This is a genomic window from Haloleucobacter ellipsoideus, assembly GCF_052491725.1.
Genome location: NZ_JBQWAR010000017.1, coordinates 278,064 through 335,441, shown reverse-complemented (window position 1 = coordinate 335,441; position 57,378 = coordinate 278,064). Strand labels below are relative to the sequence as shown.

The 57,378-nt window shown below is 64.1% G+C and carries 49 protein-coding genes, 1 other RNA gene and 2 pseudogenes (2 of these 52 running past the window's edge); 25 read left to right on the top strand and 27 right to left on the bottom strand.

Going from position 1 to position 57,378, the window contains the following annotated elements:
* Positions 1-346: the 3' portion of a VanZ family protein gene (locus ACT6QG_RS06820; protein ID WP_444976802.1), read on the top strand. 62 nt of this gene lie to the left of the window's left edge; only the last 346 of its 408 coding nucleotides appear in the window; its start codon lies beyond the left edge, outside the window; it ends in the stop codon at positions 344-346.
* A gap of 201 nt (positions 347-547) precedes the next feature.
* On the opposite strand, the gene ACT6QG_RS06815 is transcribed toward ACT6QG_RS06820, so the two are convergent.
* Complete coding sequence (locus tag ACT6QG_RS06815) at positions 548-1,984, bottom strand: class II 3-deoxy-7-phosphoheptulonate synthase (protein WP_444976902.1); 1,437 nt, start codon at positions 1,982-1,984, stop codon at positions 548-550.
* 284 nt (positions 1,985-2,268) lie between these two features.
* Here ACT6QG_RS06815 and ACT6QG_RS06810 point away from each other — a divergent pair, with 284 nt between their 5' ends.
* Positions 2,269-2,676 (top strand): DUF930 domain-containing protein, encoded by a 408-nt coding sequence (locus ACT6QG_RS06810; protein ID WP_444976801.1) that lies wholly within the window; start codon positions 2,269-2,271, stop codon positions 2,674-2,676.
* 263 nt (positions 2,677-2,939) lie between these two features.
* Positions 2,940-4,193, top strand: coding sequence for a multidrug effflux MFS transporter (locus ACT6QG_RS06805; RefSeq protein WP_444976800.1), 1,254 nt, complete (start codon positions 2,940-2,942; stop codon positions 4,191-4,193).
* Between the two features lie 104 nt (positions 4,194-4,297).
* Here ACT6QG_RS06805 and gor read toward each other — a convergent pair whose 3' ends face one another.
* Positions 4,298-5,662, bottom strand: a complete 1,365-nt coding sequence (gene gor, locus ACT6QG_RS06800; RefSeq protein ID WP_444976799.1) for a glutathione-disulfide reductase — start codon at positions 5,660-5,662, stop codon at positions 4,298-4,300.
* Positions 5,663-5,863: 201 nt separating this feature from the next.
* Here gor and ACT6QG_RS06795 point away from each other — a divergent pair, with 201 nt between their 5' ends.
* Entirely contained in the window at positions 5,864-8,014 is a 2,151-nt protein-coding gene (locus ACT6QG_RS06795) for a glycosyltransferase family 2 protein (RefSeq protein WP_444976798.1), read from the top strand.
* A 155-nt stretch (positions 8,015-8,169) separates the two neighbouring features.
* Positions 8,170-9,225 (top strand): cytochrome-c peroxidase, encoded by a 1,056-nt coding sequence (locus ACT6QG_RS06790; protein ID WP_444976797.1) that lies wholly within the window; start codon positions 8,170-8,172, stop codon positions 9,223-9,225.
* Between the two features lie 81 nt (positions 9,226-9,306).
* Here the strand turns inward: ACT6QG_RS06790 and hpt are convergent, their stop codons facing one another.
* On the bottom strand, positions 9,307-9,843 hold the full coding sequence (hpt, locus tag ACT6QG_RS06785) for a hypoxanthine phosphoribosyltransferase (RefSeq protein ID WP_444976796.1): 537 nt from the start codon (positions 9,841-9,843) through the stop codon (positions 9,307-9,309).
* A 315-nt stretch (positions 9,844-10,158) separates the two neighbouring features.
* Here hpt and rimP point away from each other — a divergent pair, with 315 nt between their 5' ends.
* The 8 genes from rimP to pnp all read left to right on the top strand — a co-directional run bounded on the left by rimP (position 10,159) and on the right by pnp (position 21,511).
* Positions 10,159-10,974 carry a ribosome maturation factor RimP gene (gene rimP, locus ACT6QG_RS06780; RefSeq protein WP_444976795.1) on the top strand — a complete coding sequence of 272 codons (816 nt, stop codon included), beginning with the start codon at positions 10,159-10,161 and terminating at the stop codon, positions 10,972-10,974.
* The gene (gene nusA / locus ACT6QG_RS06775) at positions 10,974-12,593 is read left to right on the top strand and encodes a transcription termination factor NusA (protein ID WP_444976794.1); all 1,620 of its coding nucleotides are present in this window, start codon (positions 10,974-10,976) and stop codon (positions 12,591-12,593) included. Before rimP ends, nusA begins: the two co-directional genes overlap by 1 nt.
* A 19-nt stretch (positions 12,594-12,612) precedes the next feature.
* Entirely contained in the window at positions 12,613-13,563 is a 951-nt protein-coding gene (locus ACT6QG_RS06770) for an RNA-binding protein (RefSeq protein ID WP_444976793.1), read from the top strand.
* Entirely contained in the window at positions 13,560-16,673 is a 3,114-nt protein-coding gene (gene infB / locus ACT6QG_RS06765) for a translation initiation factor IF-2 (RefSeq protein ID WP_444976792.1), read from the top strand. Before ACT6QG_RS06770 ends, infB begins: the two co-directional genes overlap by 4 nt.
* Before the next feature lie 323 nt (positions 16,674-16,996).
* The gene (rbfA, locus tag ACT6QG_RS06760) at positions 16,997-17,419 is read left to right on the top strand and encodes a 30S ribosome-binding factor RbfA (protein WP_444976791.1); all 423 of its coding nucleotides are present in this window, start codon (positions 16,997-16,999) and stop codon (positions 17,417-17,419) included.
* Complete coding sequence (truB, locus tag ACT6QG_RS06755) at positions 17,416-18,486, top strand: tRNA pseudouridine(55) synthase TruB (protein ID WP_444976790.1); 1,071 nt, start codon at positions 17,416-17,418, stop codon at positions 18,484-18,486. Before rbfA ends, truB begins: the two co-directional genes overlap by 4 nt.
* Before the next feature lie 252 nt (positions 18,487-18,738).
* On the top strand, positions 18,739-19,008 hold the full coding sequence (gene rpsO, locus ACT6QG_RS06750; protein ID WP_444976789.1) for a 30S ribosomal protein S15: 270 nt from the start codon (positions 18,739-18,741) through the stop codon (positions 19,006-19,008).
* 322 nt (positions 19,009-19,330) lie between these two features.
* Positions 19,331-21,511 carry a polyribonucleotide nucleotidyltransferase gene (gene pnp / locus ACT6QG_RS06745; RefSeq protein ID WP_444976788.1) on the top strand — a complete coding sequence of 727 codons (2,181 nt, stop codon included), beginning with the start codon at positions 19,331-19,333 and terminating at the stop codon, positions 21,509-21,511.
* A 262-nt stretch (positions 21,512-21,773) separates the two neighbouring features.
* On the opposite strand, the pseudogene ACT6QG_RS06740 reads toward pnp, so the two are convergent.
* From ACT6QG_RS06740 to ACT6QG_RS06705, 8 genes and pseudogenes are all read right to left on the bottom strand, one after another.
* Positions 21,774-22,407: pseudogene (locus ACT6QG_RS06740) on the bottom strand (transposase).
* A 132-nt stretch (positions 22,408-22,539) separates the two neighbouring features.
* Positions 22,540-24,297 carry an amidohydrolase gene (locus ACT6QG_RS06735; protein ID WP_444976787.1) on the bottom strand — a complete coding sequence of 586 codons (1,758 nt, stop codon included), beginning with the start codon at positions 24,295-24,297 and terminating at the stop codon, positions 22,540-22,542.
* 214 nt (positions 24,298-24,511) lie between these two features.
* Positions 24,512-24,658, bottom strand: a pseudogene (locus ACT6QG_RS06730) (transposase); the annotation flags it as partial.
* Positions 24,659-25,133: 475 nt separating this feature from the next.
* Entirely contained in the window at positions 25,134-25,913 is a 780-nt protein-coding gene (locus ACT6QG_RS06725) for a DUF1045 domain-containing protein (RefSeq protein WP_444976786.1), read from the bottom strand.
* Positions 25,914-25,925: 12 nt separating this feature from the next.
* Positions 25,926-26,567: an MBL fold metallo-hydrolase gene (locus ACT6QG_RS06720; protein WP_444976785.1), complete on the bottom strand. Its 642-nt coding sequence runs from the start codon at positions 26,565-26,567 to the stop codon at positions 25,926-25,928.
* A 38-nt stretch (positions 26,568-26,605) separates the two neighbouring features.
* Positions 26,606-27,964: a DUF3422 family protein gene (locus ACT6QG_RS06715; RefSeq protein ID WP_444976901.1), complete on the bottom strand. Its 1,359-nt coding sequence runs from the start codon at positions 27,962-27,964 to the stop codon at positions 26,606-26,608.
* A 71-nt stretch (positions 27,965-28,035) separates the two neighbouring features.
* A complete protein-coding gene (locus tag ACT6QG_RS06710; RefSeq protein ID WP_444976784.1) occupies positions 28,036-30,609 on the bottom strand; it encodes an ABC transporter permease in 2,574 nt (857 codons plus the stop codon).
* Positions 30,606-31,310, bottom strand: a complete 705-nt coding sequence (locus tag ACT6QG_RS06705; protein ID WP_444976783.1) for an ABC transporter ATP-binding protein — start codon at positions 31,308-31,310, stop codon at positions 30,606-30,608. Before ACT6QG_RS06705 ends, ACT6QG_RS06710 begins: the two co-directional genes overlap by 4 nt.
* Positions 31,311-31,464: 154 nt before the next feature.
* On the opposite strand from ACT6QG_RS06705, the gene ACT6QG_RS06700 reads away from it, so the two are divergent.
* Positions 31,465-32,163: an arylesterase gene (locus ACT6QG_RS06700; protein WP_444976782.1), complete on the top strand. Its 699-nt coding sequence runs from the start codon at positions 31,465-31,467 to the stop codon at positions 32,161-32,163.
* A 63-nt stretch (positions 32,164-32,226) separates the two neighbouring features.
* On the opposite strand, the gene rnpB is transcribed toward ACT6QG_RS06700, so the two are convergent.
* An RNA gene (gene rnpB, locus ACT6QG_RS06695) (RNase P RNA component class A) lies at positions 32,227-32,610 on the bottom strand.
* A 213-nt stretch (positions 32,611-32,823) separates the two neighbouring features.
* On the opposite strand from rnpB, the gene ACT6QG_RS06690 reads away from it, so the two are divergent.
* Both ACT6QG_RS06690 and ACT6QG_RS06685 read left to right on the top strand, forming a co-directional pair.
* Entirely contained in the window at positions 32,824-33,816 is a 993-nt protein-coding gene (locus ACT6QG_RS06690) for a KpsF/GutQ family sugar-phosphate isomerase (RefSeq protein ID WP_444976781.1), read from the top strand.
* Positions 33,817-33,824: 8 nt separating this feature from the next.
* The gene (locus ACT6QG_RS06685; protein ID WP_444976780.1) at positions 33,825-34,124 is read left to right on the top strand and encodes a putative quinol monooxygenase; all 300 of its coding nucleotides are present in this window, start codon (positions 33,825-33,827) and stop codon (positions 34,122-34,124) included.
* Between the two features lie 23 nt (positions 34,125-34,147).
* Here ACT6QG_RS06685 and ACT6QG_RS06680 read toward each other — a convergent pair whose 3' ends face one another.
* The 5 genes from ACT6QG_RS06680 to ACT6QG_RS06660 all read right to left on the bottom strand — a co-directional run bounded on the left by ACT6QG_RS06680 (position 34,148) and on the right by ACT6QG_RS06660 (position 39,894).
* Positions 34,148-34,972, bottom strand: a complete 825-nt coding sequence (locus ACT6QG_RS06680; RefSeq protein WP_444976900.1) for an N-acetylmuramoyl-L-alanine amidase — start codon at positions 34,970-34,972, stop codon at positions 34,148-34,150.
* 16 nt (positions 34,973-34,988) lie between these two features.
* The gene (locus ACT6QG_RS06675) at positions 34,989-35,621 is read right to left on the bottom strand and encodes a LysE family translocator (RefSeq protein WP_444976779.1); all 633 of its coding nucleotides are present in this window, start codon (positions 35,619-35,621) and stop codon (positions 34,989-34,991) included.
* A gap of 103 nt (positions 35,622-35,724) precedes the next feature.
* Positions 35,725-37,821: a sensor histidine kinase gene (locus ACT6QG_RS06670; RefSeq protein ID WP_444976778.1), complete on the bottom strand. Its 2,097-nt coding sequence runs from the start codon at positions 37,819-37,821 to the stop codon at positions 35,725-35,727.
* A complete protein-coding gene (locus ACT6QG_RS06665) occupies positions 37,814-39,220 on the bottom strand; it encodes a sigma-54-dependent transcriptional regulator (RefSeq protein WP_444976899.1) in 1,407 nt (468 codons plus the stop codon). The genes ACT6QG_RS06670 and ACT6QG_RS06665 overlap by 8 nt, the downstream gene beginning before the upstream one ends.
* Before the next feature lie 266 nt (positions 39,221-39,486).
* Positions 39,487-39,894, bottom strand: a complete 408-nt coding sequence (locus tag ACT6QG_RS06660) for a hypothetical protein (protein ID WP_444976777.1) — start codon at positions 39,892-39,894, stop codon at positions 39,487-39,489.
* A 157-nt stretch (positions 39,895-40,051) separates the two neighbouring features.
* Between ACT6QG_RS06660 and sfsA the strand changes: the two genes are divergently transcribed.
* From sfsA to ACT6QG_RS06635, 5 genes are all read left to right on the top strand, one after another.
* A complete protein-coding gene (gene sfsA / locus ACT6QG_RS06655) occupies positions 40,052-40,765 on the top strand; it encodes a DNA/RNA nuclease SfsA (RefSeq protein WP_444976898.1) in 714 nt (237 codons plus the stop codon).
* A 133-nt stretch (positions 40,766-40,898) separates the two neighbouring features.
* Positions 40,899-41,726, top strand: coding sequence for a type I methionyl aminopeptidase (gene map / locus ACT6QG_RS06650; RefSeq protein ID WP_444976897.1), 828 nt, complete (start codon positions 40,899-40,901; stop codon positions 41,724-41,726).
* Between the two features lie 18 nt (positions 41,727-41,744).
* Positions 41,745-42,350, top strand: a complete 606-nt coding sequence (locus ACT6QG_RS06645) for a JAB domain-containing protein (RefSeq protein WP_444976776.1) — start codon at positions 41,745-41,747, stop codon at positions 42,348-42,350.
* Between the two features lie 148 nt (positions 42,351-42,498).
* Positions 42,499-43,740, top strand: a complete 1,242-nt coding sequence (locus tag ACT6QG_RS06640; RefSeq protein WP_444976775.1) for a site-specific integrase — start codon at positions 42,499-42,501, stop codon at positions 43,738-43,740.
* A gap of 202 nt (positions 43,741-43,942) precedes the next feature.
* Positions 43,943-44,218: a hypothetical protein gene (locus ACT6QG_RS06635; RefSeq protein ID WP_444976774.1), complete on the top strand. Its 276-nt coding sequence runs from the start codon at positions 43,943-43,945 to the stop codon at positions 44,216-44,218.
* Between the two features lie 43 nt (positions 44,219-44,261).
* On the opposite strand, the gene ACT6QG_RS06630 is transcribed toward ACT6QG_RS06635, so the two are convergent.
* The 3 genes from ACT6QG_RS06630 to ACT6QG_RS06620 form a co-directional block, all read right to left on the bottom strand.
* Complete coding sequence (locus ACT6QG_RS06630; protein WP_444976773.1) at positions 44,262-45,089, bottom strand: hypothetical protein; 828 nt, start codon at positions 45,087-45,089, stop codon at positions 44,262-44,264.
* A gap of 11 nt (positions 45,090-45,100) precedes the next feature.
* Positions 45,101-46,102 carry an SH3 domain-containing protein gene (locus ACT6QG_RS06625; protein WP_444976772.1) on the bottom strand — a complete coding sequence of 334 codons (1,002 nt, stop codon included), beginning with the start codon at positions 46,100-46,102 and terminating at the stop codon, positions 45,101-45,103.
* 96 nt (positions 46,103-46,198) lie between these two features.
* The gene (locus ACT6QG_RS06620) at positions 46,199-46,588 is read right to left on the bottom strand and encodes a thermonuclease family protein (protein ID WP_444976771.1); all 390 of its coding nucleotides are present in this window, start codon (positions 46,586-46,588) and stop codon (positions 46,199-46,201) included.
* Between the two features lie 110 nt (positions 46,589-46,698).
* Between ACT6QG_RS06620 and ACT6QG_RS06615 the strand changes: the two genes are divergently transcribed.
* Genes ACT6QG_RS06615 through ACT6QG_RS06605 form a run of 3 tightly spaced genes read left to right on the top strand, consistent with a single transcriptional unit; the run spans position 46,699 to position 52,155 of the window.
* A complete protein-coding gene (locus tag ACT6QG_RS06615; protein ID WP_444976770.1) occupies positions 46,699-47,451 on the top strand; it encodes an ImuA family protein in 753 nt (250 codons plus the stop codon).
* Positions 47,366-48,889 (top strand): DUF6504 family protein, encoded by a 1,524-nt coding sequence (locus tag ACT6QG_RS06610; RefSeq protein ID WP_444976769.1) that lies wholly within the window; start codon positions 47,366-47,368, stop codon positions 48,887-48,889. Before ACT6QG_RS06615 ends, ACT6QG_RS06610 begins: the two co-directional genes overlap by 86 nt.
* Positions 48,886-52,155 (top strand): error-prone DNA polymerase, encoded by a 3,270-nt coding sequence (locus ACT6QG_RS06605; RefSeq protein ID WP_444976768.1) that lies wholly within the window; start codon positions 48,886-48,888, stop codon positions 52,153-52,155. Before ACT6QG_RS06610 ends, ACT6QG_RS06605 begins: the two co-directional genes overlap by 4 nt.
* Positions 52,156-52,175: 20 nt before the next feature.
* Here ACT6QG_RS06605 and ACT6QG_RS06600 read toward each other — a convergent pair whose 3' ends face one another.
* The 5 genes from ACT6QG_RS06600 to ACT6QG_RS06580 all read right to left on the bottom strand — a co-directional run bounded on the left by ACT6QG_RS06600 (position 52,176) and on the right by ACT6QG_RS06580 (position 54,802).
* Complete coding sequence (locus ACT6QG_RS06600) at positions 52,176-52,661, bottom strand: hypothetical protein (protein WP_444976767.1); 486 nt, start codon at positions 52,659-52,661, stop codon at positions 52,176-52,178.
* 92 nt (positions 52,662-52,753) lie between these two features.
* Positions 52,754-53,056 carry a hypothetical protein gene (locus ACT6QG_RS06595; protein ID WP_444976766.1) on the bottom strand — a complete coding sequence of 101 codons (303 nt, stop codon included), beginning with the start codon at positions 53,054-53,056 and terminating at the stop codon, positions 52,754-52,756.
* A 15-nt stretch (positions 53,057-53,071) separates the two neighbouring features.
* A complete protein-coding gene (locus tag ACT6QG_RS06590; protein ID WP_444976765.1) occupies positions 53,072-53,494 on the bottom strand; it encodes a hypothetical protein in 423 nt (140 codons plus the stop codon).
* A 10-nt stretch (positions 53,495-53,504) separates the two neighbouring features.
* On the bottom strand, positions 53,505-54,098 hold the full coding sequence (locus ACT6QG_RS06585; RefSeq protein WP_444976764.1) for an SOS response-associated peptidase: 594 nt from the start codon (positions 54,096-54,098) through the stop codon (positions 53,505-53,507).
* 314 nt (positions 54,099-54,412) lie between these two features.
* Positions 54,413-54,802 carry a YybH family protein gene (locus ACT6QG_RS06580; RefSeq protein ID WP_444976763.1) on the bottom strand — a complete coding sequence of 130 codons (390 nt, stop codon included), beginning with the start codon at positions 54,800-54,802 and terminating at the stop codon, positions 54,413-54,415.
* Between the two features lie 446 nt (positions 54,803-55,248).
* Between ACT6QG_RS06580 and ACT6QG_RS06575 the strand changes: the two genes are divergently transcribed.
* A complete protein-coding gene (locus ACT6QG_RS06575; protein WP_444976762.1) occupies positions 55,249-56,085 on the top strand; it encodes an ArdC family protein in 837 nt (278 codons plus the stop codon).
* Positions 56,086-56,108: 23 nt separating this feature from the next.
* Here ACT6QG_RS06575 and ACT6QG_RS06570 read toward each other — a convergent pair whose 3' ends face one another.
* Together ACT6QG_RS06570 and ACT6QG_RS06565 are read right to left on the bottom strand one after the other, a co-directional pair.
* The gene (locus ACT6QG_RS06570) at positions 56,109-56,744 is read right to left on the bottom strand and encodes a methyltransferase family protein (protein ID WP_167874360.1); all 636 of its coding nucleotides are present in this window, start codon (positions 56,742-56,744) and stop codon (positions 56,109-56,111) included.
* A gap of 50 nt (positions 56,745-56,794) precedes the next feature.
* Positions 56,795-57,378, bottom strand: partial view of a methyltransferase family protein gene (locus ACT6QG_RS06565; protein ID WP_167874359.1) — the 3' portion only. It continues 160 nt past the right edge of the window; only the last 584 of its 744 coding nucleotides appear in the window; its start codon lies beyond the right edge, outside the window; it ends in the stop codon at positions 56,795-56,797.

Here is a 57,378-nt window from a genome sequence, read left to right as displayed (position 1 = left end):
CCTCTCCCTTTTGCCGGGAAGCGCCATGGTGCGGCTGCACGTGCCGGGGTGGATCGAGCATTTCTGCGCTTATTATGCCGCTGCCACCCTGCTTGTGCTGGCCCTGCCCGGCCGGCGCAATCTTGCGCTCATCATGCTGGGGCTGGTCGCGCTCGCGGGGCTCATGGAAGTGTTGCAGCATTTTTCGCCGGGGCGCACCCCGAAGGTGACGGATTTCCTCGCCGGCTCGACAGGCGCCCTGCTTGGCGCGGCAATCGGCACATGGTTCCGGGTGAAGAATGTCTCACATGATCCGGACACGGACACCACACCGCGTGTGACACGCCGCCAGCCGCCCGAAAGCTAGCGGGCGCACCATTCTGGCCCACCTGCCTCAAGGCGCCTGATATTCAGCCGGAAAACACCCGCCCGGAGCGTGGGCCGGATCAGCGCGCAAGAGCGCGATAGGAGACCCGCGGCACGCCTGCCTCAAGACAGGCCCCCCCAAAACAGAACACCCCCGGTTTGCACCGGGGGTGTCTTGATGTCTGGCAGGATCAGCGCTGGATCACTCCGCCGCAACCGGCTGGGCACGGCCGCGGGATTCGCGCTCCTTCTTGAGCAGCTCGGCCACCATGAAGGCGGTTTCGATGGACTGCTCGGCATTGAGACGCGGATCACACTGGGTGTGGTAGCGATCCCGCAGGCCCTCATCCGTAATGGCGCGGGCGCCGCCCGTGCACTCGGTCACATCCTTGCCGGTCATCTCCAGATGCACGCCGCCGGGAATGGTACCCTCAGCCGCATGAACCTCGAAGAAGGTGCGGATTTCCTTCTGCACCAGATCGAACGGACGGGTCTTGTAGCCCGAGGCCGCCTTGACGGTGTTGCCGTGCATCGGGTCACAGGACCACACCACCGTGCGCCCCTCCTTCTCCACGGCGCGCACCAGCGCGGGCAGATGCTCACCCACCTTGTCCGCGCCGAAGCGGGCGATGAGGGTGATGCGACCGGCCTCATTGTCCGGCTGGAGAATGTCCAGCAGGCGGATCAGCCCATCAGGCGAGAGCGAAGGGCCGCACTTGATGCCGATGGGGTTGCGGATGCCGCGGAAGAACTCGACATGCGCATGGTCCGGCTGACGGGTCCGATCGCCGATCCACAGCATGTGGCCGGAGGTGTCGTACCAGTCGCCAGAAGTGGAATCCACACGGGTCAGGGCCTGTTCATAGCCAAGCAGCAGCGCTTCATGGCTGGTGAAGAAGTCCGTCGAGCTCAGCTCCGGATGGTTGTTCGGGTCGATGCCGCAGGCGCGCATGAAGTCCAGCGCTTCGGTGATGCGGTTCGCCAGCTCCTGATAGCGGGAGGACTGGGGCGAATCCTTCACGAAGCCCAGCATCCATGTATGGGCATTGCCAAGATTGGCATAGCCGCCATTGGCAAAGGCGCGCAGCAGGTTCAGCGTCGCGGCGGACTGGCGATAGGCCTCGATCTGGCGGCGCGGGTCCGGCACACGGGCTTCCGCCGTGAAGGCGATGTCGTTGACATTGTCACCACGGTAGCTGGGCAGGGTCACGCCATCCACCGTCTCGGTGTCAGACGAGCGCGGCTTGGCGAACTGGCCGGCAATGCGCCCGACCTTCACCACCGGCGAGGATCCGGCGAAGGTGAGCACCACCGCCATCTGCAGGAATACCCGGAAGAAATCGCGGATATTGTCCGCGGAATGTTCCTCGAAGCTTTCGGCGCAATCGCCGCCCTGCAGCAGGAAGGCCTCGCCGCGGGCCACGCGGGCCAGCTCGGCCTTCAGCTTGCGGGCCTCGCCGGCAAAAACGAGCGGCGGATAGGAGGCGAGCTTGGTCTCCACCTCGGCAAGTGCGGCCTTGTCCGGATAATCAGGCATCTGCACGCCGGGATAAAGCCGCCAGCTCTCCGGACGCCAGCCTTCGGCGCGGCGGGAAGCCTCGGCGCCAGGGACGGGTGCGGAGTGCGGGCGGGTCACCATAAGACTCTCCATCATGCATATCTCGAAACGGGCAGCCCCATGGCAGCCCGGTTTGGGTTCCGGCAAGGCGTTCCGCTTGTGTTCGCGCGCCGGAACGACGGCTTATACATGAACACGGACACTTTCGGAAGGACAATGCTCCTCCGACATTTGGTGTGAAGGCCCGGCGTTTTCCACCCCTGGGTGCAAAGAAAGATGGAATCTCCCGAGCGGCCATCCCGGTAACGGCGGAGTGGCGATGGGCCTGCCATTTCACGGTCACATTCCGCCTTCAGAAGGCCGTCATGCTCCATTCCAGAACCATCATTCTTTGCGCCGCGCTGGCCCTTGCTCCCATTGGTGGCCTCTCGGCGGCAGAGCCTGCACATGATGTCCACAGCCGTTCCCTGCTGAAGCTGGAGCTCGGCACCCGCATCGAACAGCGCTGTGATGAGCGCGCCGGCAGCGAGGTTGCCAGCCACCATGCAGGCTTCAAGCCCGACAAGGTGATTGCCTATGCCTTGTCCGACCCGGAAAAGCATGGCACCGAAATCATCGCCAGAGGGGCCCTCGTGCGCGACCATGGACACTGGTACCGCCTGTTCTTCCGCTGCAAGACCTCGTCCGATGGCCTCAGGATCATCTCGTTCGAGCATGAGCTTGGCCCGGAACTGCCCGGCTGGGACATGAGCGAACTGTATCACGGCGACTGACCCGCCCCGGCACCGGAGCGAGGGCTTCGGGGCCAGAGCTTCGGAGACAGGGCGGAAGCGGCCTGTGCCAAGACCCGCGCGGCCTGAATCCTGCCCTTGCGTCAGCCCTTGGGGCATGCGCAAAGCTCTCTTCTCCTGGTGCAGAACTTCGCTTATGTCTGCCCCCAGCCGGAACCGCGCAAGGCGCAAGCCCGCATGAGCGCGTGTCCGTTCCCGTTTGTCTGCCTGTGTCTGTTGCGGGACACGCACCTCATCGAGCTACCATGGCCACTCCCCAGGACACGTCCCTGCCCAAGACGCGGGACAGTTCCCCTCTGCCCTTTCCCGAGTTCGTCGCCCTTATCGCGCTGATGATGGGCATAACCGCCTTTTCCATCGACAACCTGCTGCCCGCCTTTCCGGCGATGAGCGATCATTTCGGCCTGAACCACGCCAATGATGTGCAGGTCACCATCTATGCCTATCTCATCGGCTTTGGCGCGGCGCAGATCTTCTATGGTCCGCTGTCCGATGTCTTCGGCCGCCGCCCGCTCCTGGCGGCCGGGCTGGCCATCTATATGGCCGGCGGCATTCTGGCGCTGCTGGTGAATGACTTCACCTGGCTCATCGTCGCCCGTGTCATCCAGGGTATCGGGGCGGCCTCCCCGCGCGTGCTCTCTGTCGCCATCGTGCGAGACAGATATGAGGGGCGCGACATGGCGCGCATCATGTCCTTTGCCATGATGGTGTTTCTGGTCGTGCCCATTCTGGCCCCGGCCATAGGTTCGCTGGCGCTGCTGTTCGGGCCATGGCACCTCATCTTCGTATCCATGCTGGTGCTGGCCGCGCTGCTCTGGGTGTGGTTCTCCCTGCGCATGCCGGAAACGCTGCACCCGGAATATCGCACCCCCTTCTCGCTCTCGGGCATCAGCGCCGGCATCCGCCTGACGGTGAAGAGCCAGCGGGCCCTTGGCTATTCCACTGCCATCGGCCTCATGGTGGGGGCGCTGATGACCTATGTGGGCACATCATCACAGGTGTTCGAAACCGAGGTCTACAAGCTGGGCCACTGGTTCCCGCTGGTATTTGCGGCAGTTGCGAGCGTGATGGCGGTTGCCTCCTTCATCAATGCCATTCTGGTGCGGCGCATCGGCATGCGCCGCCTCTCGCATGGCGGGGTGGTCGGCTTCATGCTGGTTTCGGCGGTGATGGTGGCCTGCGCCATGATGTGGAACGGGCACCCACCACTGCTGCTGTTCATTGCCCTGCTGGCCCTGGCCCAGTTCCTGTTTTCGCTCACCGTGCCGAATTTCAACTCCATGGCGATGGAGCCTTTGGGCGCGGTGGCCGGCACGGCCTCTTCCTTCATTGGCTGCTACACCACGCTGATGTCGGCCATTCTGGGCCTGCTGGCCGGGCGGATGCTGGATGGCACGGTGCTGCCGCTCACCCTCACCTATCTGGTGCTGAGCGTTCTGGCGCTGCTGGCCGTCCTGTGGGCGGAAGGCGGCAAGCTGTTCGGTCATCAGGCAGACTGAGCGGCGGCCGGGGCCCTGGCGTCATCCAGCCCGTTCCAGCCATAAAAAAGGGCGACACCACATGGCGCCGCCCTTTTTCATCACTCCGGCACCTCTGGCCGCTCTCAGTTCGCCCTGGTGCGCATGGTCACCAGCTCTTCCGCGGCGGTGGGGTGCACCGCGACAGTGCGATCGAAATCCGCCTTGGTGGCGCCCATGCCCAGAGCGATCGCCGCAAGCTGGATCATCTCCCCCGCCGCCTCGCCAATGATATGGCAGCCCAGCACCCGGTCGCTCTTCGCATCCACCACCAGCTTCATGAACATGCGGCTCTGGCGGCCGGAAAGAGCGGCCTTCAGCGGGCGGAAGGCGGATTTGTAAATATCCACCTCATGCCCCCTGTGGCGGGCCGCCTCTTCCGAGAGCCCCACCGTGCCGACCTCCGGCTCACAGAACACGGCGGTGGCGATCAGGCTATGGTCCACCACCCAGGGCTTGTTGCCGAACACGGTATCGGCAAAGGCATGCCCCTCGCGAATGGCCACCGGGGTGAGATTCACGCGATTGGTGACATCGCCCACCGCATAGATGGATGGCACGGAAGAACGGGAATACTCATCCACCACCACAGCGCCCACCTTGTCGAGCGCGACGCCGGCTTCCGCCAGCCCCAGCCCCTGCGCATTGGGCACGCGGCCAATGGCCAGCAGCACCGCATCCACCTCCAGCGTGCTGTCGTCGGAGAAGGTGACGCGCCGCCCGCCATCCGCTGTCGCATCGATACGGCTGAAGGAGACACCCTTCACCATCTGGATGCCGGATGCCTCCACCTCGGCCAGCACATGGGTGCGCACTTCCTCATCGAACCCGCGCAGCACATGGCCGCTGCGCGAGGCCAGGAACACCTCCGCCCCCAGCCCGCGCAGCAGGCAGGCAAATTCCAGCCCGATATAGCCCGTGCCCTGAATGAGCACACGCTTGGGGAAGCGCGGCAGATCGAAGAACTCATTGGAGGTGATGGCCAGTTCACGGCCGGGAATATCCGGCCCCAGAGAGGGCCGGCCACCGGTGGCGACGAGAATATAGCGCGCCTGAATCTCTTCTCCCGTCGCCTCGATGCGCACCGTGTTCGGCCCCGTCACCACAGCGCGCGAGGCCACCTGCTCCACACCCGCCGCTTCCGCATTGCGCTTGTAGATGCCCTCAAGGCGGGCGATTTCCCTGTTCTTGTTTTCAATCAGGGTGGGCCAGTCAAAACGGGCCTCGCCCACCTGCCAGCCGAAGCCGGCCATGTCCTCCAGCTCATGCGCATAGCGCGAGGCATAGACGAAGAGCTTCTTGGGCACGCATCCGCGGATGACGCAGGTGCCGCCGGTGCGGAACTCTTCCGCCATCATCACCCGCGCGCCATGTTGCGCGGCAATACGCGCAGCCCGCACCCCGCCCGAGCCAGCCCCGATGACGAACAGATCCACCTCTTTGCGCGACATCGACACTCTCCGCTCTGAAATCGGCATCCGGTTCAACGGGCTGCCTGAAACTTGTGTGTTGAAAGGCTTGACGGAGCAACCACTCTATCGTCAACCCCCAAGCTTGCAATGCAGCATCCACACACCGCTCATGCGCTTGCTTTTGCGGGCACAGGAGTGCTTCAACAGCCCGTGCACTGCGAAGGAAGCTGCTGGCCTGCCATGATGACCACACATATCCCTCCCCGCTGGCTGCGCGGCGCGGCTGATGCCCCGGACACATGGCTCTTTCGCCTGCCCTGGCGCATGCGGGCGCTGCGGGCTGAGCAGATGTGCATCTTCGTGGTCACCCATGCCGGGCCGGACCCGCGCCTTCACGCTCTCGACAGGAAGGGCGCGGTCCTCGCGACCGCCATGCTGGAAGAGGGCGAACCCGGTGCGGTTCTTCTGCCCGAAGGGACGCATCGAATCAGGATCTCATGTGCAGCGGGCAATATGCCGCGCCTTGGCCACTATCCCTTCAGCAAGGTGGAACTGAAACTGCACGCCTTTGTGCAGGGCAGCTTTGATGAGCCCTCCGTCGCCCGGCGCTGGAAAGCCGCGGGGGCAGCCGCGCGCACGCTGCGGGGCGCGCTGACAGCGCTGGTGGAAACCACCGGCGGCCGCTCCCGCCGGGATATCGCCCGCTACCAGCGCTTTCGCGCCCGCCATGTGGAAGACCTTGCCGTCGTTCCGGCTCCCGATGCCGCTCCCCGCCTCGCCTTCATCAGCGCCGCCGCGGACTCGTCTTCCGCCAGTCTGCTGGCCTGCGCACTGGCGCTGGCGCGGCAGAATGACCCGCATTTCGAGTGGATCATCGCCCTGCCGCCGGAGCGGGCCGGTGACGCCGAAGCCCTTTCCGCCCTCCTGCGCCCGGCCTTTTCCACCTTCTCCATTCCCCCCTTCCAGATCGTCCATGCGCGGGAAAGCAGCCTGCCAGCCCAGCTTCAGGCGGCCTTGATGGCCACACAGGGCGGGCTCATCTGCCCGCTCGCTCCCGATGTCCGCCCCACACGTGATGCGGTGGCGATGCTGCGCGATGCCTTTGCCCGTCATGATGACTGCGCGCTCGCCTATAGCGATGAGGAGGAGCTGGACAGCACCGGCACCCCCGTGCGCGGCATTTTCAAGCCGGCCTTCAACCCGCATCTGCTTCAGGCCAGTTTCTATATGGGCCACCTTCTTGCCCTGAAGCGCACCGATGCGCTGCGGCTGGGTTTCGCCCCGAATGCGGGGCAGGCCTGCCTCTATGACCTGCTCCTGCGCCATACGGCGGAGCTGATGCCCGCACAGGTGCGCCATATTCCCCGCATCGGCTGCGGTGCGCATGGCGCGGCCCGGCCCGGCTTTGCACCAGACACCCTGCCCCAGGCTGCCGCCATGCTGGAGCGCGCTTTGGGTGTGCCGGTGGAGATGAGCGCGGATGGCCGCCATCTGCGCCCGCTTTTCCCCCTGCCCAGCCCGCAACCGCTGGTCTCCATCGTCATTCCCACCCGAGACCGGGCGGACCTGCTGGGCATGGCCCTGCGCACCCTGATCGGGAATACCACCTATCGCGCCTTTGAGATCATCATTGTCGACAACGGGTCTGTCGAGGCGGAGACCTTCGCGCTTTTTGACGAGATCCGCGCCGCATGGCCCCAGACGCTGATCGTGCGCGACGATGGTGATTTCAACTATCCGCGCATCTGCAATACGGGCGTTGAGCAGGCGAAGGGCGAGCTGATCCTGCTGCTCAACAATGATATCGAGGTCATTGATGGCGGATGGCTCAGCGAGATGGTGAGCCTGAGCGCCCTGCCCCGCGCCGGCGTGGTGGGCGCCAAGCTGCTGTATCCGGACAGGACCGTGCAGCATGCCGGCGTCATTGTCGGGCTGTTCCGCTATGCCGGCCACTGGTTCGCCCATGCCGGCGCACAGGCGGGCGGATATGAGGACCGGCTGCTGGTGCGGCAGAATCTCTCGGCAGTCACCGGCGCCTGCCTGCTCATCCGCCGCGATGTCTGGAACATCACCGGCCCGCTGGATGAGGTGCGCTTCGCCGAAGACTGCAATGACATCGACCTGTGCCTGCGGGCGCGACGGGCGGGCTTTGACGTGGTGTTCACCCCCTATACGGGCCTGATCCACCATGAGTCGGTCTCCCGCGGGAAAAAGCGCTCCAAGGCGCACCGCGAAAGGCTCAAGGCGCAGCGCGCGCGGATGGAGGAGTGCTGGGGCACCTCACGGATGGTGGACCCGCACTACAACCCCAATCTTGCCCGCAAGAGCCTGTATGCCGCGCTGGCCGACCAGCCCGAAGGCCCGCGCGAGCCGCGCACCAGCGAGATCTGAGGCGCGAAACCCCTCCCCCGGACAACTTGTCACAACCGGTTTCCTGTGCGTTATCCCCAGTCTTGTTACTGGCCTCTGTTTGGAATTAATCAAAATCAAGGCGGGACTTCCAGTATTGCGCTAGCCTCCGGGATAGCAAAGTATGGGGGTCTGAAATGAAGAAGACACTTCTGGCGCTACTGATGACCAGTGCGCTTGCCTTTCCGGTTTCTGCAATGGCGGCAACCGAAAATCTGCGGGAATCCGCGCTTGAACTGTTCAAGCCGCTGCCTTCCACAATTCCCGCCCTGAAGGACAACAAGATCACGGATGAGAAGATCGAGCTCGGCAAGAAGCTCTTCTTTGATCCGCGCCTGTCCGCGTCCGGCGTATTCAGCTGCAACTCGTGCCACAACCTGGCGACGGGTGGTGCGGACAATCTGGAAACCTCCATCGGCCATGGCTGGCAGCGCGGCCCGCGCAACTCGCCGACCGTGTTCAACTCCGTGCTGAACGAGGCCCAGTTCTGGGACGGCCGCGCGAGCGACCTGAAGGAACAGGCCAAGGGCCCGATCCAGGCCAGCGTGGAAATGGCGAACACCCCTGAAAATGTGGTGAAGACGCTGAAGAGCATCCCGGCCTATGTGAAGGAGTTCCAGGAGTCCTTCCCCAAGGAGAAGGATCCTGTCACGTTCGACAACATGGCCCGCGCCATCGAGGCTTATGAAGCCACCCTGCTGACGCCCTCGCCCTTCGACGCGTGGCTGAACGGCAATGATGACGCCCTGACCGCCGAGCAGAAGAAGGGCCTCGCCCTGTTCATCGACAAGGGCTGCACCGCCTGCCACAACGGCGTGAATGTTGGCGGCAACGGCTACTATCCCTTCGGCCTGATCGAAAAGCCCGGCGCGGAAATCCTGCCCGCGGACGACAAGGGCCGCTTTGCCGTGACGGAAACGGCGGACGACGAATATGTGTTCCGCGCCGCCCCGCTGCGCAATGTGGCGCTGACCGCCCCCTACTTCCACTCCGGCAAGGTGTGGAGCCTGGAGACGGCTGTCGCCATCATGGCTGAATCCCAGCTCGGCGAGAAGCTGAACGATCAGGAAGTGAAGGACATCGTGGCCTTCCTCCACTCGCTGACGGGCAAGGCGCCCACCACGACCATTCCGGTCCTGCCGGCCTCCACGGCGGCGACTCCGCGCCCGACGGCCGAAGTCATCAAGCAGTGATCCGAGAGTGAAAACAGAAGGCCCCGGTGAAAACCGGGGCCTTTCATTTGTGGCTGGAACTGATCTTCAGGACATGTCCGCCTATTCGAGACCCTCGACATGGCCGATATAGGGAAGCTGACGGAAGGCATGGGCGATATCCATGCCATAGCCCACGACGAACACATCCGGGCATGTGAAGCCCACGAAATCGGCCTTGATGCTGACAGCGCGCTTGCCCGGCTTTTCCAGCAGCACGCACACCAGCACCCGCCGCGCGCCGCGCGCCATCAGCAGGTCCTTCGCATAAGCCAGCGTGCGGCCTGATTCGAGAATATCGTCGATCAGCAGCACATCGCGGCCGCGCACATCGCTTTCCACATCGCGCAGCACTTCCACATAGCCGGTGGAAATCATGCCCTTCTTGTAGGAAGACAGATGCATGAACTCGACCTCCGGCACGAGGCCGGAAGCGTGCATGGCGCGCAGGAGGTCTGCCGCGAACATGAACGAGCCCTTGAGCACCGCCACGGCCAGAAGCTGGTGCGGCGCACTGGCCGCGATCTCGGTCGCCAGGCTCCGGTTGCGTTCAGCGATGCGATTCTCGTCATAGAGAACGGTGATATTGGGAAGAGACATGGTTCCTCACAGCGGGGGGAAGTGAAGATGGACCGGAAAGGGCGTACTCGTCCAGACCTTGAGACAAACACGCGCCAGTTCAGACCTTCTTCACATCATCTTCTTGCGTGAGCGGCGATTGTGGTTATATTGGCCCTATCCCGAGTAAGGGATACCTCAGCGCCATCGTAGACGAAGGTGATGAGAGTGGGTTCCATCGGGATCCGCTCCGTTTTCGTTTATCTGGTGCTCCCGGGCCGGCTTCGGCCGCCGGGATAACGCATTCAACCCGCGTTCCGCGCTTCTGACGCCAACGCATATCCGTCCCGGAGGGACATGACCGAGAGCATCGCAGTGCGCGACGACCAGAATGAGCCGCGCCTCATCACCGAATCCGGCGTGGCCGCCCGCGTGGCCGCTATCGCCGAAGGCGTGCTGGGCACGCTGGGCTTCCGCCTCGTGCGGGTGAAGGTGACGAATCGCGATGGTGGCACCGTGCAGATCATGGCCGAGCGGCCGGATGGCACCATGACCATCGACGATTGCGAAGCGGCCTCGCGCGCCCTCTCTCCCGTTTTGGACGTGGATGACCCGATCTCCGGCGCCTACCGGCTGGAAATGTCCTCACCCGGCATTGACCGCCCGCTCGTGCGCCGCACCGATTTTGCCCGCTGGGCCGGCCATGAGGTGAAGCTGGACATGACCGTTCCGGTCAATGGCCGCAAGCGCTTCCGTGGCGAGCTGATCGGCGTCGAGGGTGACGAGGCGCTGGTGCGCCGCCCGGACGCGCCGGCTGGCGAGGATCCTGTCGTGCGCCTGCCCATGGGGGATGTGCATGATGCCAAGCTCATGCTCACCGACGCCCTCATCGCCGAGGCCCTGCGTTCCGCCAAGGCGGCCGGGCGCGAGCTGAACGAGGAAGAGGAAGCCTTCCTGGACGACCTGGCCGCGCAGCAGGAGGGCGAGGGCGAAGAGGCTCCGGCCACCTTCCGCCCTGTCCGTGTCGGCCGCCCCAAGGGTCAGAACAAGAAGACCGGCGGCGGCAAGAGCGGCTCCAAGCCCAAGGCGAAGTCCAATGCCAAGCGCAAGCCTTTGCTTGCGGTTTCTGAAAACACCAAAACCAACGCCAGCACCGTGAAGGAGTCGCACTGATGGTAGCCGTCAGCGCAAACCGTCTGGAGCTTCTGCAGATCGCGGATGCCGTCGCGCGGGAAAAGTCCATCGACCGTGGCATCGTCATTGCTGCCATGGAAGACGCCATCGCCAAGGCCGCGCGCTCGCGCTATGGCCTTGAGACGGACATCCATGCCGACATCAATCCGCGCACCGGCGAGTTGCGCCTGGCCCGTCATCTGCTGGTGGTGGAAGAGGTCGAGAACCCCGCCACCGAAATCACCCTGGAAGCGGCGCGCCGCCACAACTCCGTGGCCCAGATCGGCGACACCATCGCCGACACCCTGCCGCCCTTCGATTTTGGCCGCATTGCCGCGCAGAGCGCCAAGCAGGTCATCGTGCAGAAGGTGCGCGAGGCGGAGCGTGACCGCCAGTATGACGAATTCAAGGACCGCATCGGCGAGGTCGTGAACGGCCTCGTGAAGCGTGCCGAATATGGCAATGTGGTTGTCGATCTCGGCCGTGGCGAAGGCATTCTGCGCCGCGACGAGCTGCTGCCGCGTGAAACGGTGAAGACCGGCGAGCGTATCCGCGCCTACATCTTCGATGTGCGCCGCGAGCAGCGCGGGCCGCAGATCTTCCTCTCCCGCACCCATCCCCAGTTCATGGCCAAGCTGTTCGCGCAGGAAGTGCCCGAGATCTATGACAATATCGTCGAGATCAAGGCTGTTGCGCGTGACCCCGGCTCCCGCGCCAAGATCGCCGTCATCTCGCGCGATTCCTCGGTGGATCCGGTCGGCGCCTGCGTCGGCATGCGCGGCTCGCGCGTGCAGGCCGTGGTGAACGAGCTGCAGGGCGAGAAGATCGACATCATTCCGTGGAACCCGGACATCGCGACCTTCATCGTGAATGCGCTGGCGCCTGCCGAGGTGGTGAAGGTGGTTCTCGACGAGGACCGCGAGCGTATTGAAGTCGTGGTGCCGGATGCGCAGCTCTCGCTGGCCATCGGCCGTCGCGGCCAGAATGTGCGCCTCGCCAGCCAGCTCACCGGCTGGCACATCGACATCATGACCGAGCAGGAAGAGAGCGAGCGGCGCCAGAAGGAATTCTCCGAGCGCAGCAAGATGTTCTCTCAGGCTCTGGATCTGGATGAGATGATCGGCCAGCTTCTGGCTTCCGAGGGTTTCACCTCGGTCGAGGAAGTGGCCTATGTGCCGCTGGCGGAACTCTCTTCCATCGAGGGCTTCGATGACGATACGGCCGCGGAATTGCAGGCCCGTGCGCTCAAGAAGCTGGCGGAAGAGGAAGCCGCGCTGGATGCCCGCCGGAAGGAACTGGGCGTTGCGGACGAGCTGAAGACCCTGCCCGGCATTACCGGCCCCATGCTCGTTGCACTGGGTGAGGACGACATCAAGACTGTCGAGGATCTCGCCGGCTGCGCCACCGATGATCTCGTTGGCTGGAAAGAGCGCAAGGATGGCGAGACCATCGAGCATGCCGGCGCGCTCAGCGGCTTCGAGTTTTCCCGCCATGATGCCGAACAGCTGATCATGCAGGCGCGCTTTGTCGCCGGCTGGATCGAGGCTGAGGATCTTGAGCTTGGAACTGTTGGCGAGAGCATTGAGGGCGATGATTCCGCCCCTTCTGCTGACGTCTGAGATAAGGAGATGACCCCTGGTGCTCGCGAGAATGGTCGAGGAAGAGACGGACATGGGGCCGCGCAGCGTTGCTGCCGCGCGGGGACCGCTGTCGCGCCTGTGCCTTGCCTCTCGCGAGGTGACGCCGGTGGACGACATGCTGCGCTTCGTGGTGGGGCCGGACGGACAGATCGTCCCGGATCTCGCCCGTAAGCTGCCCGGACGCGGCGCATGGGTGAGCGCCACCCGCGCCGCGGTTGAAACAGCGCTCAAGCGCAAGGCTTTTGCGCGCGCCTTCAAGGGCAAGGGGACAGCCGGTCCCGAACTGATCACCCTGATTGATCACCTTCTCGAACAGGACATGCGCGCCGCCCTTTCCCTGGCCAACAAGGCCGGGCAGGTGGTGACAGGCGCGATGAAGGTTGAGAGCGCTCTCGTCTCCGGGCAGGTGCGCGTGCTGCTGCATGCCTCCGATGCCCGCCCGGACGGAGTGCGCAAGCTCAATGCCACGGTGCGCCAGATCCATGCCGCTGGCGCCATTGCCCCCGCCATTGTCGATTGCCTGTCCGGAATTGATTTGGACTTGGCATTGGGGCGGTCAAATGTGGTACATGCGGCGCTGCTTGCGCATCCGACGACGGCGAGATTCCTCTCGCGCTGCCGGAAGCTCGCGCGCTGGAAGGCCGGAACGGACACCAGCGCGGGCGGGCCAGTGAGCGCAGCGCGCAGCGACCGGCTTCCCGATGATCATGAAACCCATGATCTGGCCAAAAGTGGCCATGAACAGGGTTTTGGAAGCGAAATTGACCCAGACCACAGTGGTCAGGGTCACAATGGTCCAGAATTTGGCGGCCATGACCCCATGCAGAAGGGTCATGATCGCAGGCCGGAGCGGAACCTGAATGCAGGAACCGAACCGGCCCGCCGAGAAAGCATTGGACAAGAGTGCAGCCGTGCGCCCGGCCGGATGCAAGGAACGGAAACGGAATGAACGATACGAAGACACCCGGCGACAAGACGCCCCCCCCCTCTACTGGCAAGACGCTGACCCTCAAGCGCCCGGTGGAACAGGGAACGGTGCGCCAGAGCTTCAGCCACGGCCGCTCAAAGCAGGTCGTGGTCGAGAAGGTGAAGCGCCGCGTCATCGCTCCTGCTGATGCTGCCGCCACACCGGCCGCTCCCGCTCCTGCACCGGCCAAACCTGCTGCGGCCGCGCCCCAGCCTCCGGTGAAGGAAACCGTGGCGACGGCTCCCGCCGCACCGGCGAAGCCTGCCCCTCAGGCTGCCGCACCAGCCACACCCGCGCCTGTCGCCGAGCAGCCCAAGGCTGAGCCGGTTGTTGCAGCGCCCGTCAAGGCGCCCGAGGCGCCGGTTGCGGCAAGCACGCCCGAGCCGGTAAAGGCCGCCCCCGTGCAGGAAGCCCCTGCCAAGGCCGAACCCGTCAAGACAGAACCGGCAAAGGCCGCTGCGCCGAAGCCGGCCGAGCCGGCCGCAGCACCTGCACGCCCGGCCGCGCAGGCGCCCCGCACCTCGGAACAGGCTCCGCGCGGCAACCGCGCGCAGGATGCCGGTTCCACCCGTACGGGTGCGTCCCAGTCCCAGAATCGTCCCGGCTCCGGGCTCCAGCGTGCGGGTGCCGGCGCAGGTGGTGCAAATGCGGGTCGTCCCGGCCAGCAGCGCACCGGTGGACAGCAGGACCGTCGTTCTGGTGGTCCCGGTGGAGCCAGCGGCCGCCCCGGCCAGCGTCAGGGCGGTTCCGGCGTGGTTCTGCGCACACTGACCGAGGAAGAGCGCAATGCCCGCGCCTCTGCCCTTGCTGATGCACGTGCGCGTGCTGTCGAAGAGCAGAAGATGGCGGAAGAGCGCCGCATCGCCGAGGAAGAGGCCCGTCGTCGCGCCGAGCGTGAACGCGCGGAACGTGCCGAGCGTGAGGCCGCCGAGGCCCGCAAGCGCGAGGAAGATGCCCGCCGCGCCCAGGAAGAAGAGAACAAGCGCCGCGCCGAGCAGGAGGCCCGCAAGCGTCTGGGGGCGGAGGAAACCACCTCTACCACGCGCGCTCCGGCTTCCGCCGCGCCCCGTCCGGCCGGCACTGCCAGCCGCACGGCTGCGGAGAGCGAGGATGAACGTCGTGCGCCCCGTCGTGGCCCCGGCGCGCGTCCGGTTGCGCCCGTCAAGGTGCCGCGTGCGCCTGCCGGCCCGGAGAAGCAGCGTGGCCGCCTCACCGTGGTCAAGGCCCTTTCCGGTGATGACGAGCGCCAGCGCTCGGTTGCCTCCTTCCGCCGCCGCACCCAGCGCATGAGCGGCAAGGGCAACCATCAGGAACAGAAGGAAAAGATCGCCCGTGAGGTGATCCTGCCCGAGACCATCACCATTCAGGAACTCGCCAACCGCATGTCGGAGCGGGGCGTGGATGTCATCCGCCTGCTGATGAAGCAGGGCCAGATGCTGAAGATCACCGATGTGATCGATGCCGACACCGCCGAGCTGATCGCCGCCGACATGGGTCACACCGTGCGTCGCGTTTCGGAATCGGATGTGGAAGAAGGCCTGTTCGATGCGCCGGATGCACCCGAGACCCTGAAGGACCGTCCGCCGGTCGTCACCATCATGGGCCATGTCGACCACGGCAAGACCTCGCTGCTGGATGCCCTGCGCGAAGCCAATGTCGTGTCTGGCGAGGCCGGTGGCATCACCCAGCATATCGGCGCCTATCAGGTGACCTCTCCGCTCGGTGGCAAGATCACCTTCATCGACACCCCCGGCCATGCCGCCTTCACCGCCATGCGCGCCCGCGGCGCCAAGGTGACGGACATCGTGGTGCTGGTGGTGGCGGCGGATGACGGCGTGATGCCGCAGACGGTGGAAGCCATCAACCACGCCCGCGCCGCCGGTGCGCCGGTCATTGTCGCCATCAACAAGATCGACAAGCCGGAAGCCAAGCCCGAGCGCGTGCGCACCGAGCTGCTCCAGCATCAGGTGCAGGTGGAAAGCCTGGGCGGTGAAACGCTTGAGGTGGAAATCTCCGCCAAGAAGCGCATCAATCTGGACAAGCTGCTCGAAGCCATCACGCTTCAGGCGGAAATGCTCAATCTGGAAGCCAACCCGGATCGCGCCGCCGAAGGCACGGTGGTGGAAGCCAAGCTCGATCGCGGCCGTGGCCCGGTGGCCACCGTGCTCGTGCAGCGCGGCACACTGCATGTGTCCGACATCGTGGTGGCAGGTGCCGAGTGGGGCCGCGTGCGCGCGCTCATCACCGATACCGGCGGAAACACCGCGGTGGCCGGCCCCTCCATGCCGGTCGAGGTGCTCGGCTTCAACGGCACGCCGGAGGCGGGTGACCGTCTCGCGGTTGTCGAGAATGAAGCACGGGCCCGCGAGATCACCGATTATCGCCAGCGCCAGAAGCGTGAGAAGGCGGCCGCCCGCAGCGCCACCATCCGCGGCTCCCTGGAGCAGATGATGAACCAGGTGAAGACCTCCAACGGCCGCAAGGAATTCCCGCTCATCATCAAGGGTGACGTGCAGGGTTCCGTGGAAGCCATCATCGGTGCGCTTGAGAAGCTGGGCAATGACGAGGTTCAGGCCCGCGTCATCCATTCCGGCGCCGGCGGCATCAATGAAAGCGACGTCACGCTGGCGGAGACCTCCGGCGCGGCCATCATCGCCTTCAATGTGCGCGCCAACAAGGAAGCCCGCGAGGCGGCCGAGCGTGCCGGCATCGAGATCCGCTACTACAACATCATCTATGATCTGGTGGATGACGTGAAGCAGGCGATGAGCGGCCTTCTGGCCCCCATCACCCGCGAGACCATGCTGGGCAATGCCGAGATCCGGCAGATCTTCGCCGTGTCGAAGGTCGGCAAGGTGGCCGGCTGCCTTGTCACCGATGGCGTGGTGGAGCGCGGCCAGCATGTCCGCCTCATCCGCGACAATGTGGTGATCCACGAGGGCAAGCTCTCCACGCTCAACCGCTTCAAGGATGCGGTCAACACCGTCCACTCCGGTCAGGAGTGCGGCATGTCCTTCGAGACTTATCAGGACATGCGCGAGGGCGATGTGATCGAGTGCTATCGCGTCGAGACCGTCCAGCGCTCGCTGTGATGCGCTGACGGCTTCATGTGAGGCCAAAGACCACAGACCGGGCGGGTGCCCATGCCCGCCCGGTCTTTCTTTCCCGCACCGGGACGTTTCCGGGTCGGCATTCCGCCACTCTTGCGTGGGAGAATGCCGGGGTTCCACCGTTTCACTGAAACAAAAGAACCATCCCGATTGACCGGCAGGCGCAGTGTCTTCAGATGAACCGGCAGGCGCCACGCCGAAACACCAAACGCATATGCTCAACCGGAGCGGAGCGGTCCAAACCCGCCTCCCCTCCCTGTTCAGAATGACGATGCCGCCAAGGCATCCAAGAGGCTCTCAGACTGATGAAATCCCAGGCCCGTACAGGCAGCGGCCCTTCCCAGCGCATGTTGCGTGTTGGCGAACTGGTGCGCCACGCCCTTGCCGACGCCCTTTCGCGCGGTGACCATATCGACCCCGTTCTCTCCGCACATATCATCACCGTGCCGGAAGTGCGCATGTCGCCGGATCTGAAGATCGCCACCTGCTATGTGATGCCGCTCGGCGGCAGCGACATTGCCCCCGTGCTCAAGGCGCTGGAGGCCAACAAGGGCCATCTGCGCCATGAGGTGGCGCGCCGTGTCGAGCTGAAATCGGCGCCCGAGCTGCGCTTCCGCAAGGATACGTCCTTTGATGAAGGCGCCCGCATGGATGCCCTGCTGCGCTCCCCCAAGGTGGTGCGTGACCTTGCCGCCGATGATGACAATGAAGAGACACAAGCTGAATGACCGAAGGTTCATCCGCCCCGAAGGTGCCCGCCCCTGAGAGCGCCGCCGATGATGCCGCGCGCCCGGCCGGGAAGCCGCGTCGCCAGCACAACAGCCAGCCCCGCGCCCCGCGTCGCGATCTGGATGGCTGGATCCTGCTCGACAAGCCGGTAGGCATCACCTCCACCCAGGCCGTGGGTGCGGCCAAGCGCCTGTTCAGCGCCAAGAAGGCCGGCCATGCCGGCACGCTGGATCCGCTGGCCTCCGGCTGCTTGCCCATCGCCTTTGGCGAGGCCACCAAGACCGTTCCCTATGTGATGGACGGGCGCAAGACCTATCGCTTCACCGTGCATTTCGGTATCGAGACCGACACGGACGATGCCGAGGGCAAGCCGGTGGCAACATCGGACAAGCGCCCGACGGATGAGGAGATTCTTGCAGCCCTCCCGGCTTTTGTCGGCGAGATCATGCAGGTGCCACCCGCCTATTCGGCGCTGAAGATTGCCGGCGAGCGCGCCTATGATCTGGCCCGTGATGGCGAAACGGTGGTGCTGGAGGCCCGTCCTGTCACCATCTACAGCCTGGTGCTGGTCGAGCGTCCCGATGCGGACCATGCGGTTCTGGAAGCCGAATGCGGCAAGGGCACCTATGTGCGCGCCATTGCGCGAGACCTTGGCCGCATGCTGGGTGCACATGGCCATGTGGCCACCCTGCGCCGCACCAGCGTCGGCCCCTTCCTGGAAGAGGATCTCGTGCCGCTGGACGAGCTGCGCGAGCGGGCCGAGGCCGGTGAGGAAGCGCTGATGGAAGTGCTGGATCCGGTGGATTGCGCGCTGGAGGAACTGCCGCACCTCTCCATCTCCCCGCAGGATGCCCACCGCATGCGCTGCGGCCAGAGCGTCATTCTGCGCGGGCGTGATGCCCCGATCGTGGAAGGCCATGCGGCCGTGTTCTGCCAGGAGGCGCTCATCGCCATTGGCGATGTGGAAGGCGGCGAGATTTTCCCCCACCGTGTCTTCAACTGGGCAAGGCGCGCACCACCCCCGCCGCGCGGCCTGAAGCCTGCCTCCAGAAGCGGGCAGGACTGAATTTTCCCCACCCGGGGCCGGAGCACTCCCATCCGGAGAGGCTCCATCCCGTGGGAGAACCGGCGTGTTTTCAATATAACGCTGGTTCACAAGGCAAAAGCCGCTATAGTTCGCGGCGCACGGGTGGCCAAAGCGCCACCTGATGGCTTCGACCGTGCTGGACGACATCCCGGCCCGGCCGCAAGGCGGCTTCCTCCTGCCCCGGCAGATCAGGAAACGCCATTTCTGACCCTCTTTTGAAAGGATATACCGATGTCGATCACTGCCGAGCGCAAGCAGGAACTGATCAAGGAATACGGGACCAAGGAAGGTGACACCGGTTCGCCGGAAGTGCAGGTTGCCGTTCTCACCGAGCGGATCGTGAACCTCACCGGTCACTTCAAGTCCCACCACAAGGACAACCACTCCCGTCGCGGGCTTCTCAAGCTCGTGTCGCAGCGCCGCAGCCTTCTCGACTATCTGAAGCGGAAGGATGAGGCGCGCTACAAGTCCCTGATCGGCCGTCTCGGCCTGCGCCGCTGATGTGACAGGGCCGGCCGCTCCGGCTGCCGGCGCCGACACATGGAACCGACCCCGCCTGCCACATGCCGGTGGGGCCGTTTCCGGCCTTCGGGCCACCCGCCCCACCGGGGCAAAACTGGGCCATATGGCCCGCAACTGACCGGGTGGGAGACGAGCGGAAGAGAGTCATGGCAGGATCGCCGGGCGCAACCCTCACCAACCCGAGGCCGCCCGGCCTGCCCTGCAGGCGAACAGGCGCTGTGATGATGCGCCCGGCCGTCTTGCTCATGGCTCAAGCAGTTTCCGGCTCGCTCTCTTCACCAGCAAGAGAAAGACGAAACGCATGTTCGAGATTCACAGCGAAACGCTGGATTGGGGCGGGCAGCCCCTTACTCTCGAGACCGGCAAGATGGCCCGCCAGGCCGACGGTTCCGTGCTCGCCACCTATGGCGACACCAAGGTTCTGGCGACCGTGGTTTCCGCAAAGGAAGCCAAGCCCGGCCAGGACTTCTTCCCCCTGACCGTGAACTATCAGGAAAAGACCTACGCTGCTGGCCGCATTCCCGGCGGCTACTTCAAGCGCGAGGGTCGCCCTTCCGAGAAGGAGACGCTGGTCTCCCGCCTCATTGACCGCCCGATCCGCCCGCTCTTCCCGGCCGGCTACAAGTGCGACACGCAGGTTGTCGTCACCGTTCTGGCGCACGACCTTGAAAACGATCCCGATATCGTTGCGCTGGTGGCGGCTTCCGCGGCTCTCACCCTTTCCGGCGTGCCCTTCATGGGCCCGGTGGGTGCGGCCCGCGTCGGCTTCATCGATGGCGAATATGTGCTGAACCCCACCGTTGACGAAGTGAAGGAGAGCAATCTCGATCTCGTCGTGGCCGGCACCACCGATGCCGTGCTGATGGTGGAATCCGAAGCCAAGGAACTGCCCGAGGAGATCATGCTCGGCGCGGTCATGTTCGGCCACCGCCATTTCCAGCCGGTGATCGAGGCGATCATCCGCCTCGCCGAGAAGGCTGCCAAGGAGCCGCGCGACTTCCAGCCGCTCGACGTTTCCGCTGTCGAGGCCAAGGTGAAGGAAATCGCCGAGGCAGACCTGCGCGCCGCCTACAAGATCCGCAAGAAGCAGGACCGCTACGCCGCCATCGGCGAGGCCAAGGCCAAGGTCAAGCGCTTCTATGAGGAACTGGCCCTGACCGGCGCGGCCGTGCCCACCGCACAGGTGGTTGGCGATGTGCTGAAGGCGCTGGAAGCCTCCATCGTGCGCTGGAACATTCTGGACGAAGGCATCCGTATCGACGGCCGCGACGTGAAGACCGTCCGCCAGATCGTTTCGGAGGTCGGCATCCTGCCGCGCGCCCATGGCTCGGCCCTGTTCACCCGCGGCGAGACGCAGGCCCTCGTGGTCGCGACCCTCGGCACCGGCGAGGATGAGCAGTTCATCGACAGCCTGGAAGGCACCTACAAGGAGCACTTCCTGCTGCACTACAACTTCCCGCCCTTCTCCGTGGGCGAGACCGGCCGCATGGGTTCGCCCGGCCGCCGCGAGATCGGCCATGGCAAGCTGGCCTGGCGCGCCATCCACCCGATGCTGCCGGCCAAGCACGAGTTCCCCTACACCCTGCGCGTGGTGTCGGAGATTCTCGAATCCAACGGCTCGTCCTCCATGGCCACTGTCTGCGGCACCTCGCTGGCGCTGATGGATGCCGGCGTGCCGCTGCGTCGCCCGGTTGCGGGTATCGCCATGGGCCTCATCCTCGAGGGTGAGAAGTTCGCGGTGCTGACCGACATCCTCGGCGACGAGGATCATCTCGGCGACATGGACTTCAAGGTCGCCGGCACCGAGAATGGCATCACCTCGCTGCAGATGGACATCAAGATCGCCGGCATCACCGAGGAGATCATGAAGGTCGCCCTCGCCCAGGCGAAGGATGGCCGCACCCACATTCTGGGTGAGATGTCCAAGGCGCTCTCCACCGCGCGTGACGAGCTGGGCGAGCATGCCCCGCGCATCGAGGTGCTCCAGATCCCCGTGGACAAGATCCGCGAAGTGATCGGCTCCGGTGGCAAGGTCATCCGCGAGATCGTGGAGAAGACCGGCGCCAAGGTGAACATCGAGGATGACGGCACCGTCAAGATCGCTTCCGCCAATGGCGAGAGCATCAAGGCCGCCATCAACTGGATCAAGTCCATCGTTTCCGAGCCGGAAGTGGGCCATATCTATGATGGCACCGTGGTGAAGGTTGTCGATTTCGGCGCCTTCGTGAACTTCTTCGGCTCCAAGGACGGCCTTGTCCACGTTTCGCAGATGGCGAAGGAACGCGTGAACAAGCCTTCCGACGTGGTGAAGGAAGGCGACAAGGTGAAGGTGAAGCTGCTGGGCTTTGATGACCGCGGCAAGACCCGCCTTTCCATGAAGGTAGTGGATCAGGCCACCGGCGAAGATCTCGAAGCCAAGGAAAAGGCCGAGCGTGAGGCCGCCAAGGCCGCCGCCGCTTCCGAGGGCGAGAGCGCCGAGTGATGCACCTTCGGGTGCAGAGTGTCTGAAAACGCAATTGGAGAGAGCGGCCTTCGGGCCGCTCTTTTCATTTCGGAGCCCTTTTCATATCATCACAAGGACTTTCAGCTCCGGTCTTTCAACCAAGTCCTGCAAGGCGCGATATGGATCTCGAAGATCTTGTAATCAGACGCCACCCTCCACCAAACCGGGTGGGGAAATCCAGTGATGAACTGGAGCACCACCTATATGAGGGTGCGGTCATGCCAGGTTCAGGGCTCGTTGATCATAGCCAGAAGATAACGGTTGCGGCGAGCTCGATGGCGGGGAAGAAGGTCATCGCGCACCTGTCATAGCGCGTGACAACACGCCGCCAGTCCTTGAGGCGCCCGAACATGATCTCGATCCGGTTGCGCCGTTTGTAGCGCCGCCTGCCGTATTTGATGGTCTCATTCCGGGATTTCCTGCCCGGAATGCAGGGCGTGATCCCCTTCGCCTGTAAAGCGTCACGACACAAGTCGGCACCATGGCCACGGTCGGCCATCAGCCATTTGGCCTTGGGAAGCACGTCAAGCAAGGCGGCCCGGTCCCCTTTTTTACCCGCAGGCTGGAAGCCGTGCGGTGAGCCTTGAGACAGGTCGCGTCGATCATCACCGTATGACGCTCGGTCTGCCCACCGGACGACCCTCCATCAACCGGATGAAGACGCCCACGTCGCTCCATCTCTTCCAGCGATTGTAGAGGGTCTTGTGTGGCCCGTAGGCTGCCGGAGCATCCCGCCAGCGCAGACCATTGCGGTTGACGAAGATGATCCCACTCAACACCCGGCGGTCGTCAACGCGCGGCTTGCCGTGGCTCTTAGGGAAGAAGGGCTCCAGACGAGCCGTCTGCTCGTCCGTCAGCCAATACAGGTCACTCATAATCCTGACTCCTCAGGAGTTTGATCAGATCGCGACCCTCACATCAATGAATCCTGAACCTAAGGTTACAGTTCCGTTATTCTACAGCCGCATTCCTCGAATCATCCGATTATTGACTCCAATTAAAATAAGTCAGTTTAAACTATATACTAATTTACCTGAAAAATATGTTTGAAAAACTTTTGTATTTTTAAATTCATCATGTGAAACTTCAAAAATATCCCTATCAACGATAATAAAATCAGCCTGCTTTCCTTTTTCCAGACTGCCTGTCTTATCTTCCATTCCTGCCGCTTTGGCTGCATGAATAGTATAGGCTAACAACATCGTATTGAGATCTAGACGTTCATCCTTATTAAGCCCGCCATCCGGCCCTTCTCTGGTCATGGCATGATGCATGGCCTCCCACGGATTAGCCGTTGAAATTGGCCAATCACTTGCTCCGGCGATAACAGCACCGTTTTTTTGCAGCGATCGAGCAGGATATTGCCGCCAAAAATCACTATCGTTGATAAAAGGCTTAACTAAATCTAGTAAATAATTATCCACCTCTGCCCAATGCAATTGCATGACCGGAATAACGTTTAAAACCGAAAATCGTGGATAATCATCTGGATCAACCAGTTGCAAATGTGTGATTGAATGCGCAATACCGCTATCACGATTTTTCCGCGTAAATTCAAAAGCGTCGAGCGATTGTTTGACTGCACGATCACCCAAAGCATGAATATGGACCAACAACCCTTTTTCATCTGCAGCATTTACGAGGGTTTTCAATCCCTCCTCCGTCAACAGCATTTCACCTTGTTTACCGGAGTTTTTATAATGACTAAGCAAGGCTGCACTTTGTGCCGGAAATTCAAGAACCCCATCTGCGAATATTTTTATACCGGGCATTGACAGATTGGGCACTGCTGCAAATTTCTGACGCACTATATCCAATCGATCAAGATCAGCGGCATCACTCAAGGGACTTGCCACCAATAAAGCTGCAACGTGAGCCGTTAACTGCCCCTTCTCAGCCAATAGCTTATATGCAGGCAATATCCCTGTCCCGAGACTTGCAGGCTTCCGGGAAAATAAAGCTTCGCCCGGACCGGCATTGGCGGCAGGATCCATCCAACCGGTAATCCCGTAACTATTATTCATGTGGACTGCATATTGGGCAGCCTTCAAAAGCATCGCATCATCCGGCTTGGGCAGATGCACCGTCACCAAATCAACACCGGCATCAACAAGCACACCATCGGGTGCGCCTTCTGAATTCACACCAATGATATGACGTTGCTGATCTGAAAGATTTCGTACATAAACATCATCAATACCGGCTGCTCTAAGCATCGCTCCATTTGCCCAAGCCGTATGCAGGTCTGAGCCCATCAGCAACAATGGCTGCTTCTTCCAGATATTTTTATTAAAAATATCTGCCAAAATTTGTGGATCGCTCCATAGTGCCGGATTTGCACCAAAGACCACAAAAGGCTGGTTACGCACATCTCCCGCCTGCTCGAACCAGCCCTCTATGCGCTGCTTGAGAGAAACTAAATCGATCTCTTCATCATGTAAATTAGGGGAAAGCTCAGCAAGCGCACCAATAATGGCATGACTATGCGCATCAATCAGACCTGGAAGAACCAGCTTGTCCTGCAAGTCTATAACTTCAGTATCTTCTGATTTATAATTCAATATGTCCTTATCAGAACCAACAGCAAAGATGTAACCATCTTTAATCGCCACTGCCTGAGCAAAAGGCTGCTCTAAATTTGCTGTGAAAATCTTACCATTGAATAAGATGCGTTCGACTGATTCAGCATTTGCGGATTGCGCACTAAATGAGGCTGAGAATGCTATCAGTGCAGTCACTATGAGTTTTCTATAAAATCTGCTCAACTATCCTCTCCAATTCTTGGCATCTGGTGCCAGAGCCAGATTTTTCTTTTTAGTTGCGGATATCCCCATCAGACGACATAATACACTATGATATAGTGCATGTATATTGAGAGCGATTATGCGTGTCTAAGTGCAAGTATCCACAGGCTTATGCCTTCACTTACCCCCATGAGCGTGGCGGCAAATAGAGACAGTTAGGTTCAGGACTCGTTGATCATAGCCAGAAGATAACGGTTGCGGCGAGCGCGATGGCGGAGAAGAAGGTCATTGGACACCTGTCATAGCGCGTGGCAACACGTCGCTAGTCCTTGAAGCGCCCGAACATGATCTCGATCCGGTTGCACCGTTTGTAGCGCCGCCTGCCAGATCTGGATTCACCCGGATGGGGAGCATGGAAAGCAGTTTGATTTCTCAGCCTGGCTGCAGCGCAGGGGATTTGAGAAGCTCACCACCATCGGCAGCACACAATATGGCGGCCTTTACTCAAATGGGGATGGTCAGGAGATCATGATCAACCCCAAGTCCGGCCTGGGAGGTGTCGTGGCCCGGACGGAAAGTCAGATCATTTGCGCGGAATGCAAAGGCGGTGTCATCAATACACGGCATTCCGGGCAGGTCTCTCGTCTTTACAAGGGACTGTGCGAAGCAGTTGGCCTGCTGATGGCGACACCCCCGCAAGGCCGTCAAATCGCGGTTGTCCCCCTGACTGCAAGCACATTACGACTGGCCGAAAGGCTGGCTCCCCGCTGTGCTCTGGCCGGAATCGAAATCGCTCTTGTCGGAAGCCGTGGAGAGATCCATGAAGTCATACCGGCACTGGCACGGGACCCAAAACCTCACGCCACCATGCAGGCCGCATCCGCAAGGGTGAACCGCTGAAGCAGGCGGAAGCGCTGGTCGGGGGCCTGTTGGGAGAACAGGCAGATATCCTGAACAGGCAGCGGGGCACAGGCGCGGCTTTCGGCATAAGCGCGAACCAGCGCCTGTTGCACATCCGCGCGCAGCTCTTCACCCACCGGGCCGGTGAGAGTCATGTGAAAGCGGAACTCCTCCAGCACAAAAGGGTAGCCATGGGCTTCCAGCAAAACGCGCTGGCGGGGGGTGAGCCGCTCGACATTGCGCCGGATGCGATCCTCTTCCGTCAGGGGGGCGCGGAAACGGTCCAGTTCCAGTACCGCCCGGCGGGCCAGCGTGCACATTTCCGGCACCGGGGCGGAAGGCACAAGCGCGAAGAAATCCCCCAGCGGGCGAAGCTCAAGGGCCGGCAACTGGAAGGGCTGGCATGAAGCGGCAAGGGCCGCGACCGCATCCACCAGTACGGCCTCATCATGGCCCGGTGCAAGGCGGAAGGGGGCTTTCAATGTGCCATGGAAACCATAGCCGGCAGGCTTGCGGCACATTTCGCGCCACAGATCCGGCTCAAGGCCACCGGGGCCGGCACAGGTCAGGTCCGCACCGCATTCGGCATCATAACCCAGAATGTCACAGCCAAAGCGCCACAGGGCGCTTTCAGCCGCAGGCGCATAATAGAGCGCATACCGCCATGCGCCGGCGGGCTGTGTTTCCGCATCTTCCCCGGGCGTGGCGGAACCCTGCTTCAAATGGCCGAACCCCATGCGATCCCTGCCTCAACCCTGAAGGAAAGGGTTCTGGGTGCGTTCATCGCCAATGCTGGTCAGAGGCCCATGTCCCGGCAGGCAGACCATGGAATCCCCCAGCGGCAACAGCTTGGTGCGGATGCCTTCAAGCAGCTGCTCGGTATTGCCATAGGGAAAATCCGTCCGCCCCACGGAGCCACGGAACAGCGTATCACCCACCAGGGCAAGATTTGCCGGCTTGTAGACATAAACCAGATGGCCCGGCGTGTGGCCTGGCACATGCAGAATGTCCAGCTCCAGCTCGCCCACGCGCACGGTTTCGCCCTCGGCCAGATAGCGGTCCGGGGTCACCGGCCGCGCGCCCTGCACGCCATAGGCGGCCCAGTCCTTGTCCAGCTTGTCCATCAGGAACTGGTCAGCCCCGGTCGGCCCTTCAACCGGCACGCCATAATGCTCGGCCAGCTCCGCCGCTGCACCGGCATGGTCCAGATGGCCATGGGTGAGCAGGATCTTCTCGACCCGTGCACCAGTTTCACTCACGGCCGCGCGGATACGCTCTGCATCCCCGCCGGGATCGACAATGGCGGCCTGCATGGTTTTCGTGCACCACAGAATGGAGCAGTTCTGCTGGAACGGCGTCACCGGGACAATGGCGATCTGAAGCGGTTGCATGCATTCTCCATTTTCCGGCGACACTGGGCCCCGGTTCGTCATTCCTCATCGCCATGGGCGTTGCGGATGTGCCGCACCACGCCCCACACGGCCAGCACCACCACCGGCACAAGGGCGGCGGAGGCAAGGCCGGCATCCAGATGCAGGCCAAGCTTGTGCTGCACGCCTGCCTCATACATCCCCTTGAGGAGATAGTGGATGAGGCTCACCACATAGTAGGAAATGGCGGCGACCGAAAGCCCCTCCACCGTGCGCTGCAGGCGGAGCTGCATGCGGGTGCGTTCATTCATGGAGGTGAGCAGATCGCGGTTTTGCTGCTCCAGCTCCACATTCACGCGGGTGCGCAGCAGGTCCGCGGCATTGGCCAGCTTGCGGGCAATCTTGTCCTGCCGCTCTTCCACGGAAATACAGGTGCGCATGGCCGGGGCAATGCGGCGGTTGAGAAACTGCTGCCAGGTGGGCCAGCCCGGCAGGGGCACTTCGCGGATGGTGGCGAGGCGCAGCTCCACGATTTCCATATAGGCCCGGCTGGCACCGAAGCGGAACAGGCTGCCGGCGCTGTCGGCCTCCAGCTCCGCGGCAAGGGCGACCAGCTCATCCAGAAGGCGGTGATTATCGCTGAGCCCGGCGGTGCGGGTCATGGCGGCGGCCGCCTCATTCAGCCTTGCCTCGATCCGGGCGATGGCCGGGGCGAGGCGCTGGGCTTCCGGCAGGCCGAGAAGCGCCAGCGTGCGATAGGTCTCGATTTCCAGCAGGCGCTGCACCAGCGCGCCGGCGGATTCAGAGCTCAGGCCCCGGTCGCGCACCAGCACGCGCACATAGCCGGAAGGGTCGGCCCGGAAATCGGTGGCGATTTCGGCCAGCCCGTCATTCACATCCGCACGGGCAAGGCTGGCCGGGTCGAATACCCGGTCCAGCATGAAATCCTCGCTGGTGTCCGGCAGCAGATGAAGATCCACCGCCACCAGCAGAGGGCCGGGCTGCATCACCTCGGCGAAAGGCCCGGCGAGGGTTGAGGCATTGGGCTGGAAAGGCAATGTGCCTGGCAGCAGCGGCGTGGAGGGCAGATCCCAGGTATAGGTGCAGAATTCGGCATGGCTCTCCCAGCGCAGGCTGGCGCCGCCAAAGGCCACATAATGGTGGCGCGCCCCGGCCGCGGGCGCGGGCACACCGCGCGCCTGACACAGCCGTGTCAGCGCTTCCCGGTCCTTCTGCGCGCCGGCCCCATCCAGCAGAAAGGCCACATGAAGCACCCGGCGCGGGGTCTCGATCGAGACGAAGGGGCGCGCATGCAGCTCCCGCAAAACGGCCGCGCGCAGCGGATGGGCGCGCAATGCGCGTTCCTCGCCAATCAACAGATCACCCTCGCCACGCTGCCCGTTCTCGCCCGCCATCATCATCTCCTGCCTGTCTGGAGACAGACATGGAGAGGCTTCAGAATCAAGCCGCATTCATGCACAAAATGGCGCTACAGATGTCGCAAAACCTGTGCAGGGGCCTGTCCCAGCGCGCGGAATGTGCCGAGCAGGCCGAAGCCGACAGTGAGCACCAGCGCCGCCACCACCGCGCCCAGCGCTGCCATGGGGGCGAAGGTGAAGGGAATATCCATCACCAGATAGGTCACCGCCCATGCGGCCAGCGCGCCCGCGCCCACGGCGAACACCGCCGTGACCAGCCCGAGCCCCGCATATTCCAGCACATAGGACCCCAACAGGCGGGTGCGGGTTGCGCCCAGCGTTTTCAGGATGACCGCATCATAGACCCGGTGCTGGTGACCGGCCGCCAGCGCACCGGCAAGGACCAGAATGGATGTGAGCAGCGTGATGATGCTGGCCGCGCGAATGCCAAGGGAAAGCTGCCCCAGCATCTGCGCCGCCTGATCCAGCGATTCCTTCACCCGCACGGATGTGACGGATGGGAAGGCCTGCGCCACCTCCTTCAGGAAGGCCACCTCCCGCGCCGCATCGGCGCCGCCCGGCCATGTCAGCGTGGCCAGCACGCTGTGCGGGGCGCCGGCAAAGGTGGCGGGGGAGAAGACCATGACGAAATTGATGTTCAACCGCTCCCATTTCACCCGGCGCAGATTGGCGATGGTGGCGGTGACATTGCGCCCCAGCACATTCACGCTCACCGTATCTCCCAGCTTCAGGCCCAGACGGCCGGCGAGCTTTTCATCAAAGGACACGAGCGGGCGCGTTTCATCGGCAGGCCACCACTCTCCCGCCACGAGCTGCGACCCCTCCGGCAGATTCTGCGACATGGAGATGCCGCGATCGCTGTTCAGCACCCATGCGGAATCCGCCGCCACCTGCACCTCATGCGCCGGGCGCCCGGCCAGATGGGTGATGCGTCCGCGCAGCATGGGCACGGCGCGGAACCGCGCATCCGGGGCTTTCCCGGCGATGAAGGCACGGAATTCCTCTTCCGAGGCTGAGGGAATATCCACGAAGAAGAAGCTCGGCGCTTCTTCCTGCAAGGGGCCGGTGAGTTCCTCGTTCAGGGAGCGGTCCAGCAGCGCCACGGTCACCAGCAGGGTCAGCCCCAGGCCAAGCGAGAGCACGACCGTGGGGGTGAGCGCGCCCGGACGGTGAATATTGCCCAGGGCCAGCCGCACCATCGGCGCATGCGGACGCGGCAGGCGGCGGGCCAGAGCCATCACCGCCACCGCCACCAGCCGCAGCAGGATGAACACCGCCACCGCTCCGATGAGGAAAATGAGCGCCGTGCGCCAGTCATCCGCACTCCATACCGCCACCGCGGCCAGCAACAGCCCCAGCGCCACCGTCAGAACCATCGCGAACGGGCCGGGGCGTGGCTTGCGCGCATCGAACCCATCGCGGAACAGCACGGAAACCGGGGCTTCCTGCGCCGCCGCCAGCGGCCACACGGTAAAGGCCGCCGCCACCAGCAGGCCGTAAAGCCCCGCCAGCGCCAGAGCGCTCCAGTCCACCCCCGGGGAGAGGGGGAAAGGCAGAAGGCTGGCGATGGCCGCACTCGCCACGAATGGCAGCGCCGCGCCCAGCCCCAGACCGATAATGATGCCCACCAGCGCGATGAGCAGGATCTCGATGCCATAGGTGCTGAAGATCACCGGCCGTGAAGCCCCCATCGCCTTCATGGTCGCGATCACCTCGCGGCGGGTGGCCAGATGGCTGGCCACGCCATTGGCCACCCCCACACCGCCCACCAGCAAGGCCGTGAGCGCCACAAGGGTCAGAAACTGGGCGATGCGGTTCACATTGCGCTCAAGCTGCGGGGAGGCATTCTCCCGCGTGCGGACCTGAATGCCGCTGTCCTCGAACGTGTTTTGGGCCTGCTGCGCCAGTGCATTCATCGCCTGCGTATCGGCATCGGGCAGGCGCAGGCGATAGCTCCAGCGCACCAGACTGCCGGGCTGGACCAGCCCTGTGGCCTCGAGCGCCGCGGTGGAAACCAGCAGGCGCGCGCCGAAGCTGATGCCGGTGGAGAGCTGGTCCGGTTCCGAAACCAGACGCGAGCGGATCTCGAAAGTCGCATCCCCCACCTCGATATGGCTGCCGATCTTCAGGTTCAGCCGGGCCAGCAGGGCCTCGTCCGCCGCGGCGCCCCACAGACCACCGCGCTCCTCCAGCAGCGCGGCGCTGGCCATGGGCGGGTCCAGCTCCAGATGCCCCACCAGCGGGTAGGCGCCATCAACCGCCTTCATTTCCACAAGGCTGGCATCGCCATCCCCAGCCCGGGCCATGGCGCGCAGTTGCGCCACTTCACTCACCGCGCCATGGCGCTGCATGAAGGCGCGCTCGTTTTCTCCCGCCTGCCGCTGGACAAGGGAGAAATCGAGATCCCCACCCAGAATGTTGCGTCCTTCCCGGTGCAGCCCCTCCGTCAGCGCCGATGCAAAGGAGCCGATGCCGGCAATGGCCATCACGCCGACAATCAGGCAGGCCAGAAAGATGATGAAACCCTGCCGCGCGCCGCGCAGCTCCCTCAGCGCGAAACGCAGGGGGGCGGGAACGGGCGTGCCGGAGCGCTGCGGCATCATCTGCCCCTCGTCCGCCTTCATGCCGCCCCCTGCATGCTGTCTTCCACGATCTCGCCCGAACGCAGACGTATGACGCGTGCGCAACGCGCCGCCAGTGTCGCATCATGGGTCACCAGAACGAGGGTGGTGTTGCGCCGCAGATGGGCCTCAAACAGCAGGTCCATGATCTGTCGACCTGTTCCTTCGTCCAGATTGCCGGTTGGCTCATCCGCCACCAGAATGGAGGGCTCGGGAGCAAGGGCGCGCGCCACCGCAACGCGCTGCTGCTCTCCACCGGACAATTGCGAGGGATAATGCGCTGCGCGATGGCCAAGCCCCACGGCCTCAAGCTCCTGCATGGCACGGGCAAAGGCATCCGCCCGCCCGGCCAGCTCAAGCGGCACCGCCACATTCTCAAGCGCTGTCATGGTGGGAATGAGATGGAAAGACTGGAACACAATGCCCACATGGCTGCCACGGAAGCGGGCGAGCGCATCCTGCGAAAGCCGCGTCAGATCGACGCCGGCCACCTCGACCGTGCCGCGATCCACCTTTTCCAGCCCGGCCATGACCATCAGCAGGGTGGATTTGCCCGAGCCGGATGTGCCCACCAGCCCCACCGTCTCGCCTGCCCTGATATTGACCGAGATATCCTTCAGAACATGCACACGGGCGGCTCCACGACCAAGGGACAGATCAATCCCTTTCAGGGCCAGGGCGGGCGAAGCGGAAGACAAGGTCATGCAGGAAAAAGCCTTTGCTGAAGCGGGCCTGAAAAATCATCACTGCGAGGCTGCACCTGGCAGAGCGGCAGAGTGCGGCACGATGCACCATGGCATGACGACGAGCGAATCAAGCATGGGGAATCAACGACCTGCCCTGAAAGAAGCATGGAAAATGAACTTTAAGGCGCTGCGAGGGCTGCCCCTCGCCCTCCTGATGGTGACCTCCGCCATCCTCCTTTCCCCGCATGCCGCCCATGCCTCGGATACCCACGAGGAAAACCCCGTGCGGGTGGTGGCGCTGGGCGACAGCCTGACCGCGGGCTATGGCCTGCCCTCCTCCGAGGCCTTCCCGGCCCAGCTCGAGGTCGCCCTTCAGGCACGCGGCTATAATGTGGTGGTGGAGAATGCCGGCGTTTCGGGAGACACGGCGACACAGGGCCTCGCCCGGCTGGACTGGTCCGTGCCGGATGGCACACAGGCGGTCATCGTGGCGCTGGGCGCAAATGACATGCTGCGGGGCCTGCCCACGGAAGTGACCCGCACCGCGCTCACCAATATCGTCATCCGGCTGAAGGGGCGGGGGCTGCCGGTTCTGGTTTCCGGCATGCGCGCCGCCCCCAATATGGGCGAGACCTATCGCGCCCGTTTCGATGCAATTTATCCCGAGCTGCGCGACAGGCAGGGCGTGCTGCTGCAACCCTTCTTTCTGGAAGGGGTGGCGGGCAATCCGGGGCTGAACCAGAAGGATGGCCTGCACCCCACGGGCAAGGGCGTGGCGCGCATGGTGGAAGGCATTCTGCCCTATGTGGAGCTTCTGCTCGCCGAGGTTCAGAAGAAGGCAGAGCTGGAAAGCCTGCACCCCGCACCGTGAGGGTCACGCCATCAGTCCGGAAAACGGGGCCCGCGCTGTGAAAACCGCGCGGGCGGGATGGGAAATGCCAGCCGGCCTGTAAGCCGGGTTCTGTATGGCGGGCCTTGCGGCCCACGTGGCGACCATTCATCTGGGACGCCGGTTACCCGGCGCCTCTAGCAGTCAACCCGGACGACGTCCCGAAGACGGGGTGGTTTCCCGTGTCGTCCCTATTTGACCTTGCTCCCGGTGGGGTTTGCCGTGCCGCTTCCGTTGCCGGCCGCGCGGTGGGCTCTTACCCCACCGTTTCACCCTGGCCTGCAGGCCCGAAGACCCGTTGCAGGTGGTTTGATTTCTGTGGCACTTTCCCTAGGGTCACCCCCGCCGGACGTTATCCGGCACCGTGTCTCCGTGGAGCCCGGACTTTCCTCGATGCGCAGAACGCACCGCGGCCGCCCGGCCGGCTGGCACGCGCAGGAATGGGGTCACATCGCTTCCGCGTCAAGAGTGGCGACCCATTTTCAGGCCGTGCCAGCATCCGCCCCTGTGCAAACACCACCGCGACCCATTGCCCGCTTATGCTTGGCCATGGACAGATCCTGCGCGGCAAGGCGGGGAAACCCATGAAGATGAGGCACGGTGCTTCTCCCCATTCGCGGTGAAGGATGCTATCTCAGGCCGATGCAGCCCACATCCTCTTCCGCCGCACAGGCGCCCGCCATCACCTCCGCCCTCACCACGCTTGCCACGGAACAGACCGGCCTTGAGGCCCTGCGCACCGAAATGGCCGGCGCGCTTGGCCCGCATTTCGCGGCAGCCGTTGAAATCATCCGCAAGGCGCGAGGGCGCGTGGTCGTGACCGGCATGGGCAAGAGCGGGCATGTGGCGCGCAAGATCGCCGCCACCCTCGCCTCGACCGGCACCCCGGCCTATTATGTGCACCCGGCCGAGGCCAGCCATGGCGATCTGGGCATGATCGCAGCCGAGGATGTCATCATCGCCCTGTCATGGTCCGGTGAAACGGCGGAGCTGCGGGATCTGGTCCATTATGCCGGGCGTTTCGGCGTGCCGCTGGTTGCGCTCACCTCGCGCGCCGAGAGTGCGCTGGGCAAGGCGGCCGATGTGCTGCTGGCCCTGCCCGTGGTGGCGGAAGCCTGCCCCCATGGCCTTGCCCCCACCACCTCCACACTGATGCAGCTGGCTCTTGGTGATGCGCTGGCCGTGGCCCTGCTGGAAAGCCGGGGCTTCACCGCCAGCGATTTCCGCCAGTTTCACCCCGGTGGCAAGCTGGGCGCAAGCCTGAGCTTCGTGCGCGATGTGATGCGGGCTGGGGATGCGGTCCCCCTCGTCCGGCAAGGGGCACTGATGGGCGAGGCGCTGGTGGAAATGAGCGCCAAGGGGCTTGGCTGTGTCGGCATCACCGATGCGGACGGCCGGCTTGTCGGCATCATCACGGATGGCGATCTGCGCCGCAAGATGTCCGGCGACCTGACCGTGCAACCGGTGGATGCCATCATGACCGCCGCGCCAAAAACCGTGCGTCCGGAACAGCTTGCCTCCGAGGCGCTGGCTGTTATGAATGCTCGGAAGATCACCGCGCTGCTGGTTGCCGAAAACGGCCGGGCTGTCGGTGTTCTCCATATTCATGACCTGCTGCGCACGGGCGTGGCGTGAGAGGCAACATGCTGAAAGTGATCGCGGAACATTTCATCAAGCCGGAAGCCGTGGACACCGTTCTGCCGCTGTATCGCGAGCTGGTGGAAAAGACCCGGCAGGAACCGCTCTGCATCTCCTATGAGCTGTTTACCGACCAGAGCGACCCCGCACACTTCACCTTCATCGAGACCTGGCCGGACAGGGCCGCGCTGGACAAGCACTGCGCCACGGAGCACTTCACCCGTCTGGTGCCGCTCATCACCGCGCACCAGCGTCAGGAAGGTCGGCTGACCCTGCTGGATGGCTGCATGGTGCAGTCCGCCTGATCAGCCCTGCGGGGTGAGGCGGTCTACCCCTCACCCGCCTTGTAGAGCCGGATGCCGGGATGCGCCGCATGCACGCTCTCCTCTTGGTCCGGCTCATCATCCTTTGGCCGGCTGGCCAGAAGGTTGCGCAGGGTCAGGATGGTGCCGGCATCAGCCACGCCATCCACCCGCGAGCGACGGAAATGGCGCTGGAAAGCTGTCACCAGCGTTTCCATCGCCGCGTCATAGCGCCCGTTGACCTCGACATCATAGCCATACAGCGCCAGCATGGCCTGAAGCGCGGCCACCGGCTGGCCTTCATCGCCCACCATGAAGAACCGCCCGCCCACCATCTCGGCCTCCGGCACCAGATGGCCGATACCGGCCGCATGCAGGCGTTCCCACGGAAAGTTCTCGCCCGGATCATGCTTGCGCGCAGGGGCCACATCGGAATGGGCCAGCACCCGGTCGGCCCTTATGGCATGGCGGGAGAGGATATCGCGGCACAGCTCCACCACCGCCGCGATCTGCGCCTCGGGATAAGGCGGCAGGCCTCCGGAATGGCCCGGATTGACGATCTCGATGCCGATGGAGCGCGAGTTCGTGTCGCTCTCCCCTTCCCACATGGAGCGGCCGGCATGCCAGGCGCGGTTTTCTTCCGCCACCATCTGCACGACTGCGCCATCTTCCAGCACCACATAATGGCAGGATACCTCGGCCTCCGGCTTCTGCATGATGGCGATGGCAGCCTCGGCCGTCTCCATGCCGGTATAATGCAGCAGCAGCATATCCACCGGCAGGCGGCGCGGGCCGAAATTGGGCGTGGGTGCAATCTGGCGCACCAGCGGGCTGTCGGGGGAGAAGGTGATGCTCATATCCTGATCCTCAACGCCGCGCTTCCGTCAGCATCCGCACGGCAAGACCGGCCAGCACCGTGCCCATCAGCCAGCGCTGGATGACGCTCCATGTCGGCCGCTGTGACAGGAACAGGGCAATGCTGCCCGCCGCCAGGGCAATCAGGGCATTGACGCCGACACTGATGGTGATCTGCACCATGCCCAGGGTCAGGGATTGCGCCAGCACGCTGCCCTGCTCAGGGCTGATGAACTGCGGCAGGAGCGAAAGATACATGATCGCGATCTTGGGATTCAGCAGATTGGTGAGGAAGCCCATCAGGAACAGCTTGCGGGGGCCGTCCTTCTTCAGTTCCCGCACATGGAAGGGAGAGCGGCCGCCCGGCTTCAGCGCCTGCCAGGCCAGATAGAGCAGATAGAGCGCCCCGGCGATGCGCAGCGCGTCATAGGCAAAGGGCACCGCCATCACCAGCGCGGTAATGCCCAGAGCGGCGCACAGCATGTAAAACACGAACCCCAGCGCCACTCCGCCCAGCGAGATCAGCCCCGCCAGCCGCCCCTGACAGATGGAGCGGGAGATGAGATAGACCATGTTCGGGCCGGGGGTCAGCACCAGCCCCAGGGAAATCGCGGCAAATGCGAGTATGTTGGACAGGTCAGGCACTATACGGCTCCATGCTCGATCCTGACCCGGCTTGTTACCCTGCCTGTGGCGCGCAGGAAACGGATTTGTTCAAAAGAATGCGTGATGGGCTGGCGCCATTGCCTCAGGCCGCATCATCCATGCAGGGCAGCCACAGGCGGAAACAGGCCCCCTGCCCCGGCGCGCTGTCCACCACCATCTCGCCGCCCGCCTGCTCGACAAGCGTATAGCTGATGGACAGGCCCAGCCCAGTGCCGCCCTGCCCCTTGGTGGAGAAGAAGGGGTCGAAAATCCGCTGGATATGTTCCGGCGCAATGCCCTTTCCGGTGTCGCGCACCTCCAGCACCACGCCCTTGCGCCCTTCGCGCGTTTCATCCCGGCTGATGAGGGTGAGCGTGCCGCCACCGGCCATGGCATGCAGGGCATTGACCATGAGATTGATGAGCACCTGCTGCAACTCCACCCGGTTCATGCGGATGAAGCCGGTGGCGCTGTCCTCGCGCACCACGATGATTTCCGTGCTGGACATGAGATGCTGCACCAGCAGCAGGCAATCGCCGATCACATCCGGCACATGCACCGGCTCGCTGGTGCCGGCAAACTCGCCCGGGCGCGCAAACTGAAGCAGCTTGGAAACGATGATGTTGATGCGGTGCACCTGCTGGTCAATCAGGTTGAACTCGGTGCGGACCGGTGCCGCGGCCGGCCCCAGCACATCGCGCGCCACATCCAGATTGCCCTGGATGACGGCCACCGGATTGTTGATCTCATGGGCCACGCCCGCCGTGATCTCGCCAATGGAGGCGAGCTTTTCGGACATGACGAGCCGGCGCTGGGTCGCGGCCAGCTCCTCATTGGCGGCCTGAAGCTCGCGTGTGCGCTCCACCACCCGCCGGTCCAGCTCATCCGCCCAGCTGCGCAACTGGGCATCGCGCTGCTGCACCAGTGCCAGAAGACCATCGAAATGATAGGCGAGGCGGCCAATCTCGTCCCCTGTCTCGGTCATGCCCGTGCGTGCCTCCATCTCCCCGGCCTCGACGCGCGAGATGGTGCGGTCCATCGCCTCCAGCGGGCGGAAGATCGAGGCCGCCCAGCGCAACAGCAGCGGAATAGTGATGAGAGCCACCAGAAAAAAGCCCACCACCGCGACAATCAGCACCATCTGCTTCTGTGTGCGAAACGGGGCATCCAGAAAACCGACATAGAGCATGCCCACCCGTGCGCCGGTGCTGTCCACAATCGGCTCATAGGCAGATATGTACCAGTCGTTGACCACGAAGGCCCGGTCCAGCCACACCCGCCCTTTCCCCAGCACCGCCTCGCGCACCTCGGCCGAAACGCGGGTCCCCAGCGCCCGCTTGCCTTCAAACAGGCGGACATTGGTGGAAATGCGCACATCATCCAGAAACAGTGTCGCCGTGCCCTCGCTGCCCTCGGGCAGGCTGCCGCGGCGATAGACCAGATCGTTCATCGTATCGATGAAATCGAGGTTGCGGTTGAGCAGCACCCCGCCAACCAGCGCCCCCCGCAACATGGGCTCCCCCATGAGGAAGACCTGCACCGGGGTGGCGGATTGCACCACCAGTCCACGCCCCTCCAGCGTGCGCGAGAGTGGAACGGCACCCGGTGTCGGCACCAGCTCCACCCGCGCCCGCTCAGCCAAAGCGGGAGAAATGCGCTGGAGATTGTCCGCAGAAAAGAGATCGATCTGCGTGCTGGCATGGCCCTCCAGCGCCTGCCGCACCACGCTCCATTGCGGCTCGCACGGGGCAAGGGGGGCCGCGCCGGCAGAAAGGGGAGCAGGTGCGGCGCTCCAGCTCTCGCCCGCCCGGGCAAAGGCCAGGCAGTGGCCCTCCTCTCCCAGCAGATAGAGAAAATCGAGCCCCAGCGCCTCCCTTTGCGCGGAGAGGAATGCCGCCATTTTCCGCGCATCCTCCCCCGCCACCTGCGCAAAGGCGACAGAGTTGCCCAGCGCCTCAAGGCTCGCGCCACTATGCTCCATCAGCCGGTTCAGATACTGGCGCGCGGTGGTGAGATCACCATTCACCTTGGTGGCCAGCAGACGGTCAAACTGCTTCGTCCACCACCAGCCGGCCCCCGCCAGCGCCACGGGCAGAATGATCAGCGTGGGCAGCAGCGCCATCACCAGCAGGCGCATGCGCACGGAACGCAGCCGCCGCAACAGGCCCAGCCGGCCGGAAGGCGCGGCGCCTTCAGGCATGCCAGGCCTTGAGCTTGCGATCCAGAGTCTTGCGGGAAATGGCCAGGCGGCGCGCCGCTTCCGCCCTGTTGCCCCCGCTTTCCGCCAGCACCTTCAGCATATGCTGCTTTTCCATCAGCTCCAGCGCATCCGGTGAAAGGGCGGAGACATTGTCGTTGGTCTCCACATCATCCAGCTCCGGCACCACATCCTGCGGGAAATCCCCCAGAATGAGCGAGCGCTCCACCACATTGCGCAATTCGCGCACATTGCCCGGCCATGGATAGCGCGCCAGCGCCCGCAGCACGGCGGGCGAGAGCTCCAGCGGCGGAACACCGAGACGGGAGGCCAGCTCGGCCATGAACTGGCGCACCAGCGGGGCGACATCCGCCGGACGCTCGCGCAGGGGCGTGAGATGGATGTTCACCACATTCAGCCGGTAATAGAGATCCTGCCGGAAGCGGCCGCAGGCGACCATTTCCTCCAGATCGCAATTGGTGGCGGCGACGATGCGCACATCCACTGGCACCTCGCGCTCCGAACCGACAGAACGCACCTTCTTGTCCTCGATCACCCGCAGCAGCTTGGATTGCATGGCGGGCGGCAGTTCGCCCACCTCATCCAGAAACAGCGTGCCGCCCTGCGCATAAAAGAACAGCCCCTCGCGCGAGGAGGCCGCCCCGGTGAAGGCCCCCTTGAGATGGCCGAACAGCTCGCTCTCGATGATATCCGGCGCGATGGCCGCGCAATTGACCGGCACGAAGGGCTTGGCCGCACGGGCCGAGGCCTGGTGAATGGCGCGGGCCGTCACCTCCTTGCCCGTGCCGGATTCGCCTGTCACCAGCACGGTGGTGGGCATGGGCGCAACACGCGCCACCATCTGCCGCACATCTTCCGTCGCACTGGAATCGCCCACCAGCGCGCCCACGGCCGGCACCGCCCGCTGAAGCGCCTGCATGCTGCCCAGCTCACGCCGCAGCACGAAATTCTCCCGCTGGAGACGGGCGCGATCCAGACAGCGGGCAATGGCATTGAGGATCTGGTTCGAGCGGAACGGCTTCAGCACGAAATCGGCGGCACCGGCACGCAGCGCCTCGATCGCGGTATCGAGATCCGCAAAGGCGGTGATGAGGATGACCTCGCGGAAAAATCCGGTTTCACGCAGGTCATGCAGCCATTCAAGGCCGCTGCGCCCGGCCATCACATTATCGAGGATGATGAGATCGAAGGCCGTGCCCTCAAGCAGGCGGGAGGCGCTCTCCACATCGGCGGCCTCCGCCACATGGCGGCAGCGCGGGGCCAGCATGCGCACCAGAAAATTGCGCATGCCCGGCTCATCATCCACCACCAGAACGGAAGATTCGGCAAGGGCCGGGCTGAACGCATTCTCACAGGACAGGTTTGCCGGAGGCTGGGTCATAAGATTCATGAAACGGCCACACTCCCCTGCCCGTCCCCCTGCGGACAAGGCTTGATGATGGAAGCGGCAACCTGCCGCGATTGCGGGGCAAGAGGCTTCCGCCCGAAGCCGGCGGCAGGATCTGGCCTGCCCTTCCGGCATCATTGCCCCTATCAATCGCTCAAATCATGAAAACTATCAAATCCTCCCGGCGATCCCTCCAGCCGCCGGATGCCTCATGCCCCGTGCGGGCAGCCCAAGGCCGGCCTTGCGGGCCGGCGGCAGCTTCACTCGCGATAGACCAGCCGGCGCAATTCGCTCTTCAGGCGCTGGAAATCATGGAAGGTGAAGGCCAGAAAAGCTGTCGCCACCGCGCCCAGCACTGCCGCGATCGTACTGGACCAGCCCAGCGCCGCTGTCACGAAATCATAGACCAGATAGGCCAGCAGCAGTGTCACCACCAGGGCCAGGCCGTAATAGACCTTGGCAGACATGCGGGCCAGCACGATCCCAATGCCCACCCAGATGACCACGGCGATGAGAATGGCCCAGCCCCACCCCAGCCCGATCTTGTTGGCGACGAAATAGCCGCCAAATGCGCACATCAGGATAAAGCCAACCAACAGCAGCAACCCCGCCCGCAGACGCAGGGTGGACTGTTTGCGGACTTCCGTCTCCGTCGAGGGCAGGTTCATCTTGTTTCCCTGATCTGATCGCATGCGGCACGCTTGGCCACGACTTCATGATACAGGATGCGGCGAACCGCGCTGCAACTCAATGCTCCAGCGCAAACGCCCCGCGGAAGGTGTGCCCGCCCGCCCGCCGCCCTTCTCTGGACCGCCCCGCACCCCCATGCTGTTTCCCGCCCCCCTCATTCCCGCCCGCCTTGTGAAACGCTACAAGCGCTTTCTGGCCGATGTCATTCTTGAGGACGGAAGCGGAACCACCGTTCATGTCGCCAATCCCGGCGCCATGCTGGGGCTGACGGCGCCGGACAGCCCCGTCTGGCTTTCCCGTTCCACCAGCCTGACCCGCAAGCTGCCCCTCAGCTGGGAGCTGGTGGAGGCCGATTTCGGCATGGGGCCGGAGCTGGTGGGCGTGAACACCATGCACCCCAATGCCCTTGTGGCGGAAGCGATAGCCGGCGGGCAGGTGCCCGCGCTTTCCGGCTATGCCCGCCAGCGGCGGGAGGTGAAATATGGTGTCAACAGCCGCATCGATATCCTGCTGGAAGATGATCTGCGCCCGCCCTGTCTGGTAGAGGTGAAGAATGTGCACCTGATGCGCATGCCGGGCCATGCCGAGTTTCCCGATTGCGTCACCGCGCGCGGGGCCAAGCATCTGGATGAGCTGGCCAATGAGGTGCGGGCCGGAAGGCGGGCCGTGATGGTCTATCTCAGCCAGATCGGCTCGGCGCGGCAGATCAGCCTCGCCCGCGACCTCGACCCGGCCTATGGCCGGGCGTTCGACAAGGCGCGGGAGGCGGGCGTGGAAGCACTCGGCCTGGTATGCCGGGTGGAGCGGACAGGCATCACGGTCACTGGAGAAATTCCGGTGGCGGGCTGATCTTCCCGCACTTGCGGGTGCTGGTCTCCGGGGCCATTTGTGGTGCATATTACCGGGAATCCCGAAACGGAACATCGCGCGGCCTGTATGAACATGTGCACCACAGGCAGGTGGCGGACGGAAGAGTGACGTGATGAACTATGTTGAAGCGGCCAATGCCCCGCTGCGCAAGAACGGGCAGATCAAGATCTATGGCCCGGAGGCTTTCGAGGGCATGCGCCGCGCAGGCCAGCTTGCGGCGCGCATTCTGGATGCCATTGCCGAGCTGGTGAAGCCCGGCATCACCACCGCCGCCATTGACGATCTCGTCTATGAGATGACGACACAGGCCGGCGCGCTTTCCGCCACCATGATGTATCGCGGCTATCGCTATGCGGTGTGCACCTCCATCAACCATGTGGTGTGCCACGGCATGCCGAGCGACAAGCCACTGCGCGAGGGCGATATCGTCAATTGCGATGTCACCGTCATTCTCGATGGCTGGTATGGCGATTCCAGCCGCATGTATGCGGTGGGCGAAATCTCCCGCAAGGCCGAACGGCTGATCGAGGTGACCTATGATTCCATGATGCTCGGCATCGAGGCGATCAAGCCCGGCGGGCATATCGGCGATATCGGCGCGGCGATCCAGGAATTCGTCGAGCCCCAGCGCATGAGCGTGGTGCGGGACTTCTGCGGCCATGGTGTGGGCCGTGTGTTCCATGATGAGCCGAACATCCTGCATTTCGGCACACGCGGTGAGGGGCCGAAGATCGTGCCCGGCATGATTTTCACCGTCGAGCCGATGATCAATCTGGGCAAGCCGCATGTGAAGGTGCTCTCCGATGGCTGGACCGCCGTGACGCGGGACCGCTCTCTCACCGCCCAGTTCGAGCACTCCCTTGGTGTGACCGAGACCGGGGTGGAAATCTTCACCCTGAGCCCGAAGGGCTATCACAAGCCGCCCTACAACATCCCCTGATCCGGACCGCCCCTTCCCATGGTGGATGAGCCCCGCGACGGCCTGCGCGAAGCCCCCCCGCATTTCCACGGGCATCGCGACCGGCTGCGCGCGCGCTTCCGTGATGCCGGCGCGCAGGCGCTGGCAGACTATGAGCTGCTGGAACTGGTGCTGTTCCGCGCCATTCCGCGCCGTGACGTGAAGCCGCTGGCCAAGGAGCTGGTGGCCCGGTTCGGCTCCTTCGCCGAGGTGGTGGCCGCCCCTCCCGCCCTGCTGGCGGAAGTGCCCGGCGTGAAGGACGCCATCATCACCGAGCTGAAGATCGTGGAGGCCGCCGCCCAGCGTCTGGCCAAGGGCGAGGTCAAGCGCAGGCCCGTCCTCTCCTCATGGAGCTCGGTGATCGATTATTGCCGCACCACCATGGCCTATGCGGACCGCGAACTGGTGCGGGTGCTGTTTCTGGACAAGCGCAACCAGCTCATTCAGGACGAGATACTGCAAACCGGCACGGTGGACCATGCCCCGCTCTATCCGCGTGAAGTGGTGAAGCGCGCGCTGGAGCTTTCAGCCTCCGCCATCATCCTGTGCCACAACCATCCATCACGGTCATTTTCGGTCACGTCCAAGCCCGTTCTATACCATTGAGATATAACGATTTTTGGGCTTGTCGTAAGCATGGATAACATGGCATATTAACGTCGTTTTTAGGGGGATCAACGCCCCCACTGATCCCAGTCAGTGACCCCAATAGAGCGACTGGCGACCCCACCTCGTAACCCGATGGGAGAGCCCAATGCCTAGTCTTACCGATGGCGAAATCCGCCGCGCTTTCAAAACGGTGGAGCAGACCGGAAAGCAACTCAACCTTGTCGACGGCGAAGGCCACGGAACCGGCCGCCTCGTCCTCGTCATGAAGCCGATGCCCACCCGCGTCACCGCCGACTGGATGGCGCAGCAATGGCGCGACAAGAAGCGCACCAAGAAGAAGCTCGGCTCCTATCCCTCCATGACCCTCGCCCAAGCGCGTGAGGTCTTCAAACGCGACTTCGCAGGCATGATCCAGAAGGGCCGGAGCATCAAGATCGCCGGCGACACGCGGCCCGGCACCGTCGCCGATCTGTTCGACGCCTACATCGCCCATCTCAACGAGGGCGGCAAATCGTCATGGAAGGAAGCACAGAAGGGGCTGAACAAGATCGCCGACACGCTCGGCCGCAATCGCCCTGCCCGCGACATCGAGCCGGACGAGATCACCGCGCTCATCCGCCCGATCTACGAGCGTGGCAAGCGTTCGATGGCCGATCATGTGCGCTCCTACATCCGGTCAGCCTATAGCTGGGGCCTGAAGTCCGAGCACGACTACCGCACCGCTTCGGAACGCCGCTTCCGCCTGATCTACAATCCGGCGGCGGGCATCCCGACCGAGCCGAAGAATGTCGGGACGCGCTGGCTGGACGAGGAAGAGTTCGTGCAGCTCTATCGCTGGCTGGAGTGCCCGGACAGGCCGGTCCATCCGCCCTATACGCGGGCGGTCATGGTTCTCATGCTTACCGGCCAGCGTGTCGAGGAGATCGCGCAGCTCCACATCGACCAGTGGGATGCGAAGGAGCGCATCATCGACTGGTCGAAGACCAAGAACGGCAAGCCGCACGCGATCCCGGTGCCGAAGCTCGCCGCCCAGATCATCGAGTCGATCAATGTCGACGAGCATGGCTGGTTCTTCCCGTCTGCGTTCGACAGGTCCAAGCCTGTCCGCGCCAGCACGCTCTATTCGTTCATGTGGCGTCAGCGCGACCGGGAAGTGATCCCCTATGTCACCAATCGGGATCTGCGCCGGACGTGGAAGACCCTCGGCGGCAAGGCCGGGCTGTCCAAGGAAATCCGCGACCGGATTCAGAACCACACCCTCCAGGACGTCAGCTCGAAGCACTATGACCGCTGGAATTACATGGAGGAGAAGCGGGCCGCGATGGAGAAGTGGGACAAGTTCGTCCGGCAAATGCTCGCCAAGAAGCGCCTCAAGCTCGTGGCGTAACCACCGAACCGCCATTGGCATCCCGGCCGGCCGGGATGCCAATGGCAGCTTCCGCCCACGCGACCACCGCCACGGCGTCTAGCCAGCTCCTCGACCGAAGCCCGGCTTTCCTTTCCCACACCATTAGAAAAATCTGCTATATATCTGGAAGCCAGACACAATCGCGTGCCGGCACAACTCGGGCAAAGGTTACGTCACCGCGATGCTGCGCGTCCTCACGGACTGGATCGAGAAGCGACGGGAGATCCGGCTACGCTGGCAGCGCGACGCTCGCGCCTTGCTCCAGAGCCACGGCCAGCACGCCTACTACGAGGCGCAGCGGCGGGCTTCGCGCGCACGCGCCCTGCATGACCGTGCGCGATTCTGGCATTGGGCCAAGGTTGCGGCCGAGGTCGCGCGTCTTTCGCCCGACGTCGAAATGGATATGAAGACCGTCCAGGCCATTGCCGACGAGGAGCTGGGCCGACCCCGGCAATGATGTTGGGCCATCGGCGAACCGCCTCGCAGCAGTCCTAGCAGCGTCAGAAACGCTCCTCGCTCTCGCGCGCCAGCACGTCGAAGGCGTCGGAATCGGGAATGTAGCGTTGCGCGCCGTCATCCCATTGGTAACGCACGGTGATCGTGCGGGTGCCGGCTTTGGGAACCGGGGCGTTGCCGCAGTCCTCCCCCGAGGGCGTCGTCTCTTCGGTCACGGTGGCCACGATGTCGGAGAACGGCGCGCCCGCCTTGTGCCGCAATGCAAGCCGCTGCGTCCGCTCAAAGGCGCAGAGATTTTCGTCGAACGCGAAGATGCTATCGACCAGTTCGAGCCGGTCGTTGCGGACGAGAACCAGCGGGACGGTCGTATAGCCCTGGCTGGAATTCCAATGCGTGCTTTGGATCGCCAGCAGATCGTCGCCGGTGCCGACCGGGAGCCGGGCGGGATCGAGGAAGGAGGTCCCCTCGCCGCTAGCGACATTGGCGGCATCAAGAAGCCTGGGTTCGCCTGCCACGTCGAAGAGGGCGAGAATGGCGAGGCCGACCACATCCCTGCCGCTGCCGAAATTCAGCAGCACAGCCATCCGGTCAAGCCCGCCGGAGCGCACCGGCACCGCCGAAAGCCGTGGAGCGGCCGCCGACGCCGGTTCGAGATCCTCGACGGTCTCGCTGCCGATGTCCCTCACGTCGATCGTCTCGTTGCCGGCGGTCCCCGGCAGGACGAGGCGAACAAGATCGGCAAAGGTCACGTCTTCGCGGCCGCCGACGCGATCCGCGAGATCGACACGCAAGGCAGGCTCGGCGAACGCCGGGCCGGCGGGCACCGAGACGATCGCCAATCCGGCCAGCGCCGCACGCAAGGCGACGCTCATGACGGTTCCCCTCATGGGCATGTCGTCACCTGGCTTGCGCAAATATCCCTGATCCATCCGCGGGGCCTTTCGTCGTCGCGGCGCCCCTCGACCTCGATCCACAAACCTTCGCAGGCGTGAATAGTGTCGATCTGGAAATAGTCGGACGTGCTGCTTGCCGTGGTCACGGTAAAGGCAACCGGGGCGTCGTCGGACGGCCGCGACAGGAGGTAGCGCGATTCCAGCCAGACCCGGAGCATGTTGCCGGGTAGCCATCCTTCGCCGGAGAAGGTGACGACCGCATCCGTGGGCCAGCCGCCATAGAGATCGGTGATGACCTCGGAAATGCGGAACCAGCCGTCGCGGGAGCCGGTAATCGTCACCTCGGGGAAATAAATCTCCGTCCCATCGGTATAGGGGCGGGGTATGGTCGCCACCGCCGGATAGTCCGGCCCTGGCCCCGAGCGGATCGGCAGATCGGGCGGAGCGCCCTTCATGACCCAGGCGGAAAACTTGCATTGCGCCGTTTCAGGTGTTGCCGCGCGCGCCGCCTTGTCGGTGCAGGTTTCTATCAGCGCCGCCGCGGCCTCCCGCGCGCCGTCGAGCGGATATTCTTCGGCGCCGTCCTCGACGAAGACGGACAGCATGCCGCGCGAGCCGAGGAGGTCGAGGAGCCGGGCATCGAGCATCGTCCGACCTTCGAGGATGAAGCTGTCATCCATCTCGATCCTGGCGCCGGTCGTGGCGATCGGCACCGAGATGTCACCGGCTTCGAGCAGCACTTCGACCTCGACGCCGTCGACCGCGTTGATCGGCGCGAAGGCGAAGGTGAAGACAAGCTCGCTGCCTCCATCCGGGCAGGCAAAGGAAAGCGGGGCGTGGTCGGTCTGCGGGACGCCGTAGAACAGCGATGCCCCGCGCTCCCATTTTTCGCCATGCCATCCGAGCTTCTCTTCGGCCGTGGCCATCGTCGGGAGGCAGCACGCCAGCGCGGCAAGCCGCAGCGCGATAGTCGATCGGCTCTCAATCCCCATTCTCGCTGCCCCTCCCTGTCGAACTGCGCGCGGTTGCCGCGCACCAGTATAGCCCTGTTCTCCAGCCCGGCCTAATGTCAGGGTCGTCGGGTCTTCCTAGAGAATGGAGCCGTCGTCGCCGCACCACGGCTCACGACGCCCGGCCCAGGTCCGCGCAAGGCCCTCGCCGACGAGCTGGTCGCCCACATCCACGCCGTTGACGCGAACCGCCGCCAGTGTGCGCCCATAGCGGTCTGCGCCCTGGCGAAGAATTTCGATCCGGCCGCCATCGAGCAGTTCGGCCAGCCGCACCTTCGCGCGTTGGGCAAGCGCGCTCTCCTTTGCGCAGCTACCCTCGATCTCGGGCGCGTCGATATTGAAGATGCGCACGGCCTCGGCCTGGCTCGACATGCCGAGCCGCAGCGAATCCCCGTCCCAGACGCGGATTTCCGCCGGCTCGCAGGCGAGCGCGCAGAGCATGACCTGAACGATGATATGGCTGTTCATCGACCTCTTGCTTCCGCCCTCCCATCGCTTCGCGCTTGACTCTCGAACGCAGACGTTAGAACAAATAGGGAACATGATGCAAGCCCGGAACCCGGAGGTCAAGGACGAACGTGCGGCCCCAGCCCGCTATCGACGCTTTGCGCGCGCAGATCGAGAAGATCGAAGGCCATCGCCGGCGCGTCAAATCGGTGCTGCCCTTCGGGCTCGCCGCCGTCGATTCACGCCTGCCGGGCGGCGGGCTGGCGCGCGGCGCGCTGCATGAGATCGCCGGCGGCGGCCATGGCGTCATAGACGGCGCGGCCGCTGCTCTCTTTGCGGCCGGGATCGCTGCGCGCACCAAGGGCCGTGTGCTCTGGTGCATCACCAAGCCCGACATCTTCGCGCCGGCCGTTGCCCAGGCAGGGCTTGAAGCCGACCGCGTGATCTATATCGAGGCGGGCGACCAGAACAGCGTGCTGGCCTGCATGGAAGAAGGCTTGCGCCACGGCGCCCTGGGGGCCGTGGTCGGCGAGGTCGCGCATCTGTCCATGAACGCCTCGCGCCGGCTGATGTTCGCCGCCGAAGGCACCGGAACCATCGGCCTGGCGCTGCGCCGCTGGCGCCGTCAGGCCGACTCCATGGATTTCGGGCAGCCGACAGCCGCCGCCACCCGCTGGCGCGTCTCGGTGCTGCCCTCCACCCCCTTGCCGGTCTCCGGCGTCGGCCGCCCTCGCTGGCTGGTCGAGCTGATCCGGGCACGAGCCGGCGAAAGTGCTGATTTCGAGTTGGAAGCGTGCAATGCGAAGGGTTTTCTCTCTCTGCCTGCCGGACTGGCCCACGGACCGGCTGCGGCGCATGGCCGGCGACAAGGCGCCGCCCGCTGACGCCCCGCTGATCGTGGTCGGCCGCGAAGGAAGCAAGCGGTTGGTGACGGCGGCAGACGCGGCAGCGGTCGCGCTCGGCGTGCGCGTCGGCATGCCCGCCGCCAAGGCGCAGGCGCTGGTCGCGGGCCTGACGATCCGCGACGCCGATCCGGTCGGCGATGCCGAGGCGCTGGAGCGCCTCGCGCTCTGGGTGCTTCAGCGCATCGCCCCGATCGTCGCGGCCGATCATCCCGACGGCATCGTCATCGACACGACCGGGGCCGACCATCTCCACGGCGGCGAAGCCGCCATGCTCGACGGTCTGCTCGGCCGGCTCGCCATGTCCGGTATCACAGCACAGGCCGCCATCGCCGACACCTGGGGCGCGGCCCACGCGCTCGCCCGCTTCGCCGCGCGGCCCACCGTCATCGCCCCACCGGGACACGATGCCTCGGTCATCGCATCGCTGCCCATCGAGGCGCTGCGCCTGCCCGCAGCCATGCCGGGCGAGCTGCGCATGCTCGGCTTCGAGCGTATCGGCGACCTTCTCGGCCAGCCGCGCGCACCGCTGGCGCTCCGCTTCGGCCCCGAGATCGGCCGCCGGCTCGACGAGGCCCTGGGCCGCTCGGCCGAGCCGATCGAGCCTATCCGGCCCGATGAGCTGGTGGAGGCGCGCCGCGTCTTCGCCGAGCCGATCTCGGCGGCCGAGACCATCGCCCGCTATACGGCCAAGCTGGTCGTGGCGCTTTGCGCGGCCCTTGAGGAAAAAGGCCAGGGCGCGCGCCGCCTCGACCTCATCTGCCAGCGCGTCGACAGCCGCGCCCAGGCTGTCCGCATCGGCATGGCCAAGCCGATCCGCGACGCCAAGCGCATCACGCGGCTGCTCTGCGACAAGATCGAAACCATCGACCCCGGTTTCGGCATCGAGACGATGACGCTCTGCGCCACCATCGCCGAGCCGCTCGGCTCCCGCCAGTCCGTCACCTCGCTGATCGAGGAGGCGGAACCCGACATCTCCGATTTGATCGACACGCTGGCCAACCGTGTCGGCGAGCGCGCCATCTATCGCGCCGCGCCCGTCGCCAGCGACGTGCCTGAGCGGTCCGTCTGCCGCATCCCGGCCCTCGCCCCCGATACTGGCGCCGGCTGGCCTGACGCCTGGCCGCGCCCGGCGCGGCTGCTGCTGCGCCCCGAGCCGGTCGAGACCATCGCGCTCCTGCCCGACCATCCGCCCGTCTCCTTCACATGGCGCGGCGTGCGCCGGCGCGTGAAGCGGGCCGACGGGCCGGAGCGCGTCTTCGGAGAATGGTGGAAGCGTGACGCCGAACTATCTGCCGTAAGAGACTATTTTCGGGTCGAGGACGATGCCGGCGAACGCTATTGGCTCTATCGCGCCGGTGACGGCGAGGACGCCGCCACCGGCTCGCAACGCTGGTTCATCCATGGGGTGTTCGGATGACCGGACCGCGCTACGCCGAGCTTCAGGTGACGAGCTATTTCAGCTTCCTGCGCGGGGCATCGAGCCCCGACGAGCTGTTCGCCCAGGCGGCGAACCTCGGCATCGAGGCGCTCGGCATCGTCGATCGCAATTCGCTGGCCGGCATCGTGCGGGCGTGGGAAGCGGCCAAGGCGACCGGCATCCGGCTCGTCGTCGGCTGTCGCCTCGACCTCGCGGACGGCATGTCGGTCCTCGTCTATCCGACCGATCGCGCCGCCTATGGCCGCTTGTGCGGGCTGCTCTCGCTCGGCAAGGGTCGGGCCGGAAAGGCGAAGTGCCATCTGGAGTGGAACGACCTCGTGGCCTATGGCGAAGGGCTGCTCGCCATCCTCGTGCCGGATACCGCCGACGAGACCTGCGCGCTGCATCTGCGGCGGCTGCGCGAGGCGTTCGGCGAACGCGCCTACCTTTCCCTCTCGCTCCGACGCCGGCCCAACGACCAGATGCGCCTTTACGAATTGTCGGCGCTCGCCGCGCGGATGAAGGTCGCCACCGTCGTCACCAACGATGTCCTCTTCCACACGCCAGACCGGCGCATCCTTCAGGACGTGGTGACGGCGATCCGGCACAACACGACGATCGACGCGCTCGGCTTCCGCCGCGAGCGCCATGCCGACCGCTACCTCAAGCCGCCCGAGGAAATGGAGAGGCTTTTCGGCCGCTACCCGGAGGCGCTCGCCCGCACCGCCGAAATCGTCGAGCGATGCCGCTTCAGCCTCGACGAGCTGGTCTATCAATACCCGGAAGAACGCGACGATCCTGCGCTGACCCCACAACAGACGCTGGAGCGCCTGACCTGGGAGGGCGCGGCGGGCCGCTACCCCGACGGCCTGCCGGCCGGCGTGCGGGCCGCGCTGGAACACGAGCTGCGCCTGATCGAGCGGCTCGACTACGCCCCCTATTTCCTGACCGTCAATTCCATCGTCCGCTACGCGCGCTCGCAGGGCATCTTGTGCCAGGGCCGCGGCTCGGCCGCCAACAGCGCCGTATGCTTCGTCCTCGGCATCACCTCGATCGACCCTGACCGCAATTCGCTCCTCTTCGAGCGGTTCGTCTCCGAGGAGCGGCGCGAGCCGCCCGACATCGACGTCGATTTTGAACACGAGCGGCGGGAGGAGGTCATCCAATGGATCTACGAGACCTATGGCCGGGACCGCGCGGCGCTCTGCGCCACCGTCATCCGTTACAGGGCCAAGGGCGCGCTGAGGGACGTGGGCAAGGCGTTCGGGCTTCCCGAAGACCTCATCAAGACGCTTTCCACCCAGGTCTGGGGCTGGTCCGAGCAGGAGATCGGGCCGCAGCATGTCGATGCGCTCAACCTCAACATGGCAGACCGACGGCTGCGCCTCACGCTGGAATTGACCTCCCAATTGATCGGCTTCCCGCGCCATCTGAGCCAGCATCCCGGCGGCTTCGTGCTGACGCGCGACCGCCTCGACTCCCTCGTCCCGATCGAGCCCGCCACGATGGAAAAGAGGCAAGTCGTGGAATGGGACAAAGACGACGTCGACGCGCTCAAAATGATGAAGGTGGACGTCCTCGGCTTAGGGATGTTGAGCTGCATGCGCCGCGCGCTCGACCTGCTCGCCGATCACAAGGGCGTCGCTCACGACCTCGCCTCGATCCCGGCCGAAGACCCGCGCACCTACGCGATGATCCGCAAGGCGGACACTTTGGGGACGTTTCAGATCGAGAGCCGGGCACAGATGTCGATGCTGCCGCGCCTGAAACCCCGCACCTATTACGACCTGGTGGTGCAGGTCGCCATCGTCCGGCCTGGGCCGATCCAGGGCGATATGGTCCATCCCTATCTGCGCCGACGCGAGGGCATCGAGCCGGTCCACTATCCCAAGCCCGAGCTGGAGGCGGTCCTGGGAAAAACCCTCGGCGTGCCGCTTTTTCAGGAGCAGGCCATGCGGGTCGCCATCGAGTGCGCGGGCTTCACGCCGGGCGAGGCCGACCAGCTCCGCAGGAGCATGGCGACTTTCAAGCATACTGGCGGGGTCTCGAAATTCCGCGACAAGCTCATCGCCGGCATGATCGACAATGGCTACGATGCCGACTTCGCCGCCGCGACCTTCAGGCAGCTCGAAGGCTTCGGCTCTTACGGCTTTCCTGAAAGTCACGCAGCCAGCTTTGCGCTTCTGGCCTATGCGTCGGCCTGGCTCAAATGCTGGCATCCCGACGTCTTCTGCGCCGCGCTGGTCAATTCGCAGCCGATGGGATTTTACGCCGTGGCGCAGATCGTCAGGGACGCCCGCACCCACGGCGTCGAGGTCCGGCCGGTCTGTATCAATCGCTCACGATGGGACTGCACGCTGGAGCCCACCGACGACGAAACCCGCTTCGCCGTTCGTCTCGGCATGCGCCAGGTCAAGGGCCTCGCCAACCGCGACGCCGCAGCCATCGTCGCGGCGCGCGAGGATCGGCCCTTCGCCTCCATCGACGATCTCTGGCGGCGGGCCGGCGTCCCGGTCGGCGCACTGTCGCGGCTGGCCGAGGCCGACGCCTTCCTGCCCGCCTTCGGTCTCGGCCGGCGTGAGGCGCTCTGGGCGATCCGCCCCTTGCGCGAGGAGCCCCTGCCCCTTTTCGCGGCCGCCGCTGCCCGCGAAGCGGAGCCTTTGCCGGAGGCGATCGAGCCAGCCGTCGCGCTCAGGCCGATGGTCGAGGGCCGCGAAGTGGTGGAGGACTATGGGCACGTCGGCCTGACGCTGCGCGCCCATCCGGTCTCCTTCCTGCGCGCGGACCTGACACGACGGCGCATGGTCTCCTGCGCCGAGACCATGGCGGCGCGGGACCGGCGCTGGCTGGAGACCGCCGGCGTCGTTCTCGTGCGCCAGCGGCCGGGCTCGGCCAAGGGCGTGTTGTTCGCCACCATCGAGGACGAGACCGGCATCGCCAATGTGGTCTGCTGGGCCAAGACCTTCGAGAAATACCGCCGCGTGCTCCTGTCCTCGGGCATGCTCGGCATCCGCGGCCGGGTGCAGCGCGAGGGCGAGGTGGTGCATCTGGTCGCCCACCACCTGACCGACCTCACGCCGCTGCTGGCTTCGGTCGGCCATCGCGACGCTCCGTTCCCCCTTCCGCACGGACGCGGCGACGAGCTGCACCATGGCAGCCCGCGCCCAGATCACCGCAGCGAGGCCAAGGTTCCGGCCCCGCGCAATCTCGGCGACAGCTATGACCACATCAGGGAAATCCGCGTCCCGACGCGGGATTTCCGGTGAGCGAGGGACCTCATCCCCACCTATCCGTCCGATCGCCCCGGCACGCGGACCGGGGCAGGCAGGATCGCTTGAAGCCGGGCAATCCGGTCCAATGTGCCCGCCTCGGTCTCGTCGCTGTCCCAAGCGAACCGGCCGCGAGCCAAGCCAGCCGAACTCCCTGCGGGAAGCGTGGTGCTCGTCACCGTGATCCACGGCCATTCCGCGCCTGGGCTGGCATAGAGACCGACGAAATCGTCGATGTCGACGGCGCCGGTCACGGCCGCGTCGGGGCCGGCGCGAAAATCAAGCGCCCCGCCCTTGGTCGGAACGGGCCGCGACAGCGCATCGAGCAGGGCCTGGCGCTCCCGCGGAGAGCAGACGAACCACACCTTATAGGACTCGTTGCCGGCCGGCCGCCGAAACACGTCCGGCCACCGCCCCACGAGCAGATCCGGCATCCCTCGCAGGAACCCCGGGTACCAGACCGTCGGGAGCCAGCTCGCCAGCGGCGCTTGCAAGTCGATCATCGCTCCCCCTGTTCAATTCCGACATCCGATCCGTGGCGCCCGTCATCGCGGACCTGCGGCGATGCGCAACGGAAGCCTATACCTGATGCCCCTCAGCGTTCGGGCCGCCATGCCGCCGCCTCGCGGCTCAGCTCCTGATCCGCAAGCGGATCGAGCGGCGCGTCGGGATGGATGCGGCCACGGCCGATCTCCCGATCGAAGCGCGATGTGTAGATTGCGCCTCCCGCAATGTCCGACGTCATCCGCGCCGCCATACGCTGGCCGGCGAGATCGTCGCGCCGCAGCAATGTCCGAAATGCCGCAACGGCCTCTTCGGGATCGTGCGTCAGCAGGCGCTCGGAGACCTCCCCCTCATGGGGGAACTCGTGGGACCGCAGATAGACCCGCCACACCATCCCGCATCCTCCCGTTCAGTTCTCGGACCATGGTTGCAGGCACGGCACGGTCTCGACCTTGCGATATTTGCCGGGCAAGCGGAGCTGCTGTCCCCGGCGCGTCCACACCACGACCCAGAAGCCGCCGCCCTGGTCCTCCTCGGGAATGAGCCGGTCGGTCTGTTCCTTGGACAGATGCAGGCAATAGGGATTGTCCGACTTGTCCTCGAACAGAAGCTCAAGCGCGTCGTCGCGCCCGGCTTCCTCCCATCGACCGCGCGAGACGATGACGTATTTGGCGGACTTCATCTCCCGAACCGAACCCGCCTGGGCGTCGGGCACCAGGAGGCGCGCCGCCCCGGCGTTCCAGCTCAGATAGAAATAGCCGCGCCGGGCCATTTCGCTGTCCCAGAAATTCGTCTCGACGATCTTCTGGCCCTGGTTGTCGATCCTCAGCACCCCGGCCCCCCTAGTCCACGCCCTTGCGCACCGTCTCGACCGACAGCGACCCGGCCGGAAGCGGCTTGAGCAAATCCGCCTGCGGCTTCGTCAGCCAGATCCACGCCGCCCAATCCTCGGGCCGCACCACCACGATCTGCCGGTCATGGTAAGGCTTCACGTCAGGACCGGGCTCGGTCGTCAGCATGGCGAAGGCCATCGGGTGATTGCCCTTGGCCTCGCGCCAGATGCCGGCGATCGCCATGAAGGGCGCATCATTCAGCGCGAAGCGGTGCTTGGTCTTCGGATATTTCGTGCCGGTGAACTCGAAAAAGCCCGAGGCCGGAATGAGGCATCGCAGGGTTTTCGAGAAGTCGCGGCCGTCCGAGCGAAAGTTGAAGACCGGGCCGCGCTTGGGCTGGTCAGACGGCAGCCCGAAATTCATCGGGGCCAGCTCCATCAGATTGTCGCGGGCGCGCATCACCGGCCCCATCTGATTGATGCGGATCTCGTCGAATTGAGGAAGGTCGAGCTCGGACTGCTGCGTCGGGATGCCAAGCTCAAGAGCCTGCATCATCCGCACATATTCTTCCCATTTCACATGCTGTTCGTAGGCGTTGCACATGAACGCGATGATAGACGGAAAGTGCAGTGATTTCGAGGCGCCTGCGCCGGTAAAGGAAGCGGATTTACCAGAGCGGGACGGAAAACCGGAAAGGCGTATTGCCGCAAATGTGGTTCGGCGGCTTTGCGTGGTGGGGGAAAGCCTTCCCCCTGGTCGGCACTTCGTTGCCGACGCACCCCCTTCTGCGGGGGAACCCCCCGCAACGCCCCCTTTGAGAAGATACCGGACAGCAATATTCTAAGGCGCGGGCGTGTCCGGGGAATCACAAGCCGGCAAGCCGAGGCTGAGTTGCTTGCCTAGAGTTGTCGCAGGTTTCAGGATTTTTGCGACAGTGTCAGGAGATTGGCGTCGCGTGCAAGCCGCCACTTGCCATCGGATTCTTTGCGCAAAAGTGTGAGCGTGTATCCTGATCGACGGATGGGAGCGCCGGCGGACGGGGTAGCGGTCATCTCGATACGATTGCGAGTAAACGCCCAGTTCCCGAGAATCTGTAGTTCGATGATTTCGTTTGTGCCTTCTACCCTGGTGTCGCCCATGCTTTCGGACGCCGCAGCGAAAGCCTCTTTTCCAAACGGCTCCTGTCCCGGCACCATGAAGACCACATCGTCGGTCATCAATGAAAGGACGGTTGCAAGATCGCCCACTTTGCTCGCTGCCATCCAAGTTTCAACGACTTGTCGGATCGCCTTTCCGTCATCGGTCATCTTGTGAATTCCTCCACGGCTCAATTCCTCTTACGGTATACTATTACGCCGATGCTGGCACCGGCACTGTGATGCTGCAATGCTGCTCCGTCCGGTCTGTCTCGCCGCCTCTGTCGCAAAAATCCTAAAATCTGAAACAGATCGGACGCCCCTGAAAATCAGGGATTTTCGTGTCGCACGTCTTTGTCGCAAGCGGCGGCAGTTCCGCTACATGATTTACGACAGGGACGTCGTGGGCGAAGGATCGGCTTCGTTCCACCCGCATGGCTGTATAATACGTAGATTACGAGAAAGCCTTCTCCCTTGCCGGCACTGCGTTGCCCGCGCACCCGCTTCTGCGGGGAGACCCTGCAATGTCCCGTTTAGAGTAAGAGTGCGGATGGGGTTTGCCGTGACGGGTTGAAAGCCGGAGGAGAGTCCGACGGCGCCCGTCGCGGAGAACCGCGATGTCCAGACACGACCGCATGCCACGTCCGGCCAGGGACCGGGCCAATCTCTACGACGACATCACCGGCAAGATCATCGCCGATCTCGAGGCGGGCCGCTTCCCATGGGTCCAGCCCTGGGGAACGCCGGCGGCCGGCGCGCCGCTCGCCATGCCGCAGAACGCCGCCACCGGCCGGCGCTATTCGGGGATCAATGTCCTGATCCTCTGGGGCGCCGTCATCGAGCGCGGCTTTCCGGGCCAGAGCTGGCTCACCTTCCGCCAGGCGCTGTCGCTCGGCGGCAACGTGATAAAAGGCGAGCGCGGCACCACCGTCGTCTATGCCGACCGCTTCACGCCCGAGGATGAGAAGCGCCGTGCCCGCGAGAGCGGCGAGGAACCGGGGAAAATCCCCTTCCTGAAGCGGTTCACCGTCTTCAACGCGGCCCAATGCGAGGGACTGCCCGAGCAGATCGCCGCCGTAGGGCCGCCGCCCCCTCCCGGCCTGATCGAGCCGACGGTCGAGGCGCTGATCCGGGCGACCGGCATCGACTTCCGCATCGGCGGCAACCGCGCATTCTACATCCCGGCGCAGGATTACGTGATGGTGCCGCCGCCGCACGCCTTCCACGAGCCGATCAACTGGCATCGGACGGCCCTGCACGAGATGGGCCATTATGCCGTAAGTTGGATTATGCCGCATGGCCGACCCAAGAGACTGTTGTGCCTGGGTCCGGCCCATGCGGCAGTTCGGCATAAATCAGAGAGTTTCGAGGAACGCGAACCGGCAGAATTCACGAGACATCGGGATCGTAGTTGTAGGCTCAAACCGCACCAGTTGAGGCGGCACAGCGCGTAAGGCCGTCGTAGCTATCCACAAGCTCAATAGAGCCAAAGCGCTGTCGGCAGATTGCCCGACACTTGGAGATATTCGAGCCCTTCGATGAGCGGATAGATCGCCAGAAAGAACAGGCAATCGACGAAGGTGCGGCGCAAGGTAGCGGGTGAGAAGGTCGGCTCGATCTGGTCTCGATAAAGAGACAGCTTTGGCCAGATCATGGGGGTACGCACGGCGTAAGAACGATAGGCGGCGCCGAACACCGAATGGAGGTAAGTCGCCTCCTTGCTGGCGGTGTGAGCAAGGATCGCATAGCTCAGCGTACCGAGCACCAGAGCGATGATGATCGATCCGAAAACGAGGCCAATGCCGATCGCACCGATTGTCGAGAATAGATACAGCGGGTTCCTTGTGATCGAATAGGGGCCACTGGTAACGAGCTCCGCGTTCTTACGTGACCCGATGTAAAGTATGCTCCAGAGGCGGCCAAACACGGCGACGAGGATGAGCGCCACACCAATGGTCTCGACGAATTCGTGGGCCATCGAGGTTTCGACAATTGCCGGCCGCGAAAAAACGACGAGCAGCAGGCAGGCTGCAGCGCCCGATTGTAGCATCCAGATTCTTCGCCGTTGATTAGCTGGGCGGATCTCGTGGTCGTGGTGGGATGCCTGTGTCATCTGCCGATTGCTCGTTTCGTAGTTAGTTACTGGGTCATTCGTGCTCGACGCTAGCGGCCCTGCACGTCGAGGAAAGTGGTGTGCTTCTTCATGTAGCGCAGTCCGAGATAGATGATGCCGCCACCGATGAATGTCGCGATCCAGACGGGATCGTAGAGAATGTGGCCCTGGAAAAGGATGTCGCCGAATGCCTCGATGGCGACGAAAGCGGCAATGATGGCGAAAAAACCCGAATATTCCCGCCGCAGCACGTTCCGGATTGAAAACGATAGCTCCGGCTGCCGCCAGCCGGTCAGTCGCGGAAAAAAGGCGGGCACGCGGTCCGCCCAGACTTGGTACTCATCGCCGAACTTATCGGCAAGAAAAGCCTCTTCGGTTGCGATGATGCGTTCCAAGTAGATCACCAGGAACAACGCCATGATGATGACGAAGTAGATGCCTTGGGTGAAGAGCGCGATTGCCATGTAAATGACGGCGTTGCCGAAATAGAGCGGATTCCGCGTAAGGGAGTACATGCCCGTCGTGTTAAGCGTGTCTGCTACCTGTTCCCTTGTATTGCGACCGGAGGTTCCCCTGGGGGCATAGGCGACGGTTACTGCCCGGATCGCCAAGCCGGCGAAGGCCAGTGCCACGC

Bases quoted from the DNA above. Each gene is read 5' to 3' on its own strand.
- ACT6QG_RS06815 (WP_444976902.1), bottom strand. From the start codon at position 1,984: ATGGTGACCCGCCCGCACTCCGCACCCGTCCCTGGCGCCGAGGCTTCC.
- ACT6QG_RS06810 (WP_444976801.1), top strand. From the start codon at position 2,269: ATGCTCCATTCCAGAACCATCATTCTTTGCGCCGCGCTGGCCCTTGCT.
- ACT6QG_RS06805 (WP_444976800.1), top strand. From the start codon at position 2,940: ATGGCCACTCCCCAGGACACGTCCCTGCCCAAGACGCGGGACAGTTCC.
- gor (WP_444976799.1), bottom strand. From the start codon at position 5,662: ATGTCGCGCAAAGAGGTGGATCTGTTCGTCATCGGGGCTGGCTCGGGC.
- ACT6QG_RS06795 (WP_444976798.1), top strand. From the start codon at position 5,864: ATGATGACCACACATATCCCTCCCCGCTGGCTGCGCGGCGCGGCTGAT.
- ACT6QG_RS06790 (WP_444976797.1), top strand. From the start codon at position 8,170: ATGAAGAAGACACTTCTGGCGCTACTGATGACCAGTGCGCTTGCCTTT.
- hpt (WP_444976796.1), bottom strand. From the start codon at position 9,843: ATGTCTCTTCCCAATATCACCGTTCTCTATGACGAGAATCGCATCGCT.
- rimP (WP_444976795.1), top strand. From the start codon at position 10,159: ATGACCGAGAGCATCGCAGTGCGCGACGACCAGAATGAGCCGCGCCTC.
- nusA (WP_444976794.1), top strand. From the start codon at position 10,974: ATGGTAGCCGTCAGCGCAAACCGTCTGGAGCTTCTGCAGATCGCGGAT.
- infB (WP_444976792.1), top strand. From the start codon at position 13,560: ATGAACGATACGAAGACACCCGGCGACAAGACGCCCCCCCCCTCTACT.
- rbfA (WP_444976791.1), top strand. From the start codon at position 16,997: ATGAAATCCCAGGCCCGTACAGGCAGCGGCCCTTCCCAGCGCATGTTG.
- truB (WP_444976790.1), top strand. From the start codon at position 17,416: ATGACCGAAGGTTCATCCGCCCCGAAGGTGCCCGCCCCTGAGAGCGCC.
- rpsO (WP_444976789.1), top strand. From the start codon at position 18,739: ATGTCGATCACTGCCGAGCGCAAGCAGGAACTGATCAAGGAATACGGG.
- pnp (WP_444976788.1), top strand. From the start codon at position 19,331: ATGTTCGAGATTCACAGCGAAACGCTGGATTGGGGCGGGCAGCCCCTT.
- ACT6QG_RS06725 (WP_444976786.1), bottom strand. From the start codon at position 25,913: ATGGGGTTCGGCCATTTGAAGCAGGGTTCCGCCACGCCCGGGGAAGAT.
- ACT6QG_RS06720 (WP_444976785.1), bottom strand. From the start codon at position 26,567: ATGCAACCGCTTCAGATCGCCATTGTCCCGGTGACGCCGTTCCAGCAG.
- ACT6QG_RS06715 (WP_444976901.1), bottom strand. From the start codon at position 27,964: ATGATGGCGGGCGAGAACGGGCAGCGTGGCGAGGGTGATCTGTTGATT.
- ACT6QG_RS06710 (WP_444976784.1), bottom strand. From the start codon at position 30,609: ATGAAGGCGGACGAGGGGCAGATGATGCCGCAGCGCTCCGGCACGCCC.
- ACT6QG_RS06705 (WP_444976783.1), bottom strand. From the start codon at position 31,310: ATGACCTTGTCTTCCGCTTCGCCCGCCCTGGCCCTGAAAGGGATTGAT.
- ACT6QG_RS06700 (WP_444976782.1), top strand. From the start codon at position 31,465: ATGAACTTTAAGGCGCTGCGAGGGCTGCCCCTCGCCCTCCTGATGGTG.
- ACT6QG_RS06690 (WP_444976781.1), top strand. From the start codon at position 32,824: ATGCAGCCCACATCCTCTTCCGCCGCACAGGCGCCCGCCATCACCTCC.
- ACT6QG_RS06685 (WP_444976780.1), top strand. From the start codon at position 33,825: ATGCTGAAAGTGATCGCGGAACATTTCATCAAGCCGGAAGCCGTGGAC.
- ACT6QG_RS06670 (WP_444976778.1), bottom strand. From the start codon at position 37,821: ATGCCTGAAGGCGCCGCGCCTTCCGGCCGGCTGGGCCTGTTGCGGCGG.
- ACT6QG_RS06665 (WP_444976899.1), bottom strand. From the start codon at position 39,220: ATGACCCAGCCTCCGGCAAACCTGTCCTGTGAGAATGCGTTCAGCCCG.
- ACT6QG_RS06660 (WP_444976777.1), bottom strand. From the start codon at position 39,894: ATGAACCTGCCCTCGACGGAGACGGAAGTCCGCAAACAGTCCACCCTG.
- sfsA (WP_444976898.1), top strand. From the start codon at position 40,052: ATGCTGTTTCCCGCCCCCCTCATTCCCGCCCGCCTTGTGAAACGCTAC.
- map (WP_444976897.1), top strand. From the start codon at position 40,899: ATGAACTATGTTGAAGCGGCCAATGCCCCGCTGCGCAAGAACGGGCAG.
- ACT6QG_RS06645 (WP_444976776.1), top strand. From the start codon at position 41,745: ATGGTGGATGAGCCCCGCGACGGCCTGCGCGAAGCCCCCCCGCATTTC.
- ACT6QG_RS06640 (WP_444976775.1), top strand. From the start codon at position 42,499: ATGCCTAGTCTTACCGATGGCGAAATCCGCCGCGCTTTCAAAACGGTG.
- ACT6QG_RS06635 (WP_444976774.1), top strand. From the start codon at position 43,943: ATGCTGCGCGTCCTCACGGACTGGATCGAGAAGCGACGGGAGATCCGG.
- ACT6QG_RS06630 (WP_444976773.1), bottom strand. From the start codon at position 45,089: ATGAGCGTCGCCTTGCGTGCGGCGCTGGCCGGATTGGCGATCGTCTCG.
- ACT6QG_RS06625 (WP_444976772.1), bottom strand. From the start codon at position 46,102: ATGGGGATTGAGAGCCGATCGACTATCGCGCTGCGGCTTGCCGCGCTG.
- ACT6QG_RS06620 (WP_444976771.1), bottom strand. From the start codon at position 46,588: ATGAACAGCCATATCATCGTTCAGGTCATGCTCTGCGCGCTCGCCTGC.
- ACT6QG_RS06610 (WP_444976769.1), top strand. From the start codon at position 47,366: ATGCGAAGGGTTTTCTCTCTCTGCCTGCCGGACTGGCCCACGGACCGG.
- ACT6QG_RS06605 (WP_444976768.1), top strand. From the start codon at position 48,886: ATGACCGGACCGCGCTACGCCGAGCTTCAGGTGACGAGCTATTTCAGC.
- ACT6QG_RS06600 (WP_444976767.1), bottom strand. From the start codon at position 52,661: ATGATCGACTTGCAAGCGCCGCTGGCGAGCTGGCTCCCGACGGTCTGG.
- ACT6QG_RS06595 (WP_444976766.1), bottom strand. From the start codon at position 53,056: ATGGTGTGGCGGGTCTATCTGCGGTCCCACGAGTTCCCCCATGAGGGG.
- ACT6QG_RS06585 (WP_444976764.1), bottom strand. From the start codon at position 54,098: ATGTGCAACGCCTACGAACAGCATGTGAAATGGGAAGAATATGTGCGG.
- ACT6QG_RS06580 (WP_444976763.1), bottom strand. From the start codon at position 54,802: ATGACCGATGACGGAAAGGCGATCCGACAAGTCGTTGAAACTTGGATG.
- ACT6QG_RS06575 (WP_444976762.1), top strand. From the start codon at position 55,249: ATGTCCAGACACGACCGCATGCCACGTCCGGCCAGGGACCGGGCCAAT.
- ACT6QG_RS06570 (WP_167874360.1), bottom strand. From the start codon at position 56,744: ATGACACAGGCATCCCACCACGACCACGAGATCCGCCCAGCTAATCAA.